Source organism: Paenibacillus lactis (assembly GCF_017873605.1).
Taxonomy (GTDB): Bacteria; Bacillota; Bacilli; order Paenibacillales; family Paenibacillaceae; genus Paenibacillus_AQ; species Paenibacillus_AQ lactis.
The window spans coordinates 1-57,671 of record NZ_JAGGKI010000017.1 but is presented as its reverse complement, the minus strand read 5'-3'; the positions used below and the strand labels follow the sequence as shown (position 1 = coordinate 57,671).

At 53.2% G+C, this 57,671-nt stretch carries 49 protein-coding genes and 1 riboswitch (1 of these 50 running past the window's edge); of the genes, 13 read left to right on the top strand and 36 right to left on the bottom strand.

The window, feature by feature from the left end:
- The 20 genes from J2Z18_RS31115 to rlmD form a co-directional block, all read right to left on the bottom strand.
- On the bottom strand, positions 1-465 hold the 5' end (the start) of the coding sequence (locus tag J2Z18_RS31115) for a helicase-like domain-containing protein (protein WP_210095473.1). 6,819 nt of this gene lie to the left of the window's left edge; the window shows 465 of its 7,284 coding nt (coding positions 1-465); it begins with the start codon at positions 463-465; its stop codon lies beyond the left edge, outside the window.
- 89 nt (positions 466-554) lie between these two features.
- Positions 555-743 (bottom strand): hypothetical protein, encoded by a 189-nt coding sequence (locus J2Z18_RS24100; RefSeq protein WP_007130984.1) that lies wholly within the window; start codon positions 741-743, stop codon positions 555-557.
- On the bottom strand, positions 740-1,222 hold the full coding sequence (locus J2Z18_RS24095) for a hypothetical protein (protein ID WP_210095472.1): 483 nt from the start codon (positions 1,220-1,222) through the stop codon (positions 740-742). Before J2Z18_RS24095 ends, J2Z18_RS24100 begins: the two co-directional genes overlap by 4 nt.
- 20 nt (positions 1,223-1,242) lie before the next feature.
- Positions 1,243-1,716, bottom strand: coding sequence for a hypothetical protein (locus J2Z18_RS24090; RefSeq protein WP_007130986.1), 474 nt, complete (start codon positions 1,714-1,716; stop codon positions 1,243-1,245).
- Between the two features lie 26 nt (positions 1,717-1,742).
- On the bottom strand, positions 1,743-4,622 hold the full coding sequence (locus J2Z18_RS24085) for a DUF5704 domain-containing protein (protein WP_276825323.1): 2,880 nt from the start codon (positions 4,620-4,622) through the stop codon (positions 1,743-1,745).
- 10 nt (positions 4,623-4,632) lie between these two features.
- Positions 4,633-5,256 (bottom strand): hypothetical protein, encoded by a 624-nt coding sequence (locus tag J2Z18_RS30625; RefSeq protein WP_245256176.1) that lies wholly within the window; start codon positions 5,254-5,256, stop codon positions 4,633-4,635.
- Positions 5,257-5,259: 3 nt separating this feature from the next.
- The gene (locus J2Z18_RS24080) at positions 5,260-6,366 is read right to left on the bottom strand and encodes a copper amine oxidase N-terminal domain-containing protein (protein ID WP_210095471.1); all 1,107 of its coding nucleotides are present in this window, start codon (positions 6,364-6,366) and stop codon (positions 5,260-5,262) included.
- Positions 6,367-6,453: 87 nt separating this feature from the next.
- Positions 6,454-7,431 carry a hypothetical protein gene (locus tag J2Z18_RS24075; protein WP_055109600.1) on the bottom strand — a complete coding sequence of 326 codons (978 nt, stop codon included), beginning with the start codon at positions 7,429-7,431 and terminating at the stop codon, positions 6,454-6,456.
- Entirely contained in the window at positions 7,418-7,966 is a 549-nt protein-coding gene (locus J2Z18_RS24070) for a hypothetical protein (RefSeq protein WP_210095470.1), read from the bottom strand. Before J2Z18_RS24070 ends, J2Z18_RS24075 begins: the two co-directional genes overlap by 14 nt.
- Before the next feature lie 10 nt (positions 7,967-7,976).
- Entirely contained in the window at positions 7,977-8,336 is a 360-nt protein-coding gene (locus J2Z18_RS24065) for a hypothetical protein (RefSeq protein ID WP_245256175.1), read from the bottom strand.
- A 102-nt stretch (positions 8,337-8,438) separates the two neighbouring features.
- Complete coding sequence (locus J2Z18_RS24060; protein ID WP_007130992.1) at positions 8,439-8,918, bottom strand: hypothetical protein; 480 nt, start codon at positions 8,916-8,918, stop codon at positions 8,439-8,441.
- A 72-nt stretch (positions 8,919-8,990) separates the two neighbouring features.
- A complete protein-coding gene (locus tag J2Z18_RS24055; RefSeq protein ID WP_210095469.1) occupies positions 8,991-11,051 on the bottom strand; it encodes a hypothetical protein in 2,061 nt (686 codons plus the stop codon).
- A complete protein-coding gene (locus tag J2Z18_RS24050; protein ID WP_007130994.1) occupies positions 11,041-12,909 on the bottom strand; it encodes a P-loop NTPase family protein in 1,869 nt (622 codons plus the stop codon). Before J2Z18_RS24050 ends, J2Z18_RS24055 begins: the two co-directional genes overlap by 11 nt.
- Positions 12,906-13,754 (bottom strand): CpaE/TadZ family protein, encoded by an 849-nt coding sequence (locus J2Z18_RS24045; protein WP_007130995.1) that lies wholly within the window; start codon positions 13,752-13,754, stop codon positions 12,906-12,908. Before J2Z18_RS24045 ends, J2Z18_RS24050 begins: the two co-directional genes overlap by 4 nt.
- A 39-nt stretch (positions 13,755-13,793) precedes the next feature.
- Entirely contained in the window at positions 13,794-14,516 is a 723-nt protein-coding gene (locus J2Z18_RS24040; protein ID WP_007130996.1) for a hypothetical protein, read from the bottom strand.
- Positions 14,517-14,525: 9 nt separating this feature from the next.
- Complete coding sequence (locus tag J2Z18_RS24035; RefSeq protein WP_007130997.1) at positions 14,526-15,617, bottom strand: SAF domain-containing protein; 1,092 nt, start codon at positions 15,615-15,617, stop codon at positions 14,526-14,528.
- Between the two features lie 31 nt (positions 15,618-15,648).
- Positions 15,649-15,819 carry a hypothetical protein gene (locus J2Z18_RS24030; protein ID WP_155609868.1) on the bottom strand — a complete coding sequence of 57 codons (171 nt, stop codon included), beginning with the start codon at positions 15,817-15,819 and terminating at the stop codon, positions 15,649-15,651.
- A gap of 84 nt (positions 15,820-15,903) precedes the next feature.
- On the bottom strand, positions 15,904-16,842 hold the full coding sequence (locus tag J2Z18_RS24025; protein WP_007131636.1) for a ParB/RepB/Spo0J family partition protein: 939 nt from the start codon (positions 16,840-16,842) through the stop codon (positions 15,904-15,906).
- Entirely contained in the window at positions 16,790-17,617 is an 828-nt protein-coding gene (locus J2Z18_RS24020) for a ParA family protein (RefSeq protein ID WP_007131635.1), read from the bottom strand. Before J2Z18_RS24020 ends, J2Z18_RS24025 begins: the two co-directional genes overlap by 53 nt.
- Positions 17,618-17,885: 268 nt before the next feature.
- Positions 17,886-19,505, bottom strand: a complete 1,620-nt coding sequence (rlmD, locus tag J2Z18_RS24015; RefSeq protein WP_210095468.1) for a 23S rRNA (uracil(1939)-C(5))-methyltransferase RlmD — start codon at positions 19,503-19,505, stop codon at positions 17,886-17,888.
- A gap of 407 nt (positions 19,506-19,912) precedes the next feature.
- Between rlmD and J2Z18_RS24010 the strand changes: the two genes are divergently transcribed.
- Entirely contained in the window at positions 19,913-20,689 is a 777-nt protein-coding gene (locus tag J2Z18_RS24010; protein ID WP_028404495.1) for a sporulation protein, read from the top strand.
- 69 nt (positions 20,690-20,758) lie between these two features.
- Here J2Z18_RS24010 and J2Z18_RS24005 read toward each other — a convergent pair whose 3' ends face one another.
- From J2Z18_RS24005 to J2Z18_RS23975, 7 genes are all read right to left on the bottom strand, one after another.
- Positions 20,759-21,433 (bottom strand): GntR family transcriptional regulator, encoded by a 675-nt coding sequence (locus J2Z18_RS24005; protein ID WP_007131632.1) that lies wholly within the window; start codon positions 21,431-21,433, stop codon positions 20,759-20,761.
- A 95-nt stretch (positions 21,434-21,528) separates the two neighbouring features.
- Positions 21,529-22,329 carry a Nif3-like dinuclear metal center hexameric protein gene (locus J2Z18_RS24000; RefSeq protein ID WP_210095467.1) on the bottom strand — a complete coding sequence of 267 codons (801 nt, stop codon included), beginning with the start codon at positions 22,327-22,329 and terminating at the stop codon, positions 21,529-21,531.
- Positions 22,330-22,574: 245 nt separating this feature from the next.
- Positions 22,575-23,555 (bottom strand): DMT family transporter, encoded by a 981-nt coding sequence (locus tag J2Z18_RS23995; RefSeq protein ID WP_007131630.1) that lies wholly within the window; start codon positions 23,553-23,555, stop codon positions 22,575-22,577.
- Between the two features lie 141 nt (positions 23,556-23,696).
- Positions 23,697-23,858, bottom strand: a riboswitch (FMN riboswitch).
- Positions 23,859-24,098: 240 nt separating this feature from the next.
- Complete coding sequence (locus J2Z18_RS23990; protein ID WP_028404493.1) at positions 24,099-24,308, bottom strand: hypothetical protein; 210 nt, start codon at positions 24,306-24,308, stop codon at positions 24,099-24,101.
- A gap of 354 nt (positions 24,309-24,662) precedes the next feature.
- Positions 24,663-26,279: an extracellular solute-binding protein gene (locus tag J2Z18_RS23985; protein WP_007131628.1), complete on the bottom strand. Its 1,617-nt coding sequence runs from the start codon at positions 26,277-26,279 to the stop codon at positions 24,663-24,665.
- 39 nt (positions 26,280-26,318) lie between these two features.
- Positions 26,319-27,200, bottom strand: a complete 882-nt coding sequence (locus J2Z18_RS23980) for a carbohydrate ABC transporter permease (RefSeq protein ID WP_007131627.1) — start codon at positions 27,198-27,200, stop codon at positions 26,319-26,321.
- Positions 27,201-27,213: 13 nt separating this feature from the next.
- Entirely contained in the window at positions 27,214-28,167 is a 954-nt protein-coding gene (locus tag J2Z18_RS23975; protein WP_210095466.1) for an ABC transporter permease, read from the bottom strand.
- A 312-nt stretch (positions 28,168-28,479) separates the two neighbouring features.
- Here J2Z18_RS23975 and J2Z18_RS23970 point away from each other — a divergent pair, with 312 nt between their 5' ends.
- Together J2Z18_RS23970 and J2Z18_RS23965 are read left to right on the top strand one after the other, a co-directional pair.
- Positions 28,480-30,747, top strand: coding sequence for a helix-turn-helix domain-containing protein (locus J2Z18_RS23970; RefSeq protein WP_210095465.1), 2,268 nt, complete (start codon positions 28,480-28,482; stop codon positions 30,745-30,747).
- 55 nt (positions 30,748-30,802) lie between these two features.
- A complete protein-coding gene (locus tag J2Z18_RS23965; RefSeq protein WP_210095464.1) occupies positions 30,803-31,045 on the top strand; it encodes a hypothetical protein in 243 nt (80 codons plus the stop codon).
- Positions 31,046-31,124: 79 nt separating this feature from the next.
- On the opposite strand, the gene J2Z18_RS23960 is transcribed toward J2Z18_RS23965, so the two are convergent.
- Positions 31,125-32,327 carry an acyltransferase family protein gene (locus J2Z18_RS23960; RefSeq protein ID WP_210095463.1) on the bottom strand — a complete coding sequence of 401 codons (1,203 nt, stop codon included), beginning with the start codon at positions 32,325-32,327 and terminating at the stop codon, positions 31,125-31,127.
- A gap of 181 nt (positions 32,328-32,508) precedes the next feature.
- Between J2Z18_RS23960 and J2Z18_RS23955 the strand changes: the two genes are divergently transcribed.
- The 4 genes from J2Z18_RS23955 (at position 32,509) to J2Z18_RS23940 (ending at position 36,781) form a co-directional block, all read left to right on the top strand.
- Positions 32,509-33,441, top strand: coding sequence for an AraC family transcriptional regulator (locus tag J2Z18_RS23955; protein ID WP_007131623.1), 933 nt, complete (start codon positions 32,509-32,511; stop codon positions 33,439-33,441).
- 201 nt (positions 33,442-33,642) lie between these two features.
- Positions 33,643-34,956 (top strand): ABC transporter substrate-binding protein, encoded by a 1,314-nt coding sequence (locus J2Z18_RS23950; RefSeq protein WP_007131622.1) that lies wholly within the window; start codon positions 33,643-33,645, stop codon positions 34,954-34,956.
- 48 nt (positions 34,957-35,004) lie between these two features.
- Complete coding sequence (locus tag J2Z18_RS23945) at positions 35,005-35,955, top strand: carbohydrate ABC transporter permease (RefSeq protein ID WP_007131621.1); 951 nt, start codon at positions 35,005-35,007, stop codon at positions 35,953-35,955.
- A gap of 1 nt (position 35,956) precedes the next feature.
- A complete protein-coding gene (locus tag J2Z18_RS23940; RefSeq protein ID WP_007131620.1) occupies positions 35,957-36,781 on the top strand; it encodes a carbohydrate ABC transporter permease in 825 nt (274 codons plus the stop codon).
- Positions 36,782-36,876: 95 nt separating this feature from the next.
- Here J2Z18_RS23940 and J2Z18_RS23935 read toward each other — a convergent pair whose 3' ends face one another.
- The 3 genes from J2Z18_RS23935 to J2Z18_RS23925 form a co-directional block, all read right to left on the bottom strand.
- Positions 36,877-37,548, bottom strand: coding sequence for a pectate lyase (locus J2Z18_RS23935; RefSeq protein WP_028404486.1), 672 nt, complete (start codon positions 37,546-37,548; stop codon positions 36,877-36,879).
- A 316-nt stretch (positions 37,549-37,864) separates the two neighbouring features.
- Positions 37,865-38,515 carry a GyrI-like domain-containing protein gene (locus tag J2Z18_RS23930; protein ID WP_007131618.1) on the bottom strand — a complete coding sequence of 217 codons (651 nt, stop codon included), beginning with the start codon at positions 38,513-38,515 and terminating at the stop codon, positions 37,865-37,867.
- 39 nt (positions 38,516-38,554) lie between these two features.
- Positions 38,555-39,574, bottom strand: a complete 1,020-nt coding sequence (locus tag J2Z18_RS23925; RefSeq protein ID WP_312889670.1) for a helix-turn-helix transcriptional regulator — start codon at positions 39,572-39,574, stop codon at positions 38,555-38,557.
- Between the two features lie 301 nt (positions 39,575-39,875).
- Here J2Z18_RS23925 and J2Z18_RS23920 point away from each other — a divergent pair, with 301 nt between their 5' ends.
- Both J2Z18_RS23920 and J2Z18_RS23915 read left to right on the top strand, forming a co-directional pair.
- Positions 39,876-40,358, top strand: a complete 483-nt coding sequence (locus tag J2Z18_RS23920) for a PH domain-containing protein (protein ID WP_028404485.1) — start codon at positions 39,876-39,878, stop codon at positions 40,356-40,358.
- Positions 40,351-41,991, top strand: a complete 1,641-nt coding sequence (locus tag J2Z18_RS23915) for a PH domain-containing protein (RefSeq protein ID WP_007131615.1) — start codon at positions 40,351-40,353, stop codon at positions 41,989-41,991. Before J2Z18_RS23920 ends, J2Z18_RS23915 begins: the two co-directional genes overlap by 8 nt.
- An 84-nt stretch (positions 41,992-42,075) precedes the next feature.
- Here J2Z18_RS23915 and J2Z18_RS23910 read toward each other — a convergent pair whose 3' ends face one another.
- On the bottom strand, positions 42,076-44,976 hold the full coding sequence (locus J2Z18_RS23910) for a family 10 glycosylhydrolase (protein WP_028404484.1): 2,901 nt from the start codon (positions 44,974-44,976) through the stop codon (positions 42,076-42,078).
- Between the two features lie 358 nt (positions 44,977-45,334).
- Here J2Z18_RS23910 and J2Z18_RS23905 point away from each other — a divergent pair, with 358 nt between their 5' ends.
- On the top strand, positions 45,335-45,883 hold the full coding sequence (locus J2Z18_RS23905) for a GNAT family N-acetyltransferase (protein WP_007131613.1): 549 nt from the start codon (positions 45,335-45,337) through the stop codon (positions 45,881-45,883).
- A gap of 155 nt (positions 45,884-46,038) precedes the next feature.
- On the opposite strand, the gene J2Z18_RS23900 is transcribed toward J2Z18_RS23905, so the two are convergent.
- The 4 genes from J2Z18_RS23900 to J2Z18_RS23885 form a co-directional block, all read right to left on the bottom strand.
- Positions 46,039-47,028, bottom strand: a complete 990-nt coding sequence (locus tag J2Z18_RS23900) for a Gfo/Idh/MocA family protein (protein ID WP_028404483.1) — start codon at positions 47,026-47,028, stop codon at positions 46,039-46,041.
- The gene (locus J2Z18_RS23895; RefSeq protein ID WP_007131611.1) at positions 47,028-47,372 is read right to left on the bottom strand and encodes an antibiotic biosynthesis monooxygenase family protein; all 345 of its coding nucleotides are present in this window, start codon (positions 47,370-47,372) and stop codon (positions 47,028-47,030) included. The genes J2Z18_RS23900 and J2Z18_RS23895 overlap by 1 nt, the downstream gene beginning before the upstream one ends.
- Before the next feature lie 350 nt (positions 47,373-47,722).
- A complete protein-coding gene (locus tag J2Z18_RS23890) occupies positions 47,723-53,833 on the bottom strand; it encodes a phosphodiester glycosidase family protein (protein ID WP_210095462.1) in 6,111 nt (2,036 codons plus the stop codon).
- 440 nt (positions 53,834-54,273) lie between these two features.
- The gene (locus J2Z18_RS23885; protein ID WP_210095461.1) at positions 54,274-55,353 is read right to left on the bottom strand and encodes a CapA family protein; all 1,080 of its coding nucleotides are present in this window, start codon (positions 55,351-55,353) and stop codon (positions 54,274-54,276) included.
- 520 nt (positions 55,354-55,873) lie between these two features.
- Between J2Z18_RS23885 and chrS the strand changes: the two genes are divergently transcribed.
- The 3 genes from chrS to chrA are packed head-to-tail and all read left to right on the top strand — an operon-like array spanning position 55,874 to position 57,537.
- Complete coding sequence (gene chrS / locus J2Z18_RS23880) at positions 55,874-56,356, top strand: chromate efflux transcriptional regulator ChrS (RefSeq protein WP_007131608.1); 483 nt, start codon at positions 55,874-55,876, stop codon at positions 56,354-56,356.
- Positions 56,357-56,395: 39 nt separating this feature from the next.
- Positions 56,396-56,995 carry a chromate efflux transporter ChrB gene (gene chrB / locus J2Z18_RS23875; RefSeq protein ID WP_276825314.1) on the top strand — a complete coding sequence of 200 codons (600 nt, stop codon included), beginning with the start codon at positions 56,396-56,398 and terminating at the stop codon, positions 56,993-56,995.
- Positions 56,995-57,537 (top strand): chromate efflux transporter ChrA, encoded by a 543-nt coding sequence (gene chrA / locus J2Z18_RS23870; protein ID WP_028404480.1) that lies wholly within the window; start codon positions 56,995-56,997, stop codon positions 57,535-57,537. Before chrB ends, chrA begins: the two co-directional genes overlap by 1 nt.
- Positions 57,538-57,671 lie beyond the last annotated feature (134 nt).

Genomic DNA, 57,671 nt, shown 5'->3' with positions numbered 1-57,671 from the left:
ATCCGAACTGTTGTCATCCACTGCGTTCCGGGCTGCGCTCAGCAGCGCATTCGGCCATGCCGCATCCGGTTCCTGCTCGCCAAACGCATTGTTCAACGTTTCCGTAACGACCGCTATATCGCCCGGCTCCATGCGCCAAAGCGAGACCGGTCGAGGATCTCGGCTTTGCGTGTCCGAGATATCAAACACATGCCGTAACCCAAAATGGTTGCCCCGGTCTTCGATAAGTGCAATACCTTTCGCCCCGCGTTTGACCCAACGGTTGAGCCGCTTGTTCCAGACGTCGATGGATGCGCAAGCTGTAGCATCGGGCCGCTGTGCATAGATTAATAACTGATCTTGAAACGGATACTTGTAGTTCCACGCCGCTGTCGATAAAAAATCCGCCCAACGGTCGGGATGTTCCACAACCGTGCGGGCGGTATGAACGGACAAATCAACGATATGCTGTATTTTCGCGGTCAACGGTACCTTTCTCCTTTCATAAGATCGTAATCTGATTGGCCAGTTGAATCCCCTCCTCCGAATAGCGGGTCATGATCCGAATCAAGCCCTTACTCTGCAAACGGTGCAAGTTTCGACATACCGTCGAAGGAGAAAAACCTACATCGATTGCCATTTTTGTACTGGACAGGTAGACCGACTTGTGTCGCCCGCCCTATCCAGCAATAGCCGTACAACAGCTTTGCAGCTGGCGGGACGGCTGCTCCCGCGATCAGCATGTAGCGTGCTAGATCATTCATTGTACGTCCTCCTTCACAAGGTTTACCGCGCCGTTCTGGTTTTGCTGAACAGATCGGCCAAGCAAGTGATTCTTGCGGTAGCAGTAGATATAGAAGCTGTAATCGCCAAGATGGGGGAAGCAGCGAATATAATAGCGATAGTGAGTGGTTTGTAAACAGAAACCACAAACATCGGAATGCCATGCGCCGGGGATACGTGCTTCCGGGTGCCGCCTGCAATAGGCTCGCATCTCATTCAAATTGAGCAAAAGTCCTTGCCATTGCAAATGTTGCACAAGTGCCGCCAGTTCCTGGCGAAAGGCAAGCGTCCTCCGTTCCCCGGCATGATCCGACCATGACATCCAAAACTGATGATCGTCATCAGTGCCGAAATCTCCTCGCAAATGACCGATATAGCTGAGTTCCTTGCTTTGAGTCGCGATCGCTGAATAGAAGTAAGGTGTCTCTTCCGATGCTAACGGTTGAAGTTCGCCAAACATCGCCCGAACCTCCGTTTCCACTAACGTTGCTGTTCCGTTTTTTTCTTCTGCACGGCTGACGCTTGCCGCTGCTGCTCCGTCACGCGCTCCGGCCGGGCGTAGCAGTATAAGTAAAAGTTGTAATCCCCGGCAAAAGGAAAGCATCGCAAATAGTAGCGGTGATCCTGCGTCTCCATGCGGAAGCCGTACACATCTGTGCTCCAAGCGCCGCCGATCCGTGCTTCCGGATGCTGGCTGCAGAACCGAAGCATATGCCGACGGCTTTTCAGCACGCCCTGATCGCCGATCACTTGAAACGCCTTGCCCAATTCTTCTTGAAATGTAGGCGTTTCAAAAGGTGAGTTCCGGGGAAACCAGGTCACCCAGAACTCTTCGCCCGACCGTCCAAAATCGCCGCGCAGATGACCGATGCATCCGCGCGCAATGCCCTCCTCAGCAGACGAGGAATAAAAATAAGCCGCCTCCTCCGGTGCGGCACTTTGTAACCTTTCCATTTGATCTATCCTCCCGGCTGGTGAATTTAATGGGTACCCCCTGTTCCAAAGTCATCATAAGAAGACAGGTCGGCATGATAGAACACCATATCGCCGTCCTGCAAACTAAACGTTGCTCCATACGGGTCGACAAAGCGATGCTGAAACCCTTCTCGTCGCCATTGATTGCTGAGCGGCGCGTGGATATACTGCAAATGCGGTTGATTCACATTCTGATTGCGAATCGTTTCGATATTGAAATTGACAATGATGTACCCGTCCCGCAAAAAGATAGGCGACTTATCGTCCAGCCGATTGGTTCGTCCGTACTCGGCCAAGTTGAATCCTTTGGGGACGACATACGGCGCGGCAGGTAGACTGTATTCGCCAACCCATCGCTGCACCGAAGCATGGGCACGCGAAACGTCAATGCCGGAAGGAACTTCCATACTGCCGATAAATGTCCGAAGCCGTGGCGGGAGCAACATGACATCATATCCGCCCACGTAAACGGGCTGCTGTGCATCTTTCAAAAACTGCTGAATAAACGTTTGCTGGTTGCCAGACGCACCGTTCAGCGACCAAAGGGAAGATGCCGTGTTCGTCAGTTCCTGCTGGGACATATTGCGCAAGCGGGTGTCCAGCGTCACATGACGCCGCTCCACATCTGCACTGGAGCCGATGCGAATAAAACGTTTATTCCCCGAATGATAGTACAAGTCCACCTCTTGCCGGTTCTTGCCCTTGCTGTCGACAAAGTAAAAGGTTGGCGTAATCTTGATCCCGTCGTCCGAACCGAACATATTGCCCATACTCTTCAATTCAAATTTAATATGGTAGCCGGTTTTGACAGCCACGTTTTTCTTGCCGGCATCCGGATGGCTCCCCGGTCGTATCGGCAACACGTAAGGAGGCTGATTCCCCCGTGCTGCGCCGTCGATGCCCTTCGTACCCACCCAATAAGCGTTGCCAGTCGGCGTTGCACTTCCTCGTTCTCTGCGAAATACGGTCTCCCAATTAAAGTCGGCAATGTCTGTGATGCGGAAATCATAGACACGGCCGATCACTTCAACCGGCACAACCTGTGTGGCCACATGGTGCGTCAAGTCTAAATTGGCGTTCATTTGTGACGTAAAGGAGGGAGGACTATTTTCAGCAATGGTTCGGAATAGTACATCATAATTGCCCTCGTCCACCCAAACAGGTAAATAAAACGTTGTCTGAATCTGGCCGACCGGGATCGACGTCCATGTTTCTTTCGGGATCAGCGTTTTCCGATCCGCTTTGTACACGTCAAACGGAAACCATACTTGCTTGTCGCGCATATACTTGCCATAGTCGCGATTGCCGTAACCCTTTATATCCCGATGCGCTCCATTGGTTGGGATGATGACCGTAAATGGACGATCCAGAATAAGCGCGGCTCTCCCTGCGGTCGGCAGCGTTTTTTGATTATGCGCCTGATCGTCAGATACGGAAGCCTGGTTGACGACCGGCGTATGCACCGTCACCGGATTAATGCCATCAATGGGATAGCTTTGGTTCTGGCCGCCTCCAATTCCTTCGATGAGCGCATAGAAGATCGTGCCGGAGCTTGGCTGTTCGGCCTTGTTGGGTTTGCTGGCATCGATCAACAAACCGTTGCTATACAGAACATTTTGTCCGATCTCGGGCGGAGTCGGTATCTCCCTCGGGGGCGGGGCGGTTTCTTCCGTGATCCGGTTGTCCATAATCGTTTGCCCGTTAAAGATCAGTGAGTCATTTTTCACTTTGATTTTTCCGACAGCCTGTTCCGCTGCGTTGGTCCAATCCTCATTCGGCACAGATGGACGGCTGGAACCTCCTTGAATCGTTTGCCCAGGCAGCGTCACATTTTGATAGACCGGATCGATAATATGAGCCTGATGGGTGGCGTCGTGAGAAACCGAGACCCTTGGCTGCGCGTAGCCGTTCGGCTTCAAGGTAACTTGTCCGCTGGGTAACGCGTAGTTGGAAACCTCTGCTTTTTGCAAGCCATATACCTCCAGACGATCAATGAGCCAGTAGCTGTACTTGCGCTCCACGGTATAGCTTTTCGTTACGGTTTGTGTATCCGAGCGTGAAACAGGCACTCTGGTTGGATTGCCTTCGCTGTCCGGGGGACCGGAAACGTATTCCGTCCAGCGCAGCGTGTATGTTCGACTAACGGTAATCGGGTACGTCTTCGTCCCTTTGATTTCCGTAAATTTGTTTCGGTACAGATACGCTTTGGCATTCGCTTGAACATAAAGACTCTCCGATGTCGGGATGCCTTGAAGCACGTCGAAGCGTTCCGCACCGCGAGTATCCGCTTGGATCACAGCCGAAGCATCGGGATTCATCACTTCGTTTTCCTTGACAGCTCCAGGCTCTGTTTCGTCATCCGTACCGCCATTTCCCCCTTTGTATATGCCGATAAAATTGGAGCCTCCGGAACCGACAAAGATGGACCGATCCAGCAACTTGCTATCTCCTTTTTCCTGAATAAACAATTTCTCGTCGGGCTTGTTGTTGTTCGTGATATAAGACCGGATGATTTCATACGTCTGCCCGTCTTTGGTCAGTGCGGCTTCAAACGTGTGATTCACTTCATCTCCGGTCGCATATTCGCCTTTATCCACCTCTTTCAGGACTTGGCCGCCTTCTGTCATATAAATCGCCTTCACCGTATTTTCCTCATGGTATTCGGCGATTAGATTCGTTCCGCCCAGCGCGACCGTAAAGCTGCGAATGCGCACTTTTTCGTTCGTTTCCGGGTTTTCCTGCACCCACGTTTTTCGCGACGGGTCTTGCTTCGGTGATATATAGGAGCGAGCGATGGTATACGTTTTTCCATTGTCTTCGATCACCGCCGGAAATTCATGATTGATCGTTTCCCCGATCTCGAACTTTCCTTTTTCAAATGTCACATCCGGTCGGTCAAATCACCCGTCCGTCTACTGTTTTAGCGATAACGTCCACCGGGAATTCCGCACTACGATATGGAATATGCAAGCCAAAGTAATCATCCAGATCGTCCGGAAATCTCCAGCCTTCCGCTTGTTTGATCCCGGACAACGTATAAAACGGACCTTTCCGCACCGAGCCGTCCGCATTGACCGATACCATCACAGCATAAAAGTAAAGATCGTCATTGTTCTGAATGCCTTCCATTCCTGCTTGCCAGAGGCGCTGCGTCACGATTTCTTCGGGGATTTCGTAGTATGATGTCAACGGTTGCCCCGGTACAGGAGGATCGGGATGCTGCCCGATTTGTCGTACTTCCTGATTCATAAACAAGGCATGCGGCCTGCTGCGCGGGTCAGCGCATTGTTTGGGCGATGTTGTGCTGCAAACTTGCTCCCGGGTCACCACCCAGCCCACCGTCCGATACCGAATCGAAGTGCTCGCCGCCGTGCTGGTGATTTCGAATTGAATCTTGCCGTCACGGATAATCACTTGCGGGGGAGCTGCCGCCGCTTGTTGAACGACGAAAAACGGCATAAAAAAAGTGCATGCCAGCAGCATGCACAGTACACGTTGATAAAGTTTTCTGTTGCTCACCGATCATTCCACCTTTGAAATCGTGTGGTTGAAAAACAAGCTGGCCGTGGGCGAGACCTTTAACGTGCTTCCCCAATGGCCGCCGACGTTGGTGACCATTTTGATGTCGGCGTACCCTTCATACCACACATTCTTTTCAAAATCTGCTTCCTGCGGAAACCAGTTATCATAAATCAACCGTTCATGATGTTTAAACGAGAGGAATTGAACCCGAAACTTGACGCGAATATAATCCGCTCCAAACCCGTCATAAAAAATCATGGACGGCTCCGGTTCCAGGTAGCCCATAATATGAATTTGATTTTCTTTCACCCAATCCACATATTCACGAATGTATCTCAATTCCGCATTGGAGTTTTGCATCTTCGTTGCAAACATGGCCTGCGCCCACGTATCATCAATCGTGCGGTAATCTACATTTAACAACAAAGCGCCAAACGTTTTTAAGTGTCCCATCCAGATGTCCACGTTCTGCTTGTTGTATTCGGAGATGGTCGCGTACAGTTCGGAAGACACTTTGCTTTCTGAAGGACGGGAGGGGGGGTACGCCATCTCGTACATCTCATTGGGAACATCGGCCAAAATGTAGGGATAGTCCGCCGCATTTTTCGGAAGATCCGTCTTGCGGAGCAAGCGGCCCCATTCATCCGTGTCGCTCTCAGAGATGTCCTTCGTGTGAATTGTCACCGTTGACGTACTGCCGTCCCATTCCACCTCTGCGCCCAGCACCTCGCTGACAAAACGCAGCGGCACAAACGTCCGGCCGTCCTTGGTTACCACTTGCGTATCTAAAGCGACCTCTTGTCCATTGACAAGCGCAATATTTGAACCGATTTGCAGTCGAATCTGCTGGCCGTCCCGTTCAATCGGCACCGATTGGCTCGGAGCTTCCCAGCCAACCTTGGCACCGAGCGACTCTGCGACAAAGCGAAACGGCACTAATGTCCGCTGGTTCTCATCAACATAAGCTTGGGCATCGGGAAACCATATTTTCTTGCCGTCCAGCACCACGCTTACAAACGCAGGAGGAAGACTGGCAGCACTTGCCGTAGCCCCGAACAAGCTGCTAACCAGGACGGCAATCGTCATGGCCATAAACCATTTCTTCACTCATTTCACCTCTTATTCAAGTAATCCTGACTGGACTGGTTGTACTGTTACTACTAGCATAATGTGCATGAGTCAGACTGTCCACCCTTAGAAAGAGGAACAAGAAAGCGGCATATAGCCCTGTTGCGCCGCCGCTTTTTCGCTTGCGAACGTTTCTTCTATCGGATAGGAGTACGGACAGCTTTTGCGATAATACACTTTCATATTGCCTTTCATTGCTCCCACAATCTCCGTTTGCTTCATCACGCGGCTGCCGCCCAGTGCGTAGTTGTTATATACCTTGCGTCCCATCGGAATTCCCTGCATAAAAGCCACAACGCCTACATCGGCAATCGTGTTATGCCATTCCTCTAGCGGGATGGACGGCAGTGTAAACGTATAGGAAAGACCATTTCGCAGGGCGACCTCGTTATGCTTGTTGATCCGATAGGACAGCTCATCCTGTATTGCGCCCACGATCGTGCTGCGCCGCACTTCATGAAATAACGCCGCATCTCTTAACAATGGAATGTTGGCCTCCGCCTGAATGTCCCTACGAAAACCTTCATGCCAACTACGAGTCGCCGCAGCATACACCAGCACTTGTTCATCCAGCGTAAAGGAATAGCTGTTGCCGTTTGAATCGGTATACGCATAGGGCCGTTTGGTTCCCCAAGCCGGTGCCATAACCGTTTGGCCGTTACGATCTGTCCATTCATCCTCAGCATAGACATAAAACCCGTCGTATCCAATGACGACAATCACCGGAATGTAACGGTTCAACACCCCTTGCGCAACCGGATCGCCGGATATGCCGAAATTGGCGTACAACGTCCGGTAAAACGCCGTGAGCGCTTCCTCCCTGTTGACCGCCACTCGCTTGACCGACTCGTAGCGTGACTCATGCTGCTGATCAGCATTGATGATGAGTGCTTGTGCCGCCGCATCCACCGCAGCATCCATGGCAGCGTCATAACGCAGTTCGAGCAGCATCGTTTGACGCATCAGTTCCACATCAATCTGATTGATTGTGGCAAACGGGAAAAAGATCAGCACACCAACGACAGCCCATTCAATCCACTTCATTGCGTACCACCCCGCCATAAGGAATGAATATTTTATCGTTCGGGCTGACGGTGCTGTTCAGAAAATCAAACAAGACCGTGCCGGGCGTACGGCTCACATTTTTGACCGTGACGGTGAACGTATCGCCCACCCGCAGTTTGTACCTTCTTGACGGGTCGTCTCTGGGGGCAGAGCTACCGGGAAACAGCACCGGCAAGATCTGAGCGTTGTAAAACGCATCGTAATGCACTTCATACGTACCCTGGAACGTTTCTGGCCTGGTCGGATCGTCATATACCGGCACATATTTCTTGCTTTCATGTTCCATCTGCACATTGAAATCAAGGCCCGTCGCCTCAATAGTTTGTCTGAAATCGGTATACATGGTCGGTGAAATATATCCTTTGTCACGTACCGCATCCACAAACGCCGTTGTCGCCCGCAGGACGACTAATTCTGAAATATCATCCTGCTGCTGGAACGCTGTGTAAATCGGGTAGATGTAAAGCAGCAGTACGGCAAGCAGTATCGCAAACACCTTAATATAACTGTTCATGGCATTCTCCTCAACGTGTGACGACTACCAGGCGCAACAGCCGCCCGTCCGTGTCACGTTCGTGCAAGACGCTGTATCGGCCATGGAGTTGGATTCTGTCTGAAAACCATTGCTCCCGGTTCACCGGTGATGCGTATCGGACGCCATCCACCACGATTTCCGCATCTCCTTCTTCCAACCGCGCGATGGCCTGAAACACTTCGGTTCCCGACATCCTGCCATCACCGGACAAGGGAGACAACGTTTGCCGGATGGTCCGGTCCTGCGTCATACCGGCGAGATAGGCCGTATCGGCAAGCGTCGCGCCGTTTTGAAACAGCCACAGCCCGCTAACCACGGCGATCAAAAACAGGAGACAGGATGCACTCATCTCCAACATCGTTCGCGTCGCGTAATCCAATGGCTTCCTCCTTTCAGCAAAAGGGGGCGACAGCTAGACGGACGCCCCTTGGCTTCATTTCATTTTCGCACCTTATTGTTGCCGGAACACGATCCCGCGAATGACATTGCTGCGATCCAGCACCAATTGCGCCTGAAACTTTCCGCTCGGATTGACATAGTTCACATTGGCTTCATCGACGGTATGCTCCAGACGTCCAGGCGCATCGCCAACGACCGATCCATACGTAATGCTGTCCATCGGAACGCCAATGTTGATGACTTTGCCATACCACTGCCCGGTCGGGTTTTTCCCGGTGATTATTTGGATGCCAAACTGTTCCTGATCCGAAAACTTGCGCAGTGCATTGACGACTTGACTGCCCGAAAGTGTCGTGTTGTCATACACTGTAAAGGCCGTCTGAGATAATTCCGTTTGGATATTGCTAAAATTGCTTTGAGCTGCTTTTGTTGAATCTTGCGCGGAAATAAACAACACGACAGCGAGGGTAATGAGCGCAATTGCGAGGAAAATGCCCGCCGCCATTACCAGCGCCTTTTGTGCATTGGACATGGTCGATCTCTCCTTTAAATGTAGAAATAAAAAACGGTCCTTTCCAACATGGAAAGCACCGCTAAGGATGAATCATTGAATGCGTTGCAATTGCTCGTAGTACACCGACATTTGGTTCAAGCTGACAACAATGAGCGGAATGACCAGATAACCGAAAATAAGCGCCATCATTGGTGCGAACCCGATCATTCTGCCCCAGCCCGCCTTGTGCTCAATCAATCGTTCGTACTGCTTGCGTTCTTCCTGTGCATACACGTACTCGGACTCCAAATCATCAAACGCTTTTCGAATCGGCAGCGTGCTTGCCGCCAGTTCCAGCTTTTCCACCATGCGCACGAATGGCTGAAAAGGCGCATCCTCCTTGAGCTGCGCTAGCGCCTGTTCAGCGCCTTGATCAAAATGGAGCAGGCATGTTTGCAGCGGCTCTTCGAACACGCGGGCGAACTGCTCCATCCAAATTAGCAAATGCTCTACCGACATGCGGTCCATATCGGCCAGCATCGCAATGACCGCCTGCAATTGATCCACTTCATGCTTCATTTCCATTTGCCGCATCTTGCGCTGGAACAGGCGAATGCCGACCGGCGCCCAGTAGCCGACCCAGCCCGCCAAAACGGTCAATAGCGCTTGCCACCATTTGACGTATTGCCTGTCGAGTTTCTCCAACTTGCCTATAATGCGCTGTGCATCCGCGCGAAGCGCTTCATCCGAACGTTCTCCTCCGGTCTCCTTTCGCAACAGCTCCAAGAGCGACTCCTCTGTAGGCCTCACCCCCTTTACTTGTTCGATGATTCTCCGATCCAGCGCGGCTGCTTCCAGCGCTCTTTCCTGCTCCTCAGGCGTCGCTTGACCAAACAACGTATTGGCATACACCGGCGCATATAGCACTTGATGCCGATCCGTAAAATGCAAAGCTATGAATAGCCCCATTGCTGCAAGAAAAGCCATGCTTCCCGCCACGATTCGCTGGACATAAAACCATTCCAACCGTAGAGGAGAAGCCGTTTCTTTCAGTAGCTTCACCATCCGTTCCGCTTCCCTTGAGCCAGGAGCAGGACCCAATCGGTGAACGAGCCAACACATCCAGCCCCAGCCGTGCGCCCATTTCTCCCATCTCTTTCGGTTGGTGATTTTCGGCGAGGTCTCCAAGCTCTGAATATGACGAAGCAGAACATAGGAGAGCCAAACGACCCCCATCAAGCCGAGCTTTATGCTCCAACCCATCACACTGCTGTAAAAGGCGTCCATCGCCGAAAAATAATAGCTGGCCCATGCTTCAATCGGACGGGTAAACAAGAGCGGAAGCAGGGCAATAACGGACAGCCCATGCAGCAAAAAACCAAGGCGTTCCCGGCGCAACAGTTCAAAGTTTAATTCACCGGCCAATTTTCCCAATGCCTTCAAATACAATGATCCGCTATCCGTTTGTTTGTCTCCGTATTCCTTCACCAGATACGACAATCCGGCCAAACCTTTCAAATAACGGTTCGGAGCCGCTTCCAAGTATTGTTCCAGTCGTTCTTCCGCGTGGCTGTCGGTCAACACTTCAACGATTTCCTGGCCGTGCAAAGTCATTTCATACGGCGCTTCATCCGTCGCTTCGTAAATCGCTTCTTCTACCATTCCGTGTCGGTGATAATGATGACGGACATCCCCGAAAAACTGGCGTAGCTGACGCAACAATCGCATTTCCAACCGTTGTACGAATACGTCTGTTAACATGCCGTGGCAAACCCAACCGCCAATCATCAGCATGACAAGTGTAAATACATCGCGCACCCAAAGCGTGATCGGCACAGCCGCTGCAAGCAACATGCCCCAGAGCCAAAGCGCCGTCCGCATCGTCTCCAGACGCAGCTTCCACTCATCGCCCAGGTGGAGAATAACCAAACGACGACGAATGAAGTGTAAGTAGGTACGCAAGAGCGGTACACGAGAGCAGAGGGTATAGAGTTGTTGCATGCCGTTGTGCAATGCCTGCTTGTTGCTCGTTTTGGCAGGTTGGCGCAAGGCTTCATACTTTCGTGCTGCCCCGGCTTCCCCATAGCGGGACAAAAATTGAAACGCTAAGACCGCCCCAAGAAACAACAGCGTCGCTCCGCCAAGCAGCAGGGAAAGCCACTCAAGATTCATCGCCATCCCCCCAATTACACAAAAACGCCTCGAAAGCTGCCTGGTCCGGACCGGCAAGCCGCTCGGCAATCTCTTTGCGGCTTTGTTCGGACAACGGATGAACCGCGACATAACGGCCGTCCCGATATTCAATGACATTTCGCGCTTCATACAGTTTCCGATCCGTGGAGCGATGGAAGTAGTCCGTCACCGTCTCCATAAACGCATCCATCTTCTCATCCAGCGTCTTTTTCTCGCGAAAGTCTGTCCGGTAAGGCATTTCCTGTGCAAGCGGTACGCATTCCGTGATGCGCTCGATATAGCGGCGACCGTCCGCATCCCGTTTTAAATGAATATCAAAGTTGATGACGCTGACCACTTGCTGTTCTGCCACCTGTTCATTGGTAAACACGCCGGTTTTGAGCAATGAATTGCGCAAGGACAACACCAAATCGCGAAACGTTTTGGCGTGGTGGGTAAACAACGTAAAAAGTGAAGCCACTTGCGCCATTTGAATCATCCAGGCCGCTACCGGGTCGGTCGCCACCTCACCCAAAATGTTGACCGAGCCGTCCGTTTTTTTCTGTATATCCAGCCCGGCCTGACCGGAGATCGTTTCCGTTTCCCGAAGGCTGAGAATATTACGATTCGGATAAATTTTGCGCAGTTGCAGTTCAAAGCTCATCTCTTGAACGCGAATCGGGAGCAGGGCGGATATATGACGCACCATGGCCATAAGCAGCGTCGTTTTCCCGCTGCCTTGCGCGCCAGTTATCGCCGTAATGCGCTCTCCCATCACAAGATAGCGAATCAGAGCAATCGGCAGTTCCGCATGTTCATCGCGAATCAGCTGTTCCAAAGTGGCATTTTGCACATCAAATTTGCGCACAAAAAAAGCCCACGACTCGGCAAATCGGGGGCGCAGCACCACGACACGAGAACCGTCGGCCATTTCATTCACCTTGTATCCGGTCGTTTCGGACAACTGGCCGGGAAAATTATGCTTGTAGATGTTTTGGCATACGCGCCGCAGTTCCAGTTCCGATCCAAAGGAGAGGAAACTAAGGTGGATGGATTTCCCCTCATAAAAAACCCACACACTATCATGCGCCCGCGGCACCTCACCGAGTTGAACATCCCCGTCCCAATCCCATGTTTCTTCCCATACGGAAGGCGGCAAACCGGACACTCCGCCGGACACGCCGTCAATGCGCATATCGCGCAGTTCGTCCACGACACTAAAGCCTTTGTAGTGCTGGTAAATGCGCTGCACCACGATTTGAAGTTTATCCTCTTCCGATAGCTGGACGTCCTCTTGTTCATAAATCTCGCCGATCTCCTCAGACGTAATACGGTAAGACAGCTCCTGTTCTTCATGGGCATCCGGCTTGGGCCGATCCAGATCATAGCGGCGTATGAGTTCACTAAGCGCATGATAGCCGTGACGTTTTTTGTATACATGAAGCAAGATGTCAAACTGATCCTGATGCGACAACGATTCAGGGCGATCAAACGGGATCAACCGGTTCAGATGTTCATGATCCAACGTATAGTGCTGTGCAAGCAAATCGGTTATATATTGCTTGACATACATTTTGTCACGCAGATCACCAGACGTGCATCCGCGCAGCGCTTTTTTCATCTCGGCCCGCTTGTTTTTCCGTCGCCGATACTCTTCTTCTGATAGACCGTAATCCGTCAGATTGGCGCTTATCACGTCATGCAGTGCTCTTTTGACGTATTCTTCCATCGCCTTCAACGTGTACACCGGCGCTTCCTGCTGGCGTTCCGGCAAGGTTCGGCTCATGCGCAAATACAGGAACAATACGCCTATTAAGACAATGCCTCCGATCAACAGACCATGTAACGCGCCCATCATATCGGGGTCTCCTTCCCGCCGAAAAAGGCATTGTGCAAGCCCGTTTGTTCAATCAACGCAAGTGCCAACGCTCGCACGTCTCGCATGAACAGATAGTTTTCATGTTCCCGCGGCACTTGCCGATTGCGATACATGTAAGAAATCGCCTGCCCGTTTTGTCCATCATCCAACCACCGTGTATTGTAACTGACCGAACATGTTTGTAAACGCCGTCCATAAGGACGCAACAAATTTTTATGGGTCAAAGATGAGTACCGATCATATTTTCCGAATACGAGCACATGCTTTTTAGTTGCGAGCATCGCTTGAAGTTCATCCATCCGAAAAAAACGATGGACAGCCAACCGATTTTGCGGGAGGCACACCACCAGCACATCCGCCAGCCGCAGTAAACCGTTGGTCCATTCCGATGAATTTCCGCTGCCGCCATCCACAAACACAAGATCATACATCCGTTTCGCCATGCTTAGCAGCGATTCCATCCAAGGCGTGGCCATGTCAATAAAACGATCATCCGGCTTGCTTGAACCCGGCAGCAAGTCGAGCCTGTCCTTTAACAAAGGCAGCGTGTAATCCCGAATCATGTTGGGTTGCAATTTTCGGTTTTGCAGCAGTCGCAATAACGCATCTACCCCCATATTGACTGAGACATCCATGTCCATCTCCCGAGAGGCATGCGTTTGATAAAAGCATTGCTTCAAGGCGATATCGTGACTTTCACAATGACCCAGCAGCAACATATGTGCCGAACACTCCAGTCCCATGACCGAGGCAGTCGCTGCCAGATTGCTCGTTGTCCCGGTTCCCGATACCGGACTCCAAAACACGATTGTATGTCCCGTCACCGTGTCCCCTCCTTTTCTCAATCATTTTGATCAGCTTGATTAGCGACGGAAGGCAGCGCGTTCTTGGCGAAGTCGCTTCCATGCCTTGCGAACGGTTTTGTCGTCCCAATCAAACAACTGTTGTGCCATCTCCCATATCGTGCGGCGATACGTTCCCGATAGTCCCTTCACATCGATGCGGCCATGATGCTGGTTTTCCAGCTCGGCGGATACATCACGCTCATCCAGCGGAAAACGAAAAACCGCTTCCTCCCAGCGAATGGTCTGCTGAGCAAAGGCGGAATCGAGATACGCCTCGGTGACAGTCAGAGGAACAACGGATAGCATCATCTTGTAAAACGATACCGGTTGATTCTGTGCTTCATGCAAGCATAACCGCTGCATCAATTCGACATTTCGCTGCATGGTCAATCGGTTGAAATTGCTGCACCAGATCCGCTTGTCGTAATGGGGTAACTCCCGCCCTTTGACCATTTCGGTATGGTCGGTGTCCAGCAGCATCACATCGTAATCCATGCCATTTGCTTTCTGATACAAGTATCGTTCCATCTGCGAATACAAGATAAACCCACAGGCCACGTCCACACCTTCAAACTCGTAGAGCGGGGCGCGTAATTCTTCCTGCGGCAAATATCCCTGTGTCGTTTGTGCGAGAGTGGAGTCCACCACCAGCACCTTGTAATCCATTGCGGCCAGGAGTTTGCCAAGCAATAACAGCACATGGCTTTTATCCGGCGCTCCTAAAAATACAATCTTTTTCATGGTTTCTCCTTATTGATTGAAGATTTCGGAATAATCCGGGGCCGTTTCTGACTCTGGCTCGGATGCAGGCGGTGGATCGGGCAACGTCGCTTCGGGCGATTCTTCTTCTACCACGACCGGAAGGGAAGAAGGCGGCTGTTCATCTTCTCCTTGCACCGACTCTTGGTCATCCTGCTCCGGGAAACTAAGGGGCTGCGGCATTTGCTGAGCGGCATTGCTTTGCTGTGTTGCGGCCCGTTCATTCATGAGTTGTTGCTGCACGGTGACATTGCCGTACATCACCCGCATTTTGTCCGCTTCGCTCATTTCATTCAGGTTGCTTTCCAACCTTTCGCGTTGCTGACGAGCCAGCTCAGTAGAAACCTGCTCAACCAGGTTTGGGTTTTGCTCCAATAAATCCAACACCATCGGATTGGCCGGATAAGTCGCCGTCGCTGCCTCTTGCAGTCCCGGTTCGATATAGGGCACCGCGTATAATCTTGCGCCTTGCAGATAAGCATCGATGATCGCGCTTGATGTGAGCAGCAGGTCGGTTTCATTCATCTCCAGCCAAATGACGGTTCCCTCGCGATCAAGCACCTGCTTTTTGGCAAGCACAACGAAATCTTCGCCAGTCGGGAAGTTGATCCTCACATCGATATACTGTGCTTTTCCCAGATGCGACGGAAGCTGAATGATTTGAAACTCTTGTGTCCGCACATCCTTGGCAATCGGGTTGCCCTCATACAGCACAGAAGCAAGAAGCGGCATTCCCGGGCGAAGTTCAACTTTGGCGTGTTTACCGACCGCCTCTTCCTCCTTAGCGATCATTTCGGGCGAAACCAATGCGGTCGGCAGGGTCATCGCCGTGACGTCTTCCGGTTCGATCTGCTCACCGTCCGGAATGGTTCGAGCCACAGTCCATACCGTTTGCAGCGATTCTTCTTTAGTCGCTGTTAACTGTTCTATTTGCCTCTCATAATGGGCGATCACTTCCTGATGTTCCTGCTGTTGTTCAGCTTGTCTCATCAAGTGAAAAATGACAGCCGACACGAGCAAAAGAATGCCGAACAAAATGGCAGCGATCACCAGCATCTTGCGATGACGATAGATCCAAGACATGCTCACGACTCCTTTCTATACCAAATGAATTTCAACTTTCTTCCTTCTCATTGCTTTTATGCTTTGCTCGACTTCTTTTTCTTCGTTCCTCTTTAGCTGTGTTGGAACGCTCCGATTCATCTTTCGGTTCTCTGCGGTCAAAACCGGGCCTTTCTTTCATTAATCGTTCGTATTTCCGCCATTTACCTTCCGTAAAGAGCATCTCCGTCACCTCCTTGTAGGCACAAAAAAACTCCCCGGCAATGGAGAGTAAGGAATGGCTATTTTTTGTTCATGTTGCTTAAGATTATCTTCCATGTTCGCGCTGCCGCTTGCGATACCAGCTTTCAAGCAATTGGACAATAAGGTCCTCCTTTTGTTTTTCAGTGAAATTCTTAGGGAAAAAGCGATCAATGCGCTCCCGCTGAATGTGCATTTTTTCCCTCTGATTGGGCTTTTCCTCCGTCAAAATCGAGAAGATAACATCCATATTGAGCCGTCCGCCCTGACTCAGTTTCTTCATACGCAGCGCCTGTGACAAAGAAGGCGTACAGTCTTCGGACTGTATCGTTTCATAAAGGTCTTGCTGCTCTTTTTCGGCCAAGTAAGACAACTCAACAGCCGGATTAAACGCGATCCGTTTTTCATCTACCATTTCAAGAATGGAAGGGATCAAATGAGTCAAGCGAATATATCGCTGAATTTGATTGCGACTTTCTCCAACTTGATCTGCTAGCAGTTCATCGGAACGTTTTTGTGTCCCAACTTGGGACACATTTTCTTTACTTGGTCTGCCTGCCTGTCTTTTCATCGCCTCCAGCTTCATCTTATAAGCAAACGCCTTCTCGCTAGGCGCGATATGCTCCCTTTGCAGGTTGCTGTCCACCATAATAATGGTCGCTTGATCGTCGTCCAGTTCGCGGACGATGCAAGGCATCATTTCCATACCCGCCAGCTCGCTCGCCTTTTTCCGCCGATGTCCGGCGACCATCTCATAACCGCCCTCTGCCTTCGGACGTACTAATCCAGGAACCAATACGCCGTATTGCTTCACACTATCTGCCATTTCCAGCATCGCTTCATCCGCTTTTACTTTGAATGGATGATCGGGGAAATCGCTGATCTCTGACAACGGGATGTCCATCACTTTTTCCCGCTGTGCATCGGCGCGGCTCTCATCGGTCGAAAACAAATCATCGACTGTGGTCAGCTTGATGCTGGCGCGTCTGTCGTCTTTCTTTGCCAATACCCTTCACCTCCTTTGTAAATGCCGCATACGCTTCGGCTACTTGTCCGTTCGGATCATGCTTATAAATGCTCTTCCCCTTGGCGCTCGTTTCCGCCGCACGGATGGAAAGCGGAATTTCCGTTTGAAACACACGCAGCTTGTCTCCATAATCACGCCGAAGAACAAAGGAAATATCCTTGGCAAAGTTGGTCCGGTTGTCCACCATCGTCAGCAGCACGCCATCTACCAGCAACTTCGGGTTGATTTGGCGTCGGACACGGGAAATGGTTTGCAAAAGCTGCGTCATTCCTTTCGCCGGTAAATAATGCGCCTGAACCGGAATGATGACGCTATCAGCAGCCGCCAGTGCATTGATGGTCAACATGCCCAAGCTGGGCATACAGTCAATAAGGACATAATCATAGTCCTTTTTCACCTTGTCTATATAGGAGCGCAAGATCGTTTCCCTGCTCATTGTATTGACAAGCGAGACTTCAACAGCAGACAATTCGATGTTACCGGGCATTAGGTCAATCCCTTCGGGATGGTGCAAAATGCCTTTTTGGGGCGGATACGATTCTTCCAACATATTTTTAACGAGCAGTGTAGCCAAAGAAATTGACAAATTATCCGGTTCGCGGTAACCCAACGCATCTGTCAAATTGCCTTGTGCATCCGCATCCACTAGAAGAACCTTTTTACCTTCAGTCGCCAAGCCAATACCTAAATTAACAGCCGTAGTCGTTTTGCCGACACCGCCTTTCTGATTGGCAAGAGCAATCACCTTCGTCATTCGCTGTTCCTCCTTTCATGAAAAATGCCGGCTGCCTGAGAGGGACAACCGGCTCTTTGAAGAAATATCTATATAAAAAGAGAACGCCCCGATAAGGACGCTCTCTTGGATATTCTTGTTTTCAATTAAAAATCACTAGGTGTATCTATCCATTCCAAGTCGAGAACAATAGAAACCTCGATTTTATCGTTTAACACCTTATTCCTGTAGTCCTTTCCATTAGTCGTAAACGAAGCATACTTTGCAGAATACTGATAATTCAGTACTTCTACGTATCGTCTCGACATATTCCTATTACGCACTCCACATGACTCGTCTGCGGAAACATATCGACCGGCTGTACCCAATCGATCTCATAGCCTCCGTCCAGCAGCACCTTGCAATCCTTCGCCAACGTCGACGGGTTGCAGGAGACGTACACGAACCGCTTCGGTTTGGTGCGGAGGATCGTCTCCAGAAAGCGCGGGTCCAGGCCGGTCCGCGGCGGATCAGCGATTATGACGTCGGGACGCAATCCGTCCTTGACCCAGCGCGGCAGCAGCTCCTCTGCCTGTCCGACATGGAAGCTTGCATTGGTGCGGCCGTTGCGCTGCGCGTTGATACAGGCGTCCTCCACCGCTTCGGGAATCGCCTCGATCCCGCGGATCTCCTTCGCATACGGAGCCAGCCACAGCCCAATCGTGCCTGTCCCGCAGTAGGCATCAATGACCGTCTCTTGGCCGGTCAGTCCGGCCGCAGCACGCACCGATTCATACAGCTTCACCGTCTGCTGCGGATTCAGCTGGAAGAATGCCCGCGGCGACAGCGCAAACTGCAGGTCGCTCAGCGATTCCTGCATGTTCTCGGCTCCCCACAGGGTTATCGTCCGTTCTCCGAATATGAGGGAGGTCTTCTTCGGGTTGATGTTCATGGCAATGCCGCTGACCTCCGGCATCGTCAGGCGCAGCATTCGAACAAAGTCGTCCTGCCGCGGCAGACGGCTGCCTGCCGTTACGAGCGTCACCTGCAGCTCGCCGGACTGGAAGCCGTGGCGGACCACGATGGTTCGCACCCCATCCTTGCTCCCGTTCTCCTTATATAGAGGAATGCGCAATTCCTCCAACACCGACTTCACCTTTTCCACCGCTTCGTTCACCTTCGGATGCTGGATCGGGCAGCCGCTGATATCGACGATGGAATGGCTGTCGGCTTCATACAGTCCCGCTATGACCTCGCGGCCCTGCCGCTTTAGCTGCAGCTGGGCTTTATTCCGATAATTCCACGGATGCTCCATCCCGAGGATCGGCTTAAACCGCAGATTGTCCAATCCGGCGTACCGGTTGAACGCCTCCCGGACGATATCGGTCTTCGCCGCAAGCTGGCCCTCATAGGATATGTGCTGGATCTGGCAGCCTCCGCATATCCCGAACACCGGACACGGCGGCTCGATCCGGTGGGGTGAACGCTTCTCCACTTCCAGCAGCTGGGCCTTGATGAATTTCGGCTGAACCTCTTGGACCTCCGCCTTGACGACTTCATCCGTAATGGCGCCGTCAATAAAGACCGCCTTGCGGCGATAGTAGCCGATGCCTTCGCCGTTGATGCCGAGCCGCTTGATTGTCACGATGATGATATCGCCGGACTTCAGCTCCTCCGCGTTGGTGGTATTGGAAGTTGAACGCCGTTTCTGGTTATATGAATGAGGCGCCTTCCCCGCTTTCGGATTCGGCCTTTCCTTGGAAGAAGCAGCCTTTCGGCCTGTTGCCGGCTTCGAATCTTCTCGCGAGTAGGCCGGCTTCCCGGAAGGCTTCGGACGGCTCGACGCCGCTGGTCCGCTCGGTTTGGCTCCTTCTGCCTTGCCATGCTTGCTATTTTTGTTATTATGCGCAGAACGTTGTTGTTTGCTCATGTTACATACTCCATCCTTAAAGGGTATCGACTTCACTATACCATGCGCCCTCCGCGAAAGCTAACTCTTGGCGGCAAGCCGCTGCATCTATGCAGATGAGAGGGAAGCAAGCCCTGTTGAGGATACATGTCATCGGTTGATCGCATGAATAAGCCCCCCGCGAAGCTATCGTGTCGGCACGGCGAATCTGCGAGAGCACCACTTTATTTCCCTAAAAAATATTTTTTAAAAAATGCCTTGATGTAAGAAACTTCCGGCCGCTTTTGTCCGTATAAGCCAGTATTATACATCCTAATATAGGATGAACCAATGAATGGGCTGCGGGCACGATTGTAGGAACATTTTACGTACTTGGCCCACATTCAGTTCAATCGTTCGTCTTATATACTTTAAGGAGGACAACGTTCATGTCGTTTTTTAACAAAATTTTGGCCAGCGTCGGGATCGGCGCAGCGCAGATTGATACCCGCCTGGAGAAATCCTCATATTATCCGGGGGAGGAAGTAAGCGGGATCGTCTATATTCGGGGCGGCAATGTGGAACAGAAGGTGGACCGCATCTACCTAAAGGTAATGACCGAGTATATCCGCGAGCGGGATGACAGCAAATTCACGGAATCCTGCGTGCTGGCTAAGGTTAGCATTACCGACTCCCTGCTTGTAAAGGCGGGCGATGAACTGGAAATCCCGTTCTCCTTCCCGCTTCCGCTGGAAACGCCGCTCACGCTCTCCAGACAGCGGGTATGGGTCCATACCGGACTTGATATCGAAAATGCAATCGATCCGAAGGATTACGACTATATTGAGGTTACGCCAGGGCCGGAGGCAGCTGTTATATTCGACGCGGCTTCCGAGCTCGGGTTCCAGTTTAAAACGGCCTCCTGCGAATATCATTCCCGACTGGGACGCGGGGTTCCGTTCGTGCAGGAAATTGAATTCTATCCGGGACGTGAATACGCAAGCCGGATGCGTGAGCTGGAGCTGATTCTGTATCCCCAGCGCGACGGAATTTCGGTTCTGGTCGAGGTTGACCGGAAGGGAAGCGGTGTTGCAGGCTGGCTTGAACGCTCGCTGGATATGGATGAGCGCCACAGCTGGTTGACGCTGAGCAGCGCGGATCTTCAAGAAGGACCGTCGCGCGTTGCGGATCTTCTCGATCAAGTCATTCAACGATCGATACGATAAGCCTGTTCATCAGGCTCAAGCAAAAAAAGATGGCCTCTGCCGATAGAGGGGCCATCTTTTTTTCAGCTGTTATATGAAATATTGAGGGTACTTCTGGCGAAGCAGGTCCTGCTCCACAACGACCAGGCGCAAATGGCCTTCCATGGTCTTCACGGCCTGCTCCGTCTCCCCGCTCACGATCAGCCGATAAATCTCCTTATGCTGGGCAATGATCGTCTCCCAGTTGGAGTCCATCGAGAGCCGCAGCAGACGCAGCCTGTTGAAGTGGATATTGAGCTGCTGGAGCATTTTCCATGTCCGTTCCTTCCCCGTGCCTGCGAACAGTATTTGATGGAACTCTTCGTCCAGCTCGAACAGCTTATATCGGTTGCGGTTGTCCGCGCTCACATCCTGCAGCGCAAGATTGGTCTCCAAGCGAAAACGGTGCTCCTCCGGGAAACGCTCGCAAGCCAGCGCAACGATCTCCTTCTCAATCTTCTCCCTGATAAACCGACCCTCCTCCACATGCGTAAGGTTGATCCTGGATACAAGCGTCCCGCTCTGCGGAATGATATCCAGCAGCTCCTCCTCGGCAAGCTTCATGAAAGCTTCGCGTACCGGCGTTCGGCTGACCTGCAGCTCTTCGGCGATTTCCTTCTCCGATATTTTGGTGCCCGGCTCCAGATCGAGGCGCATAATACGGTCTTTTAATAGATGATATGAATAATCCCGGGTCGATCCTTTGATCCTTGGCCCTGTTGACATACGGTTACCTCTTTCTATCCATACAATTTCTTGATATTCTCTCTCTCTCGATATCTTTCCAGATACAGTAGTACATCGACCGAACAAGTTTAAGTCTAGATGATATGAATCAACGGACGTGCCGGGAGAAAATGAACGGGAAGCTCCTGAAAATAGTCCCGAAGCCGATCGGCAACCAGCCGCATGCCCGGCTCCTCGCTCGCCCCATGCCCGAGCAGCATCAGCGCTTGGTCCCGTCCTTGCGCAGCCGCATCGGCGACGTATTCGGGCGTCTCCCATTCCGGTCCTTCGCCTGCAATCAGCATATCCATCCGCTCGTGTTCATACAGCGGAATGGCGTGCTGCCCGCCTCCCCGATAGCCAACCGCGATTCCGATCCGTTTGCATACCGTGTCCCGGCTGCCCACAAAGCGAACGTACGGCAGATGCAGCCGATCCTTGATATATTCCGCGATCTCTTGAACGGTCATCCCCTCCGGCAGAACCACGATGGCCGCTGTTAGCAGATGCTTCTCGAGCAGGTCATTCCAGCCCAAGGCTTTAACCAGCCCTTCGGTTATCACGTCGGGCTCGGTCCGATGCGGAGCATCATGCAGCCGGTATATATTCATCCCCTCGGAGCGGATACGCTCCAGCTTGGCCTGAACGACCGGGCTGTCCCCCAAATGATCCGGCCCAGCTTCATGATGGCTGTAAAAGACGCCCTCATGCGTAATCAACAAATTCGCGCCCAATTCCGCCGCCCGTACGATCACGTCGTGCGAAGCAATGAAGGCAACCGCAATTCCCCGAACAGCCGCGCCCCCGTCCCCCGCCACGATTCCGTCGACCGAGGCATCCGGCGATCCGGATTGTCCCGTTAATCGATCAATGACATCTTGGACCGTTATAGTCATAGGCAACCCATCCACCTTTTCATACTAGTATGGCAGTTGGTTACCACTTTAATCGAGAGTTGCTCCGATTTCAACTGCTTTTTTATCCAGACCTATGAAAAAAGCCTTCTCCCCGCAGGTTAGAAGCGAAGATAGCTCCGTTACCAAGGGAAAAAGGCTGTTAACGACGGTTATGAAATCATGCAGCATGGAAGTTACACGCCGTGAAGCTTTAGACTATGAATTATTCATTAAGAAGTCATTCATTACGATAGCGTCCGCTCAGACGATTCCGACTGCCTCGATATGACAAACAGAACGATCCAGATCAGCAGAAAGCCCAGCAGCTGGGCGCTTGTCACAACCTCCTGGAATACGATCCAGTTAATGAGAACGCCGACCATAGGGAAGCTCAGCTCGGCAAGCGTTGCGACGGAGGCCTTCGTAGTAGTCAGCCCTTTATAATACACCAGCAGGCTCAAGAGTCCCGGCAGCAGCGCCTGGCCGATCAGATTCAAGGATACCGCGGCAAAAGCGCCGGTACCGAATGCCGGCATATTCCATGCGGCTCCTTCGTTCCACGTCATGAAGGTCAGCAGCGGCAGCGCCAGCACGAAGCGCAGCGAGGTCACCGTCTCATACTTCAGCTTGCCGACCATCAGCCGTCCCATCACCGTCGAGCCGCCCCATAATGCGGCTGCGCCCAACGATAAGAGGCTTCCGATCTGCACAAAATCGTTCCAGTGACCAATAGGCAGCGTCATGCCAAAGGTAAGCAGATAAGTGCCCGCCAGAGCAACAATAAGCAAAATGCCAAAGTGGCGAGGCAGCTTCTCCTTCAGAAGCAGGCTGGCGAGCATGATCGCAAACAGCGGCTGAAGCTTCTGCAGCAGCAGGACGGCGTTCAGGTTGCCGTTTGACAGGCCCATCGTGAACAGGATCGTGGCCAGCGCGGAGCCGCCCCAGGAAATAAACAGCAGCGCTCCGACATGGCGCCAGCCGATACCTCGCAATTCAACGCGGTTTCTCCACAAAACCGGAATGGCAATCAAGGAAATGATGATGTGCTCGAGCAAAACAATCTGCGCCGACGTCAGGTTTTTCAGAAGAATGACCCTGAACAAAGGGTCCACGCCCCAGAGGGCCGCTCCCAATACGACAAGCCAAAATCCTCCCCGCATTCGGCCCCTTGCTTGTGCGCCGGAGTCGTAAGGCTTGACCTTGACACCGATATTTACGTTATCCATCTTTACCTCTCCTCATCCTGAATACGGAGGTCTTACCAGCAGAAAGCCCCCGCCTGCCGAGCAATGTCGGCGTAAACGGGGGCTGATCAAATAAGCCTGCTATCATGCGATTTTTCGAAAAAAATCCACAGCAAACCAAGCTTTGATCTTCTCCCATCCGGACTATACCGTCGGCCTTGGAATTGCACCAAGTCAGTCGCGATTGCAGGCCTTGCGAAGGCTGTTTTGTCGCGAGTCGCGGGCTAAGCTTCGAATCGAAGCATCACCGCCGGTCAGGAATTTCACCTTACCCCGAAGATCCATATTCATGTTTTATTTTTTAAATGCTGCAACAAACTCAAACCAGGGTATCCCGGTTGATGTTGTATGGTATGGAAATTATACCATGAATGGTTTCATGAAAATACATTTTTCTTTCAAATTAAAAAGATATATTTTTCTTTACTAACAATTATACAGCAAATATATAATAGTTACCACAACTTTTTTCACTCTGATTCTAGTCCTGTCTTATAATGGACAGCTCTTTGACAATGATACTGCTTAATCAAACACGCCGAAATGCCTCATCGTCGCAACCGTGATCAGGATAAACCAGCGAATCACGATAAAAGCCCAAAAAATGAGTATCGCTTTGAACAGCAATTCCACCATCCGCTCGATTCTCGGAAAGCGCCCGTACCTGCGTCTCGGCCTGAATACCCATTCCGCTACCCCTTTTGGAATCTTCTTCATGGAAACCTTCCGCTCCATCGCTACACAGCCCCCTCTTAAACCATCATCATAACTCCCGCCAATGATGACTTGAGCTCCTGACGCTGCAACGACCTGCGGGTCAACATCTTTTCATAAATATTACCATTCCATATAGAGAAAATCACCAGCAAAAATCACGGCGCCAGTCGGACACGTTCTTTCCACAATGCCCCTGATCGTGCTGCTTGGAGATGCGTAATTGACGTCTATGCCTTTATATCAAACCTCAGCGCATATATACGAGCAATACCTCTCAGGAATAACGGAAACAGCCCGCAATCAAGGGATATTCCCTTGAGCGGGCTGCTCATGCTTGCACAATAATAGCTTATACCCTAAACCAACCGCTTGTTACTCCGCCTGGTAGCGGTCGTATGCCGCCTGATACACTCGCATGTATTCCTCCAGGCCCATCTTGTTCAGCGTGTTCACGTACTCGTCCCACTGGTCGAAGGATGCGGAGCCATTGACGAACTTCGCCTCCATCTCGGTGACATAATCCTGAATATCCTTGCCGATCGAGGACATGATATCCGTCTCTTCCAGCGTAAAGTTGAAGTTATACAGAATTTCCTTCACTGCATAAGGCTCCGCCTTCTCGGCTGCCGCCATCGCGCTCGGAAGCGTCTCGGAGCCCTTGAACCAGCTCTCCCGCACCAATCCCGGATAGCTGCCGCCAAGCCATGTAAAGTACTTCGCCAGCGCCTGGTCCTGTGTCAAGCCGTCCGGATTTTCGGTAATTTCCTTCACATATTCAAGCTGACCGTCGGCGTTCTTCGTGTAGGTCTCGCCTTCTTTACCCATGAAGTAGAACTGCGCTCCCTCATCGCCATAGAAGTAATCCATCCAGCGAATCGTCGCCTCCGGATTCGGGTTCTTGTCCGTGATCGCAAATGCCCCTACGTGGACCATCGGCACCTTTACGTGGGAGTACAGCTGATCGCCGTGAGGTCCCTTGAGCGCACCGAGACCGATATATTCCTTGCGTCCCATGACGGTCTCCGGATTCGGCACGACGGTAGCCCCGAGCAAGCCTTCCTGCCCTTTCGCGTTCAAAGCGCCGCCTTCAATCGTGAAGATCTCTTTATCCAGCAGTCCTTCCTTATATAGCTTGTTCATGAACTCCAGCATTTCCTTGTATTTCGGCTCCGCCTTCGTAAACCGCAGCTTGCCTGTTTCCGGATCGACATCGACGAACTTATGGCCAAGCCCGCTCGTTCCAAGGCCCCAGGAGCCCTTCAAATGGTCAACGAGACCGGTGATGCCCGTTGCAGAGTATGGAATCTCGTCATGCTTGCCGTTGCCGTTCAGGTCGGTTTCCTTAACCGCCTTCAGGTAGGCGTAGAACTCCTCGGTAGTCTTCGGCTCCTCCATACCGAGCTTATCCAGCCATTCCTGATTGATCCACAGCGGCGTACCGATCAGCATCGAGAGCAGCTCCGGATCGTAGAAGGATGGCAAGGAATAAATGTTGCCGTCCGGCATCGTCAAGCCCTTGCGGATATCCGGGTACTGCTCCATCAGCTTCTTGAAATTCGGCGCATATTTATCGATCAGGTCATTCAGCGGAATGAAGACGCCTTGCTCGCCGTAGCGCGTCAGCTCAGCCGACCCTACCCGGGCGGAGTAGAACACGTCCGGATAATCCCCGCCGGCAAGCGCCAGGTTCCGCTTCTCGGTCAGCGTCTCGAACGGAACAAGGTTGAACGTAATGTTCATGTTGGTCATGTCCTTATACGTCTTCCATACGAGCGTATCCTCGAACTTGCTTCCGTTTGTCGGCGATTTGCCCGTGAAGAAGGTCAGGTTGAGCGGTTCATTTACGATCGGCATGCCGGTCTCGTTGAAATTGGACTTGGCCGTCTCCCCCTCCTTCGTTGCGCCATCCCCGCTTTTGCTCCCGCAGCCAGCCAGCAGCCCCGCTGCCAGCACCGCTGTCAATGTGAGCGAAACCCATTTTTTCACCATAATTGTCACTGCCTCCTATAGTCTTATCATTTGAATATGTCAGCCTTTAATGGCTCCAATCATGACTCCCTTGACAAAATACTTCTGCAAGAACGGATACAAGAGCAGCATCGGCAGATTGGTCACAATGACCGCCGCGTATTTGATTGCTTCCGCATCCATCAGACTCCGGGCCAGCGAATCGTCGCTGATATCGACCATTTCCTGCATCTGCCCTTGGACGAGAATTTCCCGCAGGAACAGCTGCAGCGGATAATTCGACCGGTCGGATAGATAGATCAGGGCGGTGAAATAGGAATTCCAGTGGCCGACCGCGTAGAACAGCACCATAACGGCCAGGATCGGACCGGAGAGCGGAAGCACGATGCGAAACAGCACCCGCATATTCGAGCAGCCGTCGATGAAGGCCGCTTCCTGCATCTCCTTCGGAATGGAGTTCTGGAAGAACGTACGCATGATGATGATGTTCCATACCGACACCGCGGACGGAATAATCATAGCCCAGATCGTATCGAGCATGCCAAGCTCCTTAACCAGCAGGTAGCTCGGAATCATGCCGCCGCTGAAGAACATGGTGAAGACGATGATGAGCATGAACCCGTTGCGTCCCTTAAAGTCCGCCCTCGATAACGGATACGCCGCCGCGATCGTCATCACGAGGTTCAGCGCCGTCCCCGTTACCGTATAGAGCACGGTGTTCAGAAATCCTTGAATGATCTCCTTGTTGGCGAACAGCCGCTCATATCCGACAAACGACAATTCCTTGGGCCACAGCCATACTTCTCCGCGCATCACCGTCTCCGGCGCGCTGATCGAAGCGATAAGCACAAAATATAACGGATACAATACAACAAGCGAAATTAATGATAATATAATGTAAATACAGATTCCGGCAATGCGTTCGCTCCGGCTTTGTGGCATAGCTGCTTCCTCCTTACCATAGGCTGGTCTCGCTGACTCTGCGGGCGATCCGGTTGACGGTAATCAGCATGATAAAGTTGACGACGGAGTTGAATAATCCGACCGCCGCCGAGTAACTGTACTGGGCGCCCAGGATCCCGCTTCGGTATACGTTCGTGGCGATAACGTCCGAGGCTTCCATGTTGAGCGAATTTTGCATCAGGAAGACCTTCTCGAAGCCGACCCCCAGAATGGATCCGATGTTCAGAATCAGCAGAATGATCATCGTTGGGGCGATCCCCGGCAGATTGATATGCCAGATTCGCCGGAACCAGCCTGCACCGTCCACCTTGGCGGCCTCATGCAGCTGCGGATCGATGCCCGCGAGCGCCGCCAAATAAATGATGGAGCTCCACCCCATGCTCTGCCAGACGCCGGACCACACATAGATGCTCTTAAACCAGGACGGCTCCGTCATAAAGGCAATCGGTTCCCCGCCAAAGGAGGTGATAATGAAATTGACAAGTCCGCTGACCGGAGACAGAAACATCATGATCATGCCGACGACCACGACCGTTGACAAGAAATGAGGTGCATAAGTTACCGTTTGAATGAACCGGCGAAACCGGCCCGACCGCGCTTCGTTGATCATCAAGGCAAGTATGATCGGAATCGGGAACCCGACAATCAATTCATACAGCCCGATGCCAAGGGTATTTTTAATGATTCTCCAGAAGTAGAAGCTGTTAAAGAAGCGCTCGAAATGCTTGAAGCCTACCCAAGGACTTTCCAGAATGCCTTTATTGGCGATAAAATCCTTGAAGGCGATCTGTACCCCGTACATCGGCACGTAGTGAAACACGATGAAGTAGAGCAGAACCGGCAGGAATAATAGATACAGCTGCCAGTTTTTGCGCACCTGCCTCACCGTACCTCGCCAGACGCTGCTGCCACGTGTGCTGCCGGGTTTTGTTGAATGCGCTTCCATGTTACGAACCTGACGCTCTAAAATCGGACATCCCCTCACTTTCGTTTCTGAACCTTTCTCCTGCTCTTCGGTTCACATCTGCATCATATACGACCGATTGCCAGGATGGGTATTGACCATTTTTTCGATGTCTCGCCTTTCATTGGATTGCCGGGCTGCCGGGCGTTTTTCCTAAATTAAAGCTTAAAATCTAAAATAATGACTATTCCTTTTTTACGGTGGGTTAACACCACGCAGCACGATCCTTAATACTTGTCCTTTATACTGTGGGGAGGACCATAAACGCGAATACATACAAAAGGGGGATCGTTTATGAACTGGATCAAAAGCAAGAGCAGAAGCCTGTTCTTCAAAATTTTCCTCAGCTTTTTGGCCATCATCGTTTTGTTCGGCCTATTCTATGCCGTGATCTTCCATCTATTTAAATCCAGCCTTCAAAAAGAAATTATCGATACGAGCCAGCAGGCGGTCCACGACACGGCGGAGCGGTTCTCCTACCAGTTCAGCCGGCTGCAGGTGCTGTTATTTGACATATATAATCATGCCGATTTAATCGGGTTCAATAATCAGCTCCGCCAGCAGACGGGCAACGAGGTCAATTATTTGAAGGCCCGTGATGTCATGCTCCAGATGCGGAGCGATATCTATAACCCGCTCTTCTTCCTGGAGGATACGCTGATTTATCTGAAGGAGCATGATTTTGTGCTCAGCAAATCCGGAAGCGGGAATGCTCCTTATATGCTCGACCGGTCTTATACTAGCAAGCAGTACCCCTACGCCTTCTGGAACAGCTACAAGAGCAGTGGGGAATCCTTCAGCCTGCTCCCGGCTGCCGTCTACCGCATCCATAATGATCTGTCCGAGAAAAAATTGATGCCTTTCGTCTATCAGCAGCTGGACAGCCGTTACCAGATTATCGCGCTGATCGATATCGACAAGGCCGCTCAATCCTTCTTCGGGGAGCCGAGCGACCGCTCGCTTGCGATTTTGAACGCGGACGGGGATGTGCTGTACACATGGGGAGACCTTCACGCCAATGAGCTGCCGACGTTTGCCTCTGGGCAGCAAGCCGTGCTCAAGGACGGAACTTACTATTTTGCGGAAGCCGGAGACGACGGATTGACCTACATCTCGGCCGTCCCATACAGTCATGTGTCTGCTCAGCTGAGCAGGCTGACCGGGGCGCTGCTGCTCATCTTCTCGCTATCGCTCGGGGTAGCTCTGGCGGCCTCCTATTTCTTCAGCCGCAGATTGCACAAGCCGGTGAAGCAGATATTGACGACGGTGCTCAATCGCAAGACTCACGCGCCGCAGCCGTATCAAGGCAGCATCAATGAATACGATCTCATCAAGAGCCGCATCCAGGACCTGCTGCGGGAGAAGGAGGAGATCCGGGACCGCCTGAACAAGCAAAAATCGGTGCTGACCAGCTACTCCTATATCAGCCAGTTGAAAAGCATCAATACGGATATTAGCGAATGGGAGGATTTCCTGTCGGATGACGGCAGCTTTATCGTCGTGCTGTACCATATCCGGTTCCGCCTGAATCCGAGCGGCGAGCCGCCGCTGCAGACGGACCAAGCGGTCCGCCATATGCTGGAGCATATCCATCTGTTTACGGCGGAGCGCTACCCGGATTCGCATACGTTCCAGATCGAGAAGAACGAGATCATCTCGATCTTCAAGCGCGAAGAAGCCAGTCAGCTGGAAAAACTGCTGGAGGAAATGAAAGATATGCTGAACAACGAGACCGAGCTGTTCCTCGTTACCATCGCTGTCAGCTCGCAGGTTCACGATTCCTCCGGCTTCAATGAAGCCTACCGTCAGGTCAAGGCGCTGACCGAGCAAGCCCCTCTTCTGGAGGAATCGCAGCTGGTGACGAAGCCACGGACGCTTCCGACGACGGTCCATCTCAGCCCGTCCCAGGAGAAAGGATTGCTGGATGCCCTGCAGGAAGGCAGCGACAGCCGAGCGCTTCAGATCATTGAGCAGGCGCTTGCGGCATTACAGCGCAAAGAGGCCGGCATTGCCCAGTTCCGTTTCTTCGCCGATGCCGCCGCCTCCAAAATTATCGGCTATGCTGAAATGGCCCAGATCGACAAAGCTCAGCTTCAATCCTTGAAGCAGTGGGGCTCGCGGCTGGCGGAATGCCATTGCCTGCGCGAATACCAAAGCGTCTTCCGCCAGCTGATCGAAGCGTCCTGCGCCCTGATACGGAAGAAGAAGGATAGCGGCGAGGAACCGCTGATCGCCATGTTCCTGAGCATCATTCATAACCAATATGCGGAGGACCTGTCTCTCGACTATCTCTCCGCCAAGCTGAACCTGTCGAGCGCCTATCTCTCGGTGTACATCAAAGAGAAAACCGGCCTCAACTTCAGCGATCATCTGCTTGGGATCCGCATAAATAAAGCGAAGGAGCTGCTGACATGCACCGACCTGACCGTTAATGAAATCAGCCAGCGCGTCGGCTACCTCAACATCACCTCCTTCAACCGGACCTTCAAGAAATCGGTCGGCATGACGCCGGGTGCCTACCGCAGGCAGCAAGTGGTGCAGACCCATGCCAGCAGCGGATGATCGGATCGATGGAATGCAACCACAACAAACCTTCTCTTGTGCAAGGCGGGGCTGAATGCCCCGCCGCCGAGAGAAGGTTTGTTTTTTTATATGCGCACCGCCGCCCGGCATGCTGAAATCAGGCCGGGCGTTTCCTCGTGCTGTGGCTCCTGCAGACGGCAATGGCGATGATGTGCCTGGCGGCAATCGCCGATTCCGTGCCTCGCCAGACGGCTACCGCCGGTGCCGGGCCTCGCCAGACAGCAATCGCGGTGCCTTGCCTCGCCTGACGGCAATCACTGTGCCTTGCCTCGCCTGACGGTGATCGCGGTGCCGGGCCTCACGTTCCGTGCCTCGCGGTAATCGTCGATTCCATGCCTCGCCAGACGGCTTTGCGGTTAATCCATCGCTTGTTCGCCGGCTGATACCGGCTTTGTTCCCCCTTTCTTCCCCGCCCGCTTCGCTCCGATGAACATCCGTTTGTTCCACCGGGACAACATATCAAGGATCACGGCGTCAACGAGCCGGTAGAACCCGTGTGCGAATGCCATGATGAACGCCAGCGTTACCGTGAACGTGATCAGAATATTGATGCCATAAGGCAGAACGGCGCTCAGCTGTAAGAACAGGAAGCAGCCGAAAGTGCATAGGATCGTGAAATGAACGAGATAGAGCGAGAACGAGATTTTCCCCAAATACGCGCACCACTTGCTGCCCAGGAGAGCCTGCAGCCGGCTAGAATTCAGCACAGCCGTCAGCACCAGTCCTGCCCCGATCACGTGATAGAACACAAAGAAGTCAAACTTGCTTGATTCCCATAAGAGCACGGCATAAAGGGTGCCGGCTGGATGAATGTACGGATACGAGCCGAAGAACAGGCCGGCGGCGAGCAGGACGGCATTGATCCAAGGACGCCGGACCCGTGCCAGCCGGTCCCTCCCGCTGTGCTGAAGGTCACTCAGCAGCACGCCGATCACAAACGCAAGGTAATAAGAATCGAGCAGCCAGCAGACAAGGGCGGCGTATAGGACAAAGCGGATACGGCGTCTGCCGCAGAGAAGCAAAAACGCAAAAATGAACAGCGAACCGAACAGCTCGTACGTCATCGTCCACAGCACCGGATTATACTGCGCGCCATAGGTGAAAAACGTATGAAACAGCCCCTCCTTCACCATCGTAAGCAGGCTCGCATCCGCCGCAAACGGATCCGGCATCGACGAGCCGGTCAGTCCCCTGACATCGTCGAACATGCCCCAGCCGGCAATCATGCAGACATAGGCGATCACAACCGACGCAAACGCAGGTCCCGCCAGCCGAAAATACCTTCTTATTGCCGCGGAATACAGAATCGTGCGGTCCCCGGTGCGAAAATAGCGCCAGCTCAGCACATAGCCGCTCAGCGCAAAGAACAGGCATACCGAAAAATTGCCGTTAAACAGCAGGTTCAGCGGCGTTTCCGCCAGCATCTCCTCGAATGCGAAATGCCGGATCTCCTCCCGCCCTTCAATCACGGAAGGCATAAACACCTGAACGAAATGGGCGATCACGACAACAAAGGCCGCAAGCCCTCGCAAGCCATCCAAATACACGATTTTTTTCATGGTCTTTAGCTCCCTTTGAAACCCGGCTTACACGAAACCGGCGACTTATGGTTCCAAAGGGGAGGAAGAAGGACGCTGCAAATTTCTTAGAGATCGTCGGGGGGAAGGAAACAGCTTTGACGAAATATGTTTTGAAAGCGTTTTCTTAAAAATCAGGGATACGATCAGGGAGGGAAAAACAATGCGTATTTATTGGAGCCAAGTTGATCTTGAGAAGCTAACGGGATCAGGTGTCGTTTATTTTAACTCAAAGATGGAGATGTTGGAAGGACTTCCTTGCAAAATGTATCGATTGATCCGTCAGCAGAGCTTGTGGACGCACTGCCACGACTATTTTCAAATATGGTACGTGGCCAAAGGCACGTTGTCGCACACGGTGAACAACCGGGCCTATCAGCTGACCAAAGGCGATATCTTCGTCATCCCGCCGTTCACGCTGCACAGCGTCACGATCCCCAAGGACGGAGATTATGAAATCTACGGCTGCGAATTCATGCCTTCGTTTGTGAATGAGCGGTTCGAGGAGCTTCCGGAGGAGGAGGTCTTCTTCGATGCGGCCTTTCTGGGATCGTTTCTGCGCGAGGATACGGATGCCCAGGCCCGGATTTCTTTGGACGGCGGAACCGAAACCGCAGTGCGTAACGTGATGAAGGAGATGCTGATGGAATATGAGCGGCGCGCCCCCTTCTTTCAGCTGACGCTCAAGGCCCAGCTGCTCGTACTGCTCTCCATTCTGGTACGGCAGGTCAACGGCGAGCTCGTCCGGGAAGGATTCGAGAAATCCGAGAAGTACCGGGAGATCATGACCAAGGTGGTCGATTACATTCACCGCCACTACCAGGAGGATTTGAAGCTTCACGCGCTGTGCGATCTCTCGAATCTGTCCAGGTCCACCTTCTGTCAGGTATTCAAGGATTGGACAGGCAAAACCTTCAACCGCTATTTGACCGACCTCCGGATTCTTCAGGCTATGGTCATGCTCAAGCAGGCCGAGCTCTCCGTCACGGACGTATGCTATTCCACCGGATTCAACGAGCTATCCTATTTCTGCCGCATCTTTAAAAAATACACCGGCATCTCCCCGACGGAGTTCCGCAAACAAGCGATCAAGTAGCTTGGCAAATCATACGATAATCCTATTTTTACGCACGATAGTGAAATGAAATGGCGAAATGAAATGCTACGATATCCTACAAATAACGGGATCAGGGCCGGTTATTGGAGCACCAGGACTTGTTGATGGATTGGGAGGGAAATGATCTATTTTTTAAGCAGACAATCTTTAATCGGACTTCGAAAAAGGGGAGGAAGAAGGATGAAGAAGAAAACATGGTTTGGTTTATGGTGTTTGCTGTTATCGATCATGGTCGCCGGATGCTCGGGAGGAAGCGGGAGCACCGCAGAGCCCGGCAAGACAAGCGGCGAAGAACCGGACCAGCCCGCTGCCGCGGATGCCGTGGAGCTGAGCTTCTGGTACGGCTGGACCGGTCCGGAAGCCGAAGCGCTGGAGAAGCTTATCGCCAAATGGAACGAGGCCCATCCGGAAATTCAGGTCAAGGGCCTTTCGCAGAGTGACTACCAGAAGCAGCTGACCGCCATTACGGGAGGCAATCCGCCGGATGTTGCCTCCCAGTTCGGACAGAACGTCGTCCCATGGGGCCTGCGCGGAGCGATGATGCCGCTGGACGATTATATCGCCAAGGACGGGGTCGATCTAGACGACTTCGTGCCTGCAGCGCTGAGCACGTCGCAGCATGAAGGCGCCACCTATGCGATTCCGACGGCCATGCATGTGTCCATGCTGTTCTACAACAAGGATATCCTTAAGGAAGCAGGTTATGACGGCCCTCCGGAAACGCTTGGCGAGCTGAAGGAATACATTCAGGCGCTCAGCATCGTCGAAGACGGCGGCCGACTGTCGCGGCTCGGCTTATGGCCGGGAATGGACGCCTACACGTTCTCCTATGCCTACGGCGGCTCGTTCTATGACGAAGCGGCCAAGCAGGTGACGCCTGACCATGAAGGCATTCAATCGGCCATCAAGCTGTCGAAGGAGATCTGGGACCAATACGGCTCGGATAACCTGGACCGTTTCTCATCGGGACTCGGACAATACATGTCGGCGCAGAACCCGTTCTTCTCGGGCAAGTACGCCATGACGGTCGACGGCGAATGGCTGCCGACCTTCATCAAGCAGTTCGCGCCCGATCTGAATTACGGCATTGCTCCGATTCCATATGACGAGAATCATCCCGAACGCAAAAATCCGGGCAATGTCACGACCAGCGTATTCTACATTCCAAAAGGGGCGAAGCATCCGGACGCCTCATGGGCCTTCATCAAGTGGATGACGGAGCCGGAGCAAATGGCCGAGTTCACGGCGGCCATCGGCAACCTGCCGACCCGGACCTCGGCATTCGCGAGCCCGCTCTACGAGAATGTGCCCGGCTTCAAGGAATTTCTCGATTACTCGGCAAGCGAGAATCTGAAGTCCTTCCCGGCCACTTCCTTCACGAACGAGTACATGACGGAATTCAGCGCCCAAGTGGACGCGATTCTCCGCGGCACGGTCAGCATCGAGGAAGGACTTGCGAACGTGAAGGAAAAAATCCAGCCGCTCGTCAAATAAACCATCATGCACTGATTACGATCTTCGAAATGGAAGGAGTACGCGAAGATGAATGCCTCCGCACCCGTACATTCACCAAGACCTAAAGCCCGCTGGTCGAGGAAGGAACGCCGGTACTTTTGGCTCGGCCTGGCATTCGCCTCGCCTTGGATCGTCGGCTTTCTGGCTTTTACTGTGTATCCGTTCTTCGGTTCGCTCTATTTGAGCCTGACGGAATACGATCTGTTCAGTACGCCTAGGTGGGTGGGACTGCAAAATTACGAAAATATCTTGCAGGATGACCGCTTTTACACCTCTCTCGGGAACACGTTCTTCATGGCTTTCGTATCTGTGCCGATTACGCTGGCGGCATCGCTGCTGATCGCCGTCGTCTTGAACTTCAAGGCAAGGGGAATCAATTATTACCGGACGATCTTCTACCTTCCCTCCGTCATTCCGATCGTCGCCAGCGCCTTGCTGTGGACCTGGATGCTTAACCCCGATTTCGGCTTGGTCAATATGGCGCTGCGGGCCTTCGGCCTGCCCGATCCTGCCTGGCTGCTGGATCCGCGCTATACGAAGCCTTCGCTGATTCTGATGAGTCTGTGGGGCTCAGGAGCCGGGGCCTTGATCTTCCTGGCCGCCCTGCAGGGCGTTCCGAAGCAGTACTATGAAGCGGCGCAGGTGGATGGGGCGGGCGCCTGGCATCGTTTCTGGAAGATTACGCTCCCTGCCCTGTCGCCAATCATTCTGTTCCAGCTCATCATGGGACTCATCGGTGCATTCCAGATCTTTACCGAATCGTATATTCTGGCTGGCGGCAAAGCGGACGGCGGCTCCTTGGGCGGACCGGAACAGTCGCTTCTGTTCTATGCCGTCAATCTGTACCAGGAAGCCTTTGTTTTTCTGAAGATGGGCTACGCGTCGGCCCTGGCCTGGATTCTGTTTATCATCGTGCTGCTGATGACGCTGCTGCTGCTCAAAACATCGGGCCGTTGGGTCTATTATGGAGGTGAGTAACGTGGCCGTCAGATTAAAAGCCGTGCTGCCGTACGTCTTGCTTATCCTGCTATCAATCGTATTCCTGTTCCCGTTCCTATGGCTTGTCATGACCTCGCTCAAGACGCCGGAGGAGATTCTGAAGTTTCCGCCGACGATCTTCCCGGAGAAGGTCCAATGGTCGAACTACCAAGCGGCGGTCGAGGCGATCCCCTTCACGAAATATATGATGAACACGTTCCTGATCTGCATCTTGAACATTATCGGGCAGCTGTTGTCCGCACCGCTCGTAGCCTACTCGATCTCGCGGATCCCGTGGAAAGGGAGAAAGGTCATATTCACCATCGTGGTGGCAACCATGATTTTGCCGGCTCAGGTCCAGATGATCCCGCAGTATATCATCTTTACGAACCTTGGCTGGGTCAATACTATCGTGCCGCTGACGATCGGCGCTTTCTTCGGAGCTCCCTTCTTCATCTTTCTGCTGCGCCAATTTCTGCTCGGCGTGCCGATGGAGCTGTCGGAGGCGGCCAAGATCGACGGCGCCTCGGAGCTGCGGATATACGCCCGGATTATCCTGCCGATTCTGAAGCCGGCTCTAGCCACCGTCGCTTTGTTTTCCTTCGTGTGGTCCTATGTCGATTTCATGGGCCCGCTGATCTATCTGAACGATTCGGCCAAGTGGACGATCACCGTCGGCCTGCAGAGCTTCCAGCAGGATCACGGGGCCCAGTGGGAAAAACTGATGGCGGCTTCCACCATCATGGCGGTCCCGATGATTCTGATCTACTTCTTCGGCCAGAAATACTTCATGAAATCCGGATCCGCCTTAACAGGGTTTAAATAATCTTCGGGAACGCCGTTTTCGGCACTTAAAAGCTCCTTCGCGTCATGGCAGACGCTTAGGAGCTTTTCCCGTTGCATAGCTAGTCCAGCATCAGGTTAATACGGCGTATTCCCCGATTGGGTTGTATTCCCGGAAGCAAAGCCTTTAAACAACGTCGGCACATTCGAGTAGCGCGTGTTGACGATTCGCCCGGTGGAGCTGCTGCTGTCCGTTCGCAGGATCGCGTCCTTCACATTCGAAATGTCGCAATTCTCCACGTTCATCACCACTTTATACGACGTGCCGCCGTTCTGCCGAACCAGCTTTCCGATGTCGTCCGCTCTGAAATTTTGAATGTTGATCGTTCCGGCCGCGTTCATTTGGAACACCTTATCGTACGCTTTATACGCCGCTCCCCCCGAAATGTTGACCGTACCGGACGATTTCAGAGTCAGCGCATCCTCGCCGACATCCTGCCAAGTGACATTTGTGATTGTGCAATTTCCGTAGCAGTGGACGCCGTCTGCCGCAGGCGCGCCGATCACGACGTTTTTCAGTGTCGCGCCCGCTTCCAGCCGGAAGATTGGCTTCTGGTTCTCGGCCTGGCTGCCGTCACCAAGCGTGTCCGGATTCGCCACGTAGGTCTGGCCTTTGCCGTCGAAGGTCTGACCGGCCTCCACGCGGATCGTCTCATTCACTACCGTGGCAGCCTCAGCCGTTGATGGCTGGACGCCATACAACGATATCGCCAAGCCTGCGCATAACATCATGCTTAGAAATTTTTTCATCATCCTCATCCTTTCGCTTCATTTTTCAACAAATTCATCCTTTTGCCATGCATCTGCCTGAAAAATACCGCCCCCTTCCGTTCCGAAGTCGGATATCGTACTAGTACCGATGTGCACCTCGGGCTGATACCCGCAAGCCAAAGATATCAAATTTATTCCATAACAGGTATAATCATCATATTAGGTCGTCGATTAAACATTTTATGTAAAATATAATGATTATTACAAAATGATCGAATCCTCTCATTTCTATCGTTTCTATCATCAATAGACCGCCCTCTAACACGAGGACGGCTTGGGATTTCACATTCTTCGGCTATTTAATCGCAATATAGATCTCGACGACGGGATGGGCAGGATCAGCCGCCTGGAAACGATAACATTCAAAGTCTCCCGAATAGGCTCGTACTTCCTCGGCATTCTGGAAATAACTCCAGATTTCCTGCCAGGCCTGCGGCACCGTTTCCTGGAACAGACCCGGCTTCGCCGGGAATACCAAATATCTGGATTCCGGTATAAAGACGCTGCGCTCTACAATAGCTCCATCTTCTTCGCGCTTAGCGACGTCTGCGCTCCCTGCACGATTCATACGCCCTACACTCTCTACGTCCTTTACGCGCTCTACGTTCTCTATGCTCTCTATGCTCTGGCCTTCCGCACGCCTAACGTGCTCAACCTCTTCGCTGCCCTGCCCATCTCCGAAGATTCCTTCCGTTTCATGGCCAATGACGAGTGTATACGCACCTGAAGCGTCGCTTTCGTAATCCGTATATACCGCATAGACAGCTTGATCACTGCCGGCAACCTCCTTGATCCCGCTCCGGAAATAATGCTCCCATAACCGGGGAATCACGCCGTTTGCCCCCGCCTCCGCTTCGTTTGTCGTCCTTGCACCCGCTCCCCATACGGACATAGCCGGTCTGGATTCGATCCGGCGCTTCTTCTGGCTGCCGATGTTTGTATTCATGATGACGCCCTCCTTTAAGAATTGAATCTATGATCTATTCTAAAGGGGGAACGTGGACAGCTGCCTGTCCGGGTTGCCGTAGCGGTTCAACAAATTTTCCGCCCTTCTCCTGACCTCCTGTGCGGCTTCCTCGGGATGCTCGATTATAACCTGGTCGCCAAAGCTGAGAACCATGCCGTAAAACCATTCGTCCACCTTATGAATGACCCGCACGCGGAAGGAGCCGTCTTCCAAGAGCTCCATTTGCTCTGCCGGGAACACGTCCGCTGCCCGCCGGCGAGCCTTCGGCCCAAACCATAATACAACCTCCTGCTCCGGCACCTCCGACCAGGCATCCTCCCAGTCCATCCGTTCCATCAAGGGCATCGGCCTCGGCTCGAAATGATGGTTCGTTAGCTTTACATCCTGCATTCGCGACACCCGGAACACCCGGGCATCCTCACGCTCCAGGCAGTAGGCTTGCACATACCACACATTTCCCTTCAAAATGAGGGACACCGGCTCCATCGTTCGGCACTCGGCCGTGCCGGATGAATCGATGTAACGCATCGATACGGTTCGCTTTTCCTGGATCGCCTTCTTCAGAAGGCTGACGGTTGCTTTCAAACCTTCCCGCTGTCCCCAAGGCTGAAAATCCATAACGACAGAGGGCCTGCTCCGATCACTTCCCGGTCCGTTTTTTACGTCGCCATGTTCATATGCATCCCCTTTCCCGCAGCCCTGCTCTACCTTGTAAAGCAGCGCCTTCACTTTCTCAAGCAGCATATCCAGCTCGCGGTCATCCAGCGCACGGCTCATTCCTTTGACAGCGGTCACTAGCGAACCCATCTCCTCTGCCGTCAACCAATACCGGTCAATTGTATATTGCTCCATCATCTCAAATCCGCCGGATGTGCCCTGATGGGCAACGATCGGCAGCCCTGCCCGGCAAAGTGCATCCATATCGCGGTAGATCGTTTTCGCGGAGACTTCAAAGCGTTCGGCCAGCTCGCTGGCGCTCCATCTTCCCCGGTTCAAGAGCAGTACGGTTATCGTTAATAAACGATCGATTTTCATCATTCATGTCCTTTCCTGTCCGATTCCTTCCATTATACAAAAAAGCCGCTCCCGGCCGCTGTCTAATCTTAATTCGAGCTTAACGGAACCGCTGCCTGTTAATGCAATCGTTAAGTCAGGTTCACAAGCCATTCAAGTCGGGATGCTATAATGACAGACATGAACCATTATAAGACGGACGCGACATTACAGTATTCGGTCGGCAGGATGAAACGGACGGCTTCCCACAAGCGTAAACAATTACATAGAAGTTCATATGTCATCAGAACTGCCTGATTCTCAAAACATCGAGGAGGAACCAACAATGGATCATCGAATGGACGCCATGCGCCGGTGTCACCCCGACTCTGTTACCATTTCACGCCTGACAGGCTTTATTACCGACGGGGTCATTTTGTTAGCGTCTATCGCTTATCTCGTCGTTGCGGGCATCTTCGGCTGGACCCTGCTGCCGGGGTGGATCGCTATCGGGTTGTTGCTGGCAGGAGCCTGGTTTACCTGGTCGGTGCCGGCCTTCACCTATAAGCAGTTTGGCTTCCGGGTCAGCGAAGAGGAGCTGGAGCTTAGATCCGGCTGGATTTGGCTGAGCGATACGCTCGTTCCGATGACCCGCGTGCAGCACGTTGAATTGGAACGGGGACCCCTGCTCCGCAAATACGGACTTGCCAAAGTCAAGGTAGTTACCGCCGCAACCACGCACGTCATCCAGGCGCTCAAGCTGGAAGAGGCGGAGACTTTGAAGAAGCAGATCGGCGAGCTGGCCAAAGTGGTGGATCATGATGAATGAAGCAAGCAGGCTCCACCGTCTTTACATTCTGTTTCCGCTCGTGAACAGCGTCAAATCGCTCGTACCGCTCGCTGCTTTTGTATCGATCAAGTTCTTTAACGGAAAATCCCTGGACGATGTCCCATGGTACTGGTTATCCGCCGGCATTGTCGCCCTTGCAGCCCTTCTGCTTCTGTACGGATACTTACGCTGGAAACGGTTTGCCTATACGCTGGAAGAGGACAAAATCCTGATACGGCGCGGCGTGTTATTCCGGGAGGAGCTGTCCATATATGCCGGACGAATTCATACGATGAATACCGAGCAGCCGCTGCTGCAGCGCCTGCTCGGGCTGACGCAGATCCGCATCGAGACGCCGGGCAAATCAGAGGATGGCGGTGTGCTTCCAGCCGTAACGGACCACGAAGCGGAACGGCTTCAGCTTTGGCTCCGGGACCGGACACGGGCCTTGCAGCCGGATCGGCCTGCAGCGCAAACGCACGATGTGGCAGCACTTGCTGACGGCGACATCGTCAATGCGGATGGTACGGAGCAGATGATCGAAGGCACTTCCCCACAAGAACGCATGGCGTCATGGGAACGGGATGAGGCTGAAGCATCCGGAAATACGCCGGGAGCAGGCAGCGACGGCGGCTACCCTAACGACCGCGGTAACGTTATTCCGCCTGCATCGGTCTCTCCGGAAGAACGGAGCATTTTGCTTCAGCTGCCGTCTCGCCGTCTGCTTACCGCTGCCCTGTCTTCCCCGAATTTGTCCCTGGCTTTGGCCTTCGTCGGCGGTATCATATCGTTTGCGGATGACCTGCTTCCGGATCAAATATACCAAAGCCTGTTTCAATCGGCAGGGCGGATTCTCCCGGGACACTGGGCAGGCATTGCCATACTTGCCGTCGTGCTGGCCTGGCTGCTGTCCGTCATTCTGTATATGATTAAATACGCCGGGTTTACCGTAGAACGGATCGGCAAGCAAATCTCCGTAAGCTACGGTCTGCTCGAGAAAAAGAGGCTGCTGTTTTCCCCCGAACGGGTGCTGGCTGCCACGGTAAAAGAAGGCATCTTCCGCCGCTGGTTCGGCTATGCCGAAGTGAAGGTGCACGTGCTTACGTCCGAATCGGAGAAGCATTTCATGCTTCACCCGCTGATAAAAACCGCGGACATTCCGGAGCTGCTCGCGCGGGTCACGCCCCAGCTGGGCGTTCAGGCCATTACGGCTTCGCCGCCGCCCCATGCGAAATGGATGTATCTTCGGTGGAAGCTGGCCTTTGCCGCTGCGGTCAGCATCGGATGCATCTGGTACTTCGGCTGGCTCGGCATGCTCTCGTTGCTCCTGTTCCCGTTTGCCATAGGGTGGGGATTGGCGGCCCACCGCGATTCCGGCCTGAACATTACCGGCAAGCAGCTTACGATTCGCAGCAGGTTCCTGGCCCTTTCCACGAAATATATCCGGCGGCCGCAGATCATCGCGATCGAGGTTACCGGCACACGAAGACAGCGAAGACGGGGGTTGCTGTCCCTTCAAGTGAAGATGATATTAAGCGACATTAACGAGAGCCTCGTCGGGATGGACGAACGGGAGATCATGGCCGTCTGGGCTTGGTTCCAAAACAAAAAAGGAGAGAGATCAGCTTCGTGACAAAGCTGATCTCTCTCTTTTCATTCAGGCACTTCTTTCTCAGTTACTCAGGTCGCTCCATGCTTTTAGGTACCGTGTTTCCGGTTACTTCGATTTTCCGGGCGGCTTGCCGGTTCCCCCGGCTTTCACCGTTAGGGCGGCGGTCGCCGCGCTTTCGTTATGAAGACGGTCAATGGCAGTCACCACATACGTATAGGTCTGATGCTTGATCACCGTGTCGTCCGAGAAATGCTGCGTCCCGTTACCGGTTCTTCTGAACGTGCCCAGCAGGTTTGCCGGATCGTCTATGCTGCCGGCATTCCCCCCGTCGAACCGGTAGATCGCATAGTAGGTCTCGTCCCCGGCTGGCTCCCAGCTCAGGTTTACGCCATGAGCCTTATTGGCCTTAAGCTTCCGCGGCGCGGACGGAGCCTCCGTATCGAGCCACGGCATGGCCGGCACCAGTGCCGGATACCGGTACAGATCTGTCTTCAACCGGTCCGTAAAGCCAAGCGCATTCTCGGCGAACCACTTCGAGCTGAAGTACATGCTGCCGCGGACTTCCTCGAAGCTGCGGTTATACTTCACCTGATTCGGCATTTCCTCCGGATTGGACCACTCGGCCGTTGTCCCGATTTTATATACGGCTTGCCCGCTATACAGATGCACGTTATGACCGGCGACCACATCGCTCCACCATTCGATCAGCTTGTCGTAGGCGGCAGCCGAGTAGCCGATATTCCAGTAGATTTGCGGCGTGATATAGTCGATCCATTCCTCTTCAACCCATTTTTTCGAATCGGCGTAAATGGCATTGTAGCTTTCCAGTCCATTCGTTTCCGACCCGCTTGGATCACTGGACTTGTTCTTCCAAATGCCGAACGGACTGATGCCGAACTTCACATAACTCTTCTCCTGCTTAATCGCATGGCTGACCTTCTGAATGAACTGGTTCACATTGTTTCTTCTCCAGTCCGCCTTGTTCGTGAAGGCCCCTTTATACTGGGCATACGTATCCTCGTCCGGGAAATCAACGCCCGTTACGGGATACGGATAGAAATAGTCGTCAAAATGCACCGCATCGATATCGTAGTTTTTCACAACCTCCATAATGCCGTCCAGGATAAACTGCTGCGCCTCCGGTATGCCCGGATTGAAATACAGCTTGCCACCGTAAGCTTCCACCCACTCCGGATGCTGCCTTGCCGGATGATCGGCTACAAGCTTGTTGATATCTCCTTGAAGGCTGATCCGGTACGGGTTAAACCAGGCATGAAACTCCATATTGCGCTTATGCACTTCCTCCAGCAGGAAAGCGAGCGGATCGTAGCCCGGGTCCTTGCCTTGGACGCCGGTCAGCCACTCGGACCATGGACCGTACTCGGACGGGTAGAACGCATCCGCCGTTGGCTTGATCTGCATGATGACCGCATTCATCCCGGCGGCTTCCAGTTCGTCAAGGAGCTGGATGAACTGCTGCTTCTGCTGCTCGGGATCGGTAACCCCTTTGGCCGGCCAATCGATATTGTCAACGGTGGCAATCCAGGCGGCTCTCATCTCGGCTTTCGGATGCTCAGCCTGCTTGTTCACGATGATATAGAGCGAGCTGGTCTTCCCCTCATAAGTCGCCGTGATGCGTGATGAACCGATGCTCAAGCCCTTTACAACCCCCTTCTCATCGACGGATGCCACTGCCGGATTGCTGCTAGTAAATGCAACGCCTTCCGTAATCGTTATCGGCTCGTCCATCCACGAATAGGTCGCCGAGACGGACGTTTCGAACGAATCCCCAACCGTCACCGAGGTTAATCCTTGCAGTGCAATGCTCTGCAGAACAGGCACCGGATCGGTGACCGTAATCGCGTGCTGCGCGGCTGCTCCTTTATAAGAAACGGTAATCACCGCAGTGCCTTTCCCGACGGCCTGCAGGCCTCCGCTGCTATCCACGGTAACTACGTCCGGACGGTCACTGGCATAAGCAACCCCCTCCGCCAGCAGAACCGGCTCCATCGCCGTACCGTAAACGGAATAAACCACGCTTGTTCTCAAGGCGCCGGTAACCGAGGTTTCCAGATGAACCGGACCGGATACAAGCAAATGGTCAGGGGAAGGAGCATCTGCCATTACATGCAGCTCCAGCTGAGCCTTCGGCGCGTCGGCGTACTCTGCCGTAATTGTAACCGTGCCCGGTGAAAGCGCTTCAATCGTGTCGTATGTAGCTCCCATAACCGTAGCGATCGTCTCGTCGCTGCTCGTCAGCTTCACGCCTGAGGTTAGTCGCACCGGTTCGGACTCGCCGGCATACGTCGCATAGATCTGTGGCTTGATGGCTTCCCCGACGCCCATCGGCGTCAAACCGCCGATATCGAGCCCGTAGATCTGGGAATCGGTGTAGAATGCGGTCAATCGATCGAAGTACACCGTGCCGCTGTTTTTATTTGTATCTTTTAACTCGGTGATATAAATTTGATTGATTTTGAGAGGAGCCTTGATGGTGGATGGAACGGAAAACTTGACGTATTTCCAGCCTTTCCAGCTGAATCCCGAGGTAGCGGTTAAGTCAACGGCGTGCTTGCCGCCTGCCGCATCCTGAAGCTGCGCCCGAAGCCAGTGATTCCCGCCGTCCCCGTATACCCATAAGCCGAGCGCTTTCGGAGTGCCCGGAACGCTTCTGCCGGCCGAGCCGTCGAGGTCTTTAAAATTAAGATACGCTGCCGACGTGCCCGACTCGCTGCCGACAAAATCATAGGTTAAACTCGCAGCATGATACCCGTAATGTACCGGATCGGGATGGCTGATCATCCCCAGCTGGGCTTTCCCCCTGACGGCGGAGGCAGATAAATTCCCGGGGGTTTCAAACTCCTCGATAACAAGCGATTTCGGAACATCGTCTGCGTAAGCGGCTCCAGGACTGCCCCACACGGATACCGAACTGATCATGACAGCCAGTGCCAAAGCCAAAGACAAAAAGGATTTGCTTCGTTGAACGCTCCTTGAGGTGTTCATATTCACTAATTCACTCCTTGCCACTAAACATCGTGGAATATTGGTAATGACAACCATCCGATTTCATCGAGAGCTGCCGCCCACCTCCTACGCGTGATATGGAAAACCGAAGGGAAATAAAACCAACGATCATCCTGCCTCTATCATATTGAAATTTTGTTTCAAATTTCAATAGTTTTTATAAAATAAAATTTTAGAGATTCGGCAGGAATTTGGAAGAGTGATGGCGTAGACGTCGTAGTCGCTCGCAGGGAACGTTGTAAATCATGTGTAGCGCTCTTAAAATAAGGCTATGTTAAGGCATGGTATACGCCATTTGGCAGATTAACTAAGAAGTGATTTATGTTGAGGTGAGAGAATGAGATTGGATACTGACCGCATTTATATTCGTCGATTGGAATTGAATGACCTTAATTCGTTACTCGATTTACGAATTCGAAATAGGGAATTCTTTAAACCATTTGAACCATCCGCTCCCGCTTCTCACTACACGGTAGAGGGGCAGCGAAGCATTTTGGAGAAAGTGCAACACGATTGGAGTAATGGTTCCCGATACGGGTTTGGGATTTTCCTGAAAAACAATAATAATCTCATTGGACGGGTCAATTTAAGCAATGTAGTCCGTGGAGCGTGGGAAAGCTGCACACTGGGCTATTTCTTGGATGAGCAATATAACGGACAAGGATACACCACGGAAGCTGTTCGCTTAGCATTAAAATTCGCTTTTGGACCTGGAGGGTTACATAGGGTACAAGCCGGGGTTATGCCTCGAAACAAGGCCTCTATTCGTGTTTTAGAGAAAGCAGGATTTCGATATGACGGTTTTTCGGAATACTATCTTAAAATAAATGGCGTTTGGGAGCATCATAATCTATACAGCATCACACAAGAATATTGGGAAATATAAGGGAAGGCAATAGTCGATGCCGCAGTATCAATCTATCCACTGAGGGTCTCAATGGCAAAAAAGCAGCGCGGGCTGCTCCGCACTGCTTGTTCATTGCTATCCGTCGGCCAATTTGATGCCCTTTCCCTTTAGCTCTATCTATAAGCTGACCTGGCTCAACCTTCCGAAGGATACTTCAAGCCCCATTGGCCCCGGATTTGATCCAGCAGCTTCATAATCGCGACAGATTCATTCAGGGGGATGACATCGCTCTCAAGCTGCCCTTCGGCCAGGCAACGGCCCACTTCATAAGCCTCGAAAGCATATCCGATCTCCTTGCGGTCATCGTTAAAATGCACGGTGTCCTCGCCGTCGACGTGAAGCGTTGCCGATTTGGCGTTCAAGAAGGAGGGAATATGAATATGTCCGTTCGTTCCGAAAATGTGGGCTTCATTGGTCATGCCGAGGCGGATCGCCCCGTTTAACGAAGCGGTTTTGCCGGAATCATAGGATAAGATCACCGAGAACTGCTCGTCTACGCCCGTCTCCCCGATATGTGCCGTGCTCCATATTTGATCGGGCTCGGCCCCGAAAATCATCGATGCGAAGGATACCGGATAAATGCCTGCGTCCAGGAGCGCGCCCCCGCCAAGCTGAAGATTAAGGAGTCGCCCTTCGGGGTTCCAGCCGCTCCGGAATCCAAAATCTGCTTTCAACAGGCGGACTTCGCCGATCCGTCCTTCCTTCAGCCACTCGCGCACCTTCACGATCGGCGGCAGGAACCGCGTCCACATCGCTTCCATCAGGAACAGCTTGCGTTCGCGGGCCGCGGCGACCAGATCCTCCAGCTCGCGGCTGTTGATGGTGAACGGCTTTTCGCATAATACGGCTTTGCCCGTATCAAGACATAAACGGACGTTCTCGTGATGAAGCGGATGCGGGGTGGCTATGTAGACGACATCGATGTCAGGGTCCCGAACCAGCTCCTCATAGCTTCCGTATGACCGCGGAATGTCATATTTGGAAGCAAACTCAGCGGCGCTTCCCGCCGTACGCGACCCGACCGCCAGCGCCTCGCCGTTGCTGACAAGCGCCAGATCGGAGGCAAATTGCTGGGCGATCCAGCCGGTCCCCATGATCCCCCATTTGATTTTCGATTGCTGCATCATAACTCCTCCTCGTGTGTGCTGTGGTCAAAAAAATGATCCCTTTCCACCTTGCATACTCTTAGTGCAAAGCTCTGATACCACTCCTGCTTTCCCCGCTTCTGGGCAACCTGGTGAGCGGCATTTGCCTTCCAGGCGGCGATGGCTTCCGGCGACTCCCAGTAGGAGACCGTGATGCCCAAAGACGTATCCCGCGCCGATTCGATGCCTAAATAGCCCGGCTGCCGGGAGGCCAGCTCCACCATTTTGTCGGCCATCGCTCCATAACCGTTGTCCCCCTCGGTACGCTCCGATACGAAGATGCACGCATAATAAGGCGGGCTCGGCGTTTTGGCGTACGGCATGGTCCTCAAGCTCCTTTCATCGGGCCATCAAGGGCCTTCTTTAAGTAAAGTATCTTTGAAGGCGCCTCTCTTGGCCTTTGATTTTCATTATAAGGGAGTTTGCCGCATGAAAATATCTAAAATTTTCCGCCGCCTCGATTCCGAACGTCCGGGCGGCCGCAGCAGGCCTTGTTTGCGGGAGCGATTTTCCCGGGTACGATTCATTTCACTGCTGCCTGTGCTTTGTCCTCCGCTGCCCAGGCCGGGATCGCATCTCCGGCACTTATAGGAGGTCCGGGACATACATACGAAAGAACCGCCCTCCCACTCCTGCAGTCCTGCAAGGAGATGGGAGGGCGGTTCATCCGTGATTACTGCAGCTTATTCAACAGATTGAACATGACCTGCGCGCTTTCCGCACGTGTCGCGAGTCCTTCCGGTGCGAAGCGGCTTGGCGTATGTCCCTTGATGAAGCCGAGGGCATATGCCGTATTAACGGCCTCCTGTACCCAGTCAGGAGATCCGGCGATATCCGCAAAACCGCTGCGGGTCACGTCCGCTGCATTCGGCTGCTTCACCGCATAAGCGTAGGCACGAACGAGCATGGCCGCCATTTCCTGCCGCTTGATCGGCGCTTCGGGAGCAAAGCGGTCGCCGCTCGTTCCATAGACAATGCCTGCATCGGCTGCAGCAGCAACTGCGTCCGCATACCACTTGCCGGGGGTGACATCGCTATACGGCACCGGCCCCTCAGCCTGGATGCCCAGGAGCCGGACCAGCATCGCCGCGAATTCAGCCCGGGTTACCTTCTGGGCCGGGGCGAAGCGTTCCGCGGAAACGCCTTTGATCAGCTGTTTTGCAGCCAAGTCTCCAATCGCTTCCTCGGCCCAGAACGTTGACGGCACATCGGCAAACATCTTCTCGTACTGCAGGAGGCCATATGCGCTGAAGTGCTTGATCGGTGCCGACATGCGGCCGTCCTTCAAGATCCCCGGAATATACTCCAGTGCTCCAGAGTCGGAAACATAGTAGATGGAGACTCTGCTTCCACCGGTACCAGGTGGCAGCGGTAGTTCTAAAATGATTGCCTTGTCGAATTCCTTCAAGCTGTCGGCCGTACCGTTCGCGGACACCCATTCCAACCCGAGCTCGTACAAAGCTCCAATCTGTCTCAGCTGTGCCCCTTCTCTTCGGGCAGCATCTGCAATCCGCTGATTGGCTGCGGACTCCTTCAGCTTCTCGCTGCTCAGCTTGATGGAGCCCTTGTCCGGTTCATTCCCTTGCTCAAGTCTGCGCAGCTGAGCAAGAACTTCGCCCGGGATCGTGATTGTCATATGATTAGCCACAACCCGGATCGAACCTTCCTTAACCAGCTCAGCCGCGTTGCCCGGCAGGATCAGCTCCTCGAATTCGCCGTTCACCGTCAACACAGCCTGACCATTTACCAGCTTGTCGGCCAATTCCTCAGCCGTTACAGTAATCCTGCCCGGAGGCGGGGTAACCGGCGGTTTTGGCGGTATCACCGGCGGCTTTACCGGTGGGAACACTGGAGGCTTGCCCGGAGGGTCCACCGGCGGCGAAGGATCGGGATTCGGATTCGGATTTCCGCCGGTTCGGATGACCTTCAAGCCGTACTCCGACTTGAAGCCTCCGTAGGTTGCCGAAATCACCGTGCTTCCTTCAGCCAGCGCCCGGACGGTCCCGCGTTCATCAATGGAGGCTACTTCCGGCTTGCTGCTCTCATACGTCACGCCCTCGATGACAGGGATCCGGCTGCCGTCCGAATATACGGCCTCCGTCACGGTCTGGTCGGTGTCGCCAACCCTCAGCACCGGCTTGCCTTTGAAACGGATGGATTCGAGGGAGACATCCGTTTCCTTACCGACCATAATCCGCACATCCGCGAAGACTTCCGGCGATACGGTGCTTGTCGCCCGAACGATGGCCTCGCCAAGCTCGATGGCGGTCACGGTTCCGTCCGCCGATACGCTGACGGCTTGCTGCGGCTCGGCGCTGTACACTGACCACGTAACCGAAGCTTCTGCGCCGTCCGGCTTCACTTCCGCTGCCAGCTGACGGCTGTCGCCAACGGCAAGCTTGAGCTGCTTCGGCGATACGACGATGCTTTCCGGCTTCGGCTTCGGCGTTCCGGATTTGGTGAGCGTAAATTCATCGACGAGGCGGCCGCCGAGCGTTTTCGTAACGAACCGCAATTCATCTCCCTTCACTTCCACGGAGGCGTACATCTGGGTTTTCTCTTCATCCACAACCCGGTGCCAGCCCCGTTCGGTATGGGAATAAAACTTCGGCCCGGTCGAGCCGGCCACAACGTATGTCGTTCCGCTGCCGTCCGGTGCAATGGCAAGATTCTTCATCGGATAGGAGCGGACATAGATATGGTCATGCCCGTTCAATACAAGATCCACTTCATACTTCTCCAGAACCGGCGCCCATTGATTGCGTACCTCGGCGGAATCATAAATGCTTCCGTAAGGGCCGCGGTGGAAGATCGCGATCGTCCACTCCTTGTTGTTGGCCGCAAGGTCCTGCTCAAGCCACTTCTTCTGCTCTTCCAGCTCATATTCACTATTCAGCATGATGAAATGAATGTTTTTGTAATCGAACGAGAAATTCGTGCCCTTCAGACTGTCCAAGCCATTGCCCGGCTGGTTGAAATGGGCCAGAAAATCGCCGTTCTCCTTCGATCCCATCACTTCATGGTTCCCGATCGCCGATACAAGCGTCGTATTCAGGAAATGCGGCTGCGCCTCCCGGAACCAGTCATTCCACTGCGCTTCCAAAAAGCCTTTATCGACCATATCCCCGGCATGCACCATAAATTCCGCATCGGGATGCTCGCCTGCAGCCTTGTCAATCGTCTGGCCCCAGAGCTCGAATTCCTTCGCGGTGGATGCCTGAGAATCCGCAAAGTACAAGAATTTGGTCGATTCTTCCGTCAAGGACGCTGTTTCAAACGAGCCTTGTTCACTGTAATGGCCCTGGCCGTCCCCAACGCGATATACATATGCCGTTCCGGGCTCCAGGCCGCCGGCTTCGGCCTTATGGACACGAACCGTCCCCAGATCGAGCGTGTGGTACAGCTCGTTTGTCCCGCTGACTGTCTGTACGTTCGGCGCATCAAACCCGGTAAATTCGGATTGCTTCACCAGCTCAACCACCGTATGCTCGATCGCCGGGTGCGTATGCCAGTTGAACATCCGCGAGGATGCCGGATCCGCCCCCATGCCAACGCTGATGTTCGTCGGCGTCTCGGTTCCGGACAACGGAGAGACTTTAAACGCCACAGCCGGGCTGTACTGATTGTCCTTCACCGCTTGAACCGTATAGGTCTTGATCTGCGATGTTAACGCGTTTGTCCTCAGCTCGCCGGCCGTGTCCGTCGTGCCGATCAGCGCGCCGTCCGCCGTAATCTGCACGTCTTGAACAGCGGCACCTTGGGCGTCGGTTACGTGGAATACCGTCTCATAGCCTTCGACGGCTCCCTCTTCATTCCAGTTCAGCGCCAAATGTGCAGCAATCTTGGAAGTGATCGGGAGGCCGAAGAACGTAAACTCCGTATCCCCCGTATCCGTCAAGGTTAGCGCGCCGGATTTCAGCGAGATCACGCTACTACCTTCCGCATCCTTCTTCACGTCATACCCAATCCGTCCGATCACATCATCATCGCTTAAGGATGCGGTATGGATGTCCTTCCAGGTCACCTTAACCGTTCCTTTCGCTTGATCGATATCCGCCCATACCTGGGACGAATCCAGTTTGTCGCCCCGAATGAGCCGCACATTCTCCAGCTTCATCGGATCAAACTGGAACTCGATATGTCCGCTGCGGATCCGGGACGTGTTGACGCCGCCGATATCCAGCGTATAGCTGTTCCCCAAGTATACGGTGTCCGGCGTATCATACACGATCTTTGCTGCGTCTGCGCCTGTATTGATCGTGAAATGCCACTCCTTGGTCGTCTGATTCCCGGAGAGGTCGCGGACGGTCACCTTCGCTTGATGGATGCCGTCTGCAAGCGGAACGCTTGGCGTATAGTGGATTCTTCCTTCCGGCGGATACAGCGTATGCTGCACAAGCACGCCGTCTACATAGAAGCGAATCCGGTCCGGATCGATTAGCGTCGTTCCCGGATGCTTCGAAGGATCATAGCCCGCATCCTCCGCATATACCGTGATCGTTGGCGTATTCTTCGTGATCTCTTCGCCGGCGGCAGGCGAGAAGCCCTTGAGAACCGGCGGTTCAATATCGTCGTTAGCCGGGCCGTACAATGCCCGGATTTCGTCCACGTAGATCGCTCCGGCATCCTTCTTGTCCGCCTTGGTCTCCATATAACGGACAGGCATGTCCATGACGAGCGGAAGCGTTCTTCCCTTCGGCACGTCAGCCTCAAGGTACTTCCAGCCAACAAAATTCACGCCGTCGCTCTCATCGGTAAAATTCAACGGGATATTTCCCTTAGCGTCCCGAAGCTGAGCCCGGAGCCAATGCCCCTTGCCGTCGCCGTACACCCACATGCTGATCTTCTCGGGATAGCCCGGAATTTCGATATTGTCTGCCGCGCTGTTCGTCTGCAGATATGCACCGGAAGTCCCCGTCATGCCGGTAAAATCATACTCCAGCTTCAACGCGCCGCTGCCGGATCGGACATAGGTATCGTCCGTCTCGACCGATACCCGGGTCGACTTAAACTGCGCGCCCGCGCTTTCCTTATACCGGCCAAGGCCATTCTCGAAATCCTCCAGCATAACCGGCGGGAGCCCGACGTTCACATCGATGGAGGTCTCCACGCTGCCGTATTTAACATAGATCTTGCCGCTCACATTCTGTTTATCGGCAGCCGTAAACGTGCCGGTGCCGTCAATGGTTCCGATATCGCCTTCGACGCGCCACTCAAAGCGGCTGTTGTCGGCCTGAATGACCTGACCGTTACGGAGGGCCGTGACGGTTAATGTATTCGTGGAGCCGGACGGGAAGGTCATCACCTCATCCCGGAAGGATAGCTCCGTTATTTGATCAACGACTTCCAGCTTCGCACTGCCCCTCAGCGATCCCGATTGAACGGCTATTTCCGTCTCTCCCGGCTGGCTGCCCGCTGTGAATCTGCCATTGGCGTCGAAACTCCCGAATGCAGAATCGGCCTGCCATACTGGCGTGCCCGGCATCGCCGCGGGATGAAGGTTCGCGTCAACAGCCGCTGCCGTAAATACCGCCGACGATCCCGTCAGCACCCGTGCAAGGTTCGGCGATACGACAAGCTTCTCCGCTTGTCCTTCCGGCGCCTTGTTCACGAGCAGAATGCCGTTCGCGGTTTTGCGTTCTCCGCCGTCCGAAGGGGAGTTCAGCACCTTGCGTCCGGTCTCTCCCGGCAGGCGGGCGACGAAGGTTGCCGAGCCGCCGCCATCCAGATTGAGCGCGTTAACAACGCCAAGTTCCTGCAGCATCTCGCCGAGCTGGATGTAATTGACGCCTTCGCTGAAGCCCGGCTGGCGGCCGTCCACTTCGAACAGAACGACAGAGCCGTCCGCCTTCGTGCCAACCACCGTTCTCGGGTGAATGGCCGGATCCGCATGCTGCTGCACGATGCCATCCTTGACCAGCATCACCGTGCCGCCGATGGCCATCGTCACGTCCTTCCAGGCGTCCTCCAGCTCGAACCGGGCGGTCACTTCATCGCCGGGCTGAAGATTCGCGAGTTTGGCCCGCTGTTGGCCCGAAGCCGACAGAACGGCCTGATTCGGTCCGATTGGCGAATTCCCCCGGTCCTTGTGAACGGATGCGACCTTCATGACCAGGGTTTCACCGCTTGCAGCCCGCCCGCTGACGATATCCAGAACAACCTCATCGCCCAGGCTGTTCGTCATCGTCGTCTTGTTGAATTTTTCGGTATACAGCACAAGTGCGTCCGTCCCTCTCAGACGGTTGATGGACGTTATGCCAGTATCGGTCCCGCCAATCCGGACCGTCTTCGTTAATTTGGGGCTCCCGTACAAGGTTGTCCCGTCCTGCCGGATGCCGAAAGCATTCCTGCCGTTCGGCGGGTCGGTCAGAAGCTCTCCGTCTCCCATGAACAACCCCAGCGGGATGCCCGTCGACATATCGTAGAAATCCCCGTTGACGGCGGCAATCACCCGGTTGCCTTCCTTGTCGGCATCGGCTGCCATTTTGCTCACGCCCTGCATGCCGTATACCTTGCCGTCGGTTAGTCCGGGCTGGAGCTCAAGCTGTCCTTGCACCGGATCGAATTCCACCATATGAACCTTCTGCTCCCCGCTCCCCTTATGCATGTTCATCCAAGTATATGTAGCGCCCGGTCCAATCTCCATTTGCCGCATATCAATAAGGCCGGATGGGGCAGCTGCTGCCGCCGGCTCCGACGCTTGAAGCGCACCGGCGGGAAACAGCAGGGAAAGGAACATCACACCGCTCAGCAGTGAAGATATTCTTTTCTTCCTTCGAAACATATCATCAATTCCTCCTTCGTTCTTGTAGGGGTGCTTCCTCATGCTTGAAGGCCGCCCGAATAACGGGCTTGCATACGGAAGTATAACGGCGACTTGTTAAGCCCACCTCCTTTCTCTGTAAATCCGAAGTTAACTCTCTTAAAAACTTGAAAGAGGCGTTTGCGCCAAGCTAGCGGAATCCTCTTTCTCTAATCATATTGAAATTTAATTTCAAAATACAATATATTTTATAAAATAAAATTTTATTATTTGTGCAGGAATTTCTGCCCTCATGCCGTAATCGCGTAAATTGTAGAATCATGGAAAGGAGTTACGTCGGGGCGGGTTGCCGTCATTCGACGCCTTTCGCTCCCCTCTGCCTCTACACGATCCGATCAGACACAAAAAAACAACCGCTGCCACGAAAGGCTGCGGTTGTTCTTAAAGTTGCGCAAGGCTCGTTACTTCTTCGTTACATTGCCGTTGGCATCGATCTTCGCATTATAGGAAAGCTTGTTCAGCTTCGCGATGATCTCCTTGTTGTACTTCTTGTCCATCAGGTTCGGCTGGCCCTGGAGAATCTTCACCGGGGTGATCCGGCTCGTAATCTTGGAGCCCTGAATTTCAAAATGGACCATCATGGACAGGAGCGTCTTGTCTCCGCCGCGCGTGGAGCGGTTGAAGACAAAATTGCCGAGCGAATAGTAAATCGGCTTGTTCTTGTAATACTCAATTCCCATGAGCGTGTGGCTGTGCGAACCGACGATGATGTCCGCTCCCGCGTCAATCATTTTCTTCGCCATGCTCCGGGCGTAATCATCAGGGTAATCGGCGAATTCCTGGTTCCAATGAATATAAACGATCGTAAAGTCATTCGCCTTCGCCGACTTTTTGATCTGGCTGAGCATCGGCTCCATCGTATAAGCGGATGCGGCCCCCGGATGGTTCTTGCCGGCGATCCAGGAGTTGTCCGACAGCACGCGGCTGACGCCTAACACGGCGATCTTCTTCCCTTTGACCGTCTGTACATACGGCTTGAACGCTTCGTCGATGTTGCGGCCTGCGCCGGTATACCCGATCTTCTGGCGTTTCAGATGGGTGATGGTGTCCAGCATCGCCTGCTGGCCATAGTCCAGAATGTGGTTATTGGCCAGCGTTACGCCGTCGATCCCTGCGTATACGAGGCCTTTCAGCGTATCCGGCTTGGAGCGGAAAGCAAAGGTTTTGTTCGCGGCCTTGCCGCGGACGGACACCGGCGTTTCAAGGTTGGCGAAGGCCATGTCCGCTTTTTTCAAAATAGGAGCCACCTTCTTGAACGGATACAGATTCCCGTAACGTTCGATCTGGTTCCCCACATATCCGTCCAGCAAAATATCCCCGACAAAAACGAGATCGATCGGCTCGTTCTTGGAAGCATTCGTCTTGGTTGCTGCACTCGTCTTGCTCGTGGCCGTCCCGGTCCCGCCAGCCGACGCGGCGGATACGATGGAAAAAGGGAGCAGCATTGCGCATACCAGAATGAGGGCGATTAATTTCTTCATCTAAGCTGCCGCCTTTCTATGAAATCCTATGAAGCCATTTCTTCACCGGAGTATTCTATCATAAATTGATAGAAAAGGGTAATTCTATTAATTCATCCAATTAATAGAACGATCTCCCTCCAATGAATGCCATTCTGTATAAGTTGAACAAATGAATGTATATTAGGGCAAGTACGTAAAATGTTCCTACAATCGCTGTTGGTTTCAGATTTCATGATTTAATAGAACTTATTACGGTAGAAATCTGAAACCAAAGGCGACCGTTCCACTTCTTCGGAATCATTTTACTCCCTCGCCTGCATCGTTTTCTTAATTGCAACTTATATCTTTAATATTTCATAGATTTAGACTGAATTCGCGGGCAAAAAGTTTCAATTCGGAAGAGAAATATTGAAAGTGAAATCAATTGCTTATATATTTAAACATATCGTAATCAAAATGATACATTCGATTTCGTTTTGTTGTCATTTAAGCTGTTATGCATTACATATTCATAAAAAAAAAGAAGGAGCTGATCGCAATGGATGTTCATTCCGAAGGGGCCTACGCCTCGCTCCCGATCGACGAAACGGACCGCAAAATCATCTCCATCCTCGGCAAGCACGGCCGAATCTCATACACGGATCTGGGCAAGGAGGTCGGGCTGTCCCGCGTAGCGGTGCAGGCAAGGGTCACCGCCCTGATGGACAGCGGCGTGATCGAGCGGTTTGCGGCGGTAATCAATCCGGAGAAGGTCGGAATCGCGGTATCCGCCTTTTTTAACGTGGAGGTTGAGCCGAAGCATCTGCAGCAGGTGGCGGACGCTTTGGAGAACGAGCCACACGTCACAAGCCTGTACCATATGACAGGGCCGAGCAAGCTGCATATGCACGGGCTGTTTACGGACCATAAACAGATGGAAATGTTTTTAAATGAGAAGCTGTATCCGCTGCCGGGCATTACGAGCGTAGATACGCAGATCCTCATCAAGCGTTATAAAAGCCGGATGGGCATCAGACTCTGATGCCGTGTGTTTATCTTTACGAAAGAAAGGACTTATATCGTGAGCTCTAACAACCGCAGCAATCCCTACATCGAATTGACCATCGGCATGTTCCGAACCGGAATCCTTGGTTATGGCGGCGGACCTTCGGTCATCCCCCTCATCCGCCACGAGGCGGTCGTCCGGTATCACTGGATGAACGATGACGAGTTCGGCGAAGTGCTGGCCCTTGCCAATGCGCTCCCCGGTCCCATCGCCACGAAGATGGCAGCCTATCTCGGCTACCGGGAAAAGGGCGTGCTCGGCGCCATCATTGCCGTGATCGCCCACATTTTCCCAACCTGTATTGCCATGGTTGCGCTGCTTTCGGCCGTGACATTTCTCAGCAGCTCCAAAATCGTTGCCGGGATGATTGCCGGCGTAACGCCGGTCATTGCCGTCATGCTGGGCACGATGGCTTACGAATTCGGGGAGAAGGCCGTCAAGGGACTTGGCATTTATGTCGGCATTGGCCTGTTTGTGATCTCGTTTCTGCTGCTGGAGACGGTCCAGCTTCACCCCGCCATCGTGATCGTCCTGTTCCTGGCTTACGGTACCGTACATTTCAAAGTCGTGGCTAAGCTTAAGAAGCAGCGCGGGGATAAGGAGGGATCGGCCTGATGGAAGACTGGCTTCAGCTATTGATCAGCTTCTTCATCTCCAACGTGCTCGGATACGGCGGCGGCCCCGCTTCCATCCCGCTGATGTATAAGGAAATCGTCACGCATCACGGTTGGCTGAGCGATCCGGATTTCTCGAATATGCTGGCGCTCGGCAACGCGCTGCCGGGGCCGATCGCCACCAAAATCGCCGCTTTCGTCGGCTATGGCGTCTCCGGCTGGGTAGGCATGGTGATCGCCCTCGCAGCTACCGTCATCCCGTCCGCCGCCGCTTTAATCTGGCTGCTGAACCTGCTTCAGAAGTACCGCACGTCCCCGGTCGTCAAAGGCATGACGCTTCTCGTCCAGCCGGTCATCGCGATCATGATGCTGACCTTGACCTGGCAGATGGGCAAAAGCTCGGTCATCTCCATCGGGCTTCTGCAATCCCTGGGCATCGCGGCCGCCGCCTTCTGGGCGATGAATATCCGCAAGATTCACCCGGCGATCGTCATCGTAGCCGCGTTCGCTTACGGCGGACTGGTGCTGTCGCAGGTGGTGTGAGCGAGCAGCTAGAAAGGCATCCCATCTTTGGGGATGCCTTCAGGCTGTCGAGAAAGTCTCGACAGCTATTTTCTTGTGAATTTAATTCAACACGACACCGCGTTAATGTTGTATAATGGTATTAAATAAACCGT

Bases quoted from the DNA above. Each gene is read 5' to 3' on its own strand.
- J2Z18_RS24100 (WP_007130984.1), bottom strand. From the start codon at position 743: ATGAATGATCTAGCACGCTACATGCTGATCGCGGGAGCAGCCGTCCCG.
- J2Z18_RS24095 (WP_210095472.1), bottom strand. From the start codon at position 1,222: ATGTTTGGCGAACTTCAACCGTTAGCATCGGAAGAGACACCTTACTTC.
- J2Z18_RS24090 (WP_007130986.1), bottom strand. From the start codon at position 1,716: ATGGAAAGGTTACAAAGTGCCGCACCGGAGGAGGCGGCTTATTTTTAT.
- J2Z18_RS24075 (WP_055109600.1), bottom strand. From the start codon at position 7,431: ATGAAGTGGATTGAATGGGCTGTCGTTGGTGTGCTGATCTTTTTCCCG.
- J2Z18_RS24070 (WP_210095470.1), bottom strand. From the start codon at position 7,966: ATGAACAGTTATATTAAGGTGTTTGCGATACTGCTTGCCGTACTGCTG.
- J2Z18_RS24065 (WP_245256175.1), bottom strand. From the start codon at position 8,336: ATGAGTGCATCCTGTCTCCTGTTTTTGATCGCCGTGGTTAGCGGGCTG.
- J2Z18_RS24060 (WP_007130992.1), bottom strand. From the start codon at position 8,918: ATGTCCAATGCACAAAAGGCGCTGGTAATGGCGGCGGGCATTTTCCTC.
- J2Z18_RS24055 (WP_210095469.1), bottom strand. From the start codon at position 11,051: ATGAATCTTGAGTGGCTTTCCCTGCTGCTTGGCGGAGCGACGCTGTTG.
- J2Z18_RS24050 (WP_007130994.1), bottom strand. From the start codon at position 12,909: ATGATGGGCGCGTTACATGGTCTGTTGATCGGAGGCATTGTCTTAATA.
- J2Z18_RS24040 (WP_007130996.1), bottom strand. From the start codon at position 14,516: ATGAAAAAGATTGTATTTTTAGGAGCGCCGGATAAAAGCCATGTGCTG.
- J2Z18_RS24035 (WP_007130997.1), bottom strand. From the start codon at position 15,617: ATGTCTTGGATCTATCGTCATCGCAAGATGCTGGTGATCGCTGCCATT.
- J2Z18_RS24030 (WP_155609868.1), bottom strand. From the start codon at position 15,819: ATGCTCTTTACGGAAGGTAAATGGCGGAAATACGAACGATTAATGAAA.
- J2Z18_RS24020 (WP_007131635.1), bottom strand. From the start codon at position 17,617: ATGACGAAGGTGATTGCTCTTGCCAATCAGAAAGGCGGTGTCGGCAAA.
- rlmD (WP_210095468.1), bottom strand. From the start codon at position 19,505: ATGAGCAAACAACAACGTTCTGCGCATAATAACAAAAATAGCAAGCAT.
- J2Z18_RS24010 (WP_028404495.1), top strand. From the start codon at position 19,913: ATGTCGTTTTTTAACAAAATTTTGGCCAGCGTCGGGATCGGCGCAGCG.
- J2Z18_RS24005 (WP_007131632.1), bottom strand. From the start codon at position 21,433: ATGTCAACAGGGCCAAGGATCAAAGGATCGACCCGGGATTATTCATAT.
- J2Z18_RS24000 (WP_210095467.1), bottom strand. From the start codon at position 22,329: ATGACTATAACGGTCCAAGATGTCATTGATCGATTAACGGGACAATCC.
- J2Z18_RS23995 (WP_007131630.1), bottom strand. From the start codon at position 23,555: ATGGATAACGTAAATATCGGTGTCAAGGTCAAGCCTTACGACTCCGGC.
- J2Z18_RS23990 (WP_028404493.1), bottom strand. From the start codon at position 24,308: ATGGAGCGGAAGGTTTCCATGAAGAAGATTCCAAAAGGGGTAGCGGAA.
- J2Z18_RS23985 (WP_007131628.1), bottom strand. From the start codon at position 26,279: ATGGTGAAAAAATGGGTTTCGCTCACATTGACAGCGGTGCTGGCAGCG.
- J2Z18_RS23980 (WP_007131627.1), bottom strand. From the start codon at position 27,200: ATGCCACAAAGCCGGAGCGAACGCATTGCCGGAATCTGTATTTACATT.
- J2Z18_RS23975 (WP_210095466.1), bottom strand. From the start codon at position 28,167: ATGGAAGCGCATTCAACAAAACCCGGCAGCACACGTGGCAGCAGCGTC.
- J2Z18_RS23970 (WP_210095465.1), top strand. From the start codon at position 28,480: ATGAACTGGATCAAAAGCAAGAGCAGAAGCCTGTTCTTCAAAATTTTC.
- J2Z18_RS23965 (WP_210095464.1), top strand. From the start codon at position 30,803: ATGCCCCGCCGCCGAGAGAAGGTTTGTTTTTTTATATGCGCACCGCCG.
- J2Z18_RS23960 (WP_210095463.1), bottom strand. From the start codon at position 32,327: ATGAAAAAAATCGTGTATTTGGATGGCTTGCGAGGGCTTGCGGCCTTT.
- J2Z18_RS23955 (WP_007131623.1), top strand. From the start codon at position 32,509: ATGCGTATTTATTGGAGCCAAGTTGATCTTGAGAAGCTAACGGGATCA.
- J2Z18_RS23950 (WP_007131622.1), top strand. From the start codon at position 33,643: ATGAAGAAGAAAACATGGTTTGGTTTATGGTGTTTGCTGTTATCGATC.
- J2Z18_RS23945 (WP_007131621.1), top strand. From the start codon at position 35,005: ATGAATGCCTCCGCACCCGTACATTCACCAAGACCTAAAGCCCGCTGG.
- J2Z18_RS23935 (WP_028404486.1), bottom strand. From the start codon at position 37,548: ATGAAAAAATTTCTAAGCATGATGTTATGCGCAGGCTTGGCGATATCG.
- J2Z18_RS23930 (WP_007131618.1), bottom strand. From the start codon at position 38,515: ATGAATACAAACATCGGCAGCCAGAAGAAGCGCCGGATCGAATCCAGA.
- J2Z18_RS23925 (WP_312889670.1), bottom strand. From the start codon at position 39,574: ATGATGAAAATCGATCGTTTATTAACGATAACCGTACTGCTCTTGAAC.
- J2Z18_RS23920 (WP_028404485.1), top strand. From the start codon at position 39,876: ATGGATCATCGAATGGACGCCATGCGCCGGTGTCACCCCGACTCTGTT.
- J2Z18_RS23915 (WP_007131615.1), top strand. From the start codon at position 40,351: ATGAATGAAGCAAGCAGGCTCCACCGTCTTTACATTCTGTTTCCGCTC.
- J2Z18_RS23910 (WP_028404484.1), bottom strand. From the start codon at position 44,976: ATGAACACCTCAAGGAGCGTTCAACGAAGCAAATCCTTTTTGTCTTTG.
- J2Z18_RS23905 (WP_007131613.1), top strand. From the start codon at position 45,335: ATGAGATTGGATACTGACCGCATTTATATTCGTCGATTGGAATTGAAT.
- J2Z18_RS23900 (WP_028404483.1), bottom strand. From the start codon at position 47,028: ATGCAGCAATCGAAAATCAAATGGGGGATCATGGGGACCGGCTGGATC.
- J2Z18_RS23895 (WP_007131611.1), bottom strand. From the start codon at position 47,372: ATGCCGTACGCCAAAACGCCGAGCCCGCCTTATTATGCGTGCATCTTC.
- J2Z18_RS23890 (WP_210095462.1), bottom strand. From the start codon at position 53,833: ATGTTTCGAAGGAAGAAAAGAATATCTTCACTGCTGAGCGGTGTGATG.
- J2Z18_RS23885 (WP_210095461.1), bottom strand. From the start codon at position 55,353: ATGAAGAAATTAATCGCCCTCATTCTGGTATGCGCAATGCTGCTCCCT.
- chrS (WP_007131608.1), top strand. From the start codon at position 55,874: ATGGATGTTCATTCCGAAGGGGCCTACGCCTCGCTCCCGATCGACGAA.
- chrA (WP_028404480.1), top strand. From the start codon at position 56,995: ATGGAAGACTGGCTTCAGCTATTGATCAGCTTCTTCATCTCCAACGTG.